Genomic DNA, 57,671 nt, shown 5'->3' with positions numbered 1-57,671 from the left:
TTCATTTCCAGTCATGTCAAACCAGACCAATCCAATGGGTTTCATGCAAGGTGGTTATATAGCAGCCGCATTTGATAATGCGTATGGACCTTTAAGTTATTTAGTAGCAAAAAAACCAACAACAACAATTGATATGAACATTCAGTACATTAGAGGTGTAGAACCTAACCAAAGGGTAATCGTCACCGCAACGATCGAAGCCAAAGGGTTTTCTACAATACATATGACAGCTGAGATGAAAACGGAAAAAGAGAAACTTTTGGCAACTTCGACGACCAATTTGTTAATCTTAAAAATACCTAGCGTAAACGCGGAGTAGATAAGTTCACGTAACGACTGAGAAATATCTCCACTAATTTTTCTTTTGGAATATTTTCTCCCATGTGTGCACATTGTAAACTGAACATCCCATGCAGAAACGTTCTTACAAATAACATTTCTGCATTTGGATCCTCAACACCGAGAGAGAGATAAACTTTTCTTTCATTACTTCCTTAAAAGGTGCAAGTCTCCTTTCGAAACTTTCTGTCAGTTTTTTTGATAGTGAGACGGAGTTGGGTTGGAAAAGACTCACTGAAATTAGGATAAATGTTTTTCGCTCTTTATTAAAAAATTCAATCGACTTTTGAAAAAATTCACGTAGGTATTCGATAGCTAATTGGTCCGTATCAATTGTTCGGTACAAACTTTCTTGTTTAGAGAGATGTTGGTCGAGAATCAGCTCAAAAATCTGATTCTTGCTTTTGAAGTAATTGTAAGCGAGACCTTTGGATACTTTCGCATGTTTGGCGATCATTTCCATAGTTGTACTCGAAAATCCATGCTTTGAAAAAAGATGAATCGCGGAATTTCTAATGCTTTCGATTGATTTTTCCCGAGCTAACTGCTTTTTATTTTCGGAAATCAATACTGCCATTCTCCTGTTTAGACTTTGGAATTTTTTTCACAAATCAAACACTTTTCTAAGGGATTTTAAGATAAAATCTATCCCAAGTTGGTTAGAAAAATGCTTTGAACCATTCCAGAAAATGTTTGAATGGTCGATAGGCCAAAGAATGGAGAAAACTAATGAGTTCTTTTGAGAATGTAACGGTTGTTAAAAAATCAAATATTTATTTTGACGGTAAAGTGACAAGCCGAACAATACTGTTTCCAAATGGTGACAAAAAAACTTTAGGAATCATGATGCCTGGCGAATATGAATTTGGTACAGATGTGAAAGAAATTATGGAAATTCTAGCTGGGGATTTAAAAGTCCAACTTCCTGGTTCAAGTGAGTGGATAGAGATCCATGGGTCACATATTTTTGAAGTACCTGCAAAAGAAAAGTTTAAATTAAAAATTGAAACGGTGACTGATTATTGTTGTTCCTACATTATATAGTAATTAACTAATGGAATTTCTTCTTGGTCTTTTAGATCAAACAAATAAGGGAATTGTGTCCTTCCATGAGGATGGCAGACTTTCTTTTGCTTCTCTTAGTTTTACCGAAATTACCGGCTATTCAGCGAAAGAAATAGAAAGTGTAGATGTTTGGCGGAAATTACTATTCCCAGATCCTATCTATCGGGATTTCTTATCCTCTCGATGGGATGAAAAAGAGAGGGAATTAAAGAGTCAGAGATCTTTTAAAGCGCCCACTATCGAGACGAGAATGCTTACCAAAGCTGGCAGCTTTAAATACATCAATCTTACGCGGATTCATTATCGAGAAACGATCAATTACTTATTGGAAGATGTGACCGAGCAAAAGAAGATTGAAGAAAAGTTGATCGAGAGTGAAAATAAATTAAGACTTTTTGTGGAAAATAGTCCTGCAGCGCTAGCAATGCTCGACAAGGAACTTCGCTATTTGATTGTGAGCAAACGCTGGTATGCTGATTATCATTTAACAGCGGATGATGTAATTGGCAAAAAACATTATGAAATCTTTCCAGATATTCCAGAAAGGTGGAAACAAATCCACGCCAGATGCCTGACGGGCGTTGTGGAAAAGGCAGAAGAAGACTTTTTCCTCAGAGAGAATGGAGAGGTGGTTTGGCTGAAATGGGAAATTCAACCATGGTATCTATCAAATGGTGCTGTAGGAGGACTCATTTTTCTTACGGAGGTAATCACCAAACAAAAGCTAGCTAATTTAGAGTTGGAAACCTCCGAGGCTAATTTTAGAGCCATTCTCGAAACCACGGATACCGCGTATTTATTATTAGATACTGAATTGAAAGTAAAATCCTTTAATCATTTAGCAGGAATCTATTCTGTTGCGCTCTTTAACCACCAAGCGAAAATCGGCGATTCCCTTCCTGATAGTGTTACCCCCGAACGAAGAACTGTGATCAAAGAAAAATTAAGCGAAGTATTGAAGGGAAAACCCGTTGAATATGTTTCTCAAGTCCAAGGTCCGGATGGAAAGGATATTTGGATTTTTAATCGGTTTCTTCCTATCAAAAAATCTACTGACGGCGCTATCCTTGGCGTTATGATCGCGACTCGTGATGTAACGAGTCAAAAAAGTGAAGAGATACAGCGTGATAGGCTTATCAGTGATTTGATCCAACACAATAAGGAGCTAGAACAATTTGCCTATATAGTTTCTCATAATCTGCGTGCCCCGGTTACAAATATTATATCAATCATTGATGCTTTATCTGATCTAACTCTTTCCGACTCGGATAAAACTCAATTTCAATCCTACTTGCTTCTGAGCGCAAAGAAACTGGATGAGATTATCGGTGATTTAAACTTTATACTTAAAAGCCGCAAAGAACACACTGAACAAAGAGAAACGATTGACTTAAACGAAATTGTCAATCAAATCCTTTCTAGTTTAGATACTGACATTATAAAGTCAAAAATTCGCTTTGAAATGGATTTCTCTAAGGCACCAGTGATACAGGCTATCAAAGGGAATTTGTATTTGATTCTCAATAATTTGATTTCAAATGCGATTAAATTCAGAGATTTAACACGTGAACCAATTGTAAAACTTTCTTCTTGGATTGATAAAAATTATTTAATATTAAATATTTCAGATAATGGTTTAGGAGTTGATGTAGAAAAATATGGGGATGAGATTTTTGGATTGTATAAACGTTTTCACCCTGCTACAGAAGGCAAAGGGCTAGGTTTGTACTTGGTAAAAAGTATGCTGGAAGCAATGGGTGGAAGGATTAATCTTAGAAGTAAGGCAAATCAAGGGACGGAAATCACCTTACGCTTCCCTCTAAACACGGAAACTTATAGTGCTTAATTCATTAAAAAGAGATTTTCCTTCCAGCATTGTAGTATTCCTGGTTGCCTTGCCGCTATGCTTAGGTGTCGCGCTGGCTAGCGGAGCGCCGTTAATGTCAGGAATCATTTCGGGCGTGATCGGGGGTATTCTTGTAGGGTTTTTAAGTCAATCGCATGTTAGCGTTAGCGGACCAGCCACAGGACTTGTAGTCATTGTTTTTTCAGGGATCACTAACTTGGGAAGCTTCGAGGCTTTCTTGCTATCTGTTATCATCGCAGGCTTTATACAAATAATTGCAGGAATTTTTCGCGCTGGTATCATCGCCAATTATATCCCTTCAAACGTCATTCGCGGATTACTCGCAGCAATTGGTATCATTCTTATTTTAAAACAAATCCCACATGCGGTTGGGTTTGATATTGATCCGGAAGAGGATTTTTCTTTTTTTCAAAGAGATGGAGAGAATACATTTTCAGAATTAATTCGTTCCTTTAAATATTTTTCCTGGGGCGCAGTAATCATTTCTTCCGTCTCGCTCATGTTGCTTGTGTTTTTTGATAGGGTAATCTCTAAACATTTTAGATGGATGCCGTCCTCCTTAATTGTTGTACTGATTGCGATTCTGTTAAATAAATTGTTTGAAAACAACTTCACTTATTTGTATTTATCAGAAAAACATTTAGTGAACATTCCTCCGATTCATTCCATAGGAAGCCTATTTACATTCCCTGATATAAGTCAAATATCCAATTTGGATGTATGGTTCGTGGGACTATCTCTTGCACTGATTGCTTCTATCGAGACGTTAATCAATCTTGACGCAACTGAAAATATGGATCCGCATAAACGATCCCCGTCTCCAAATATCGAACTGATGGCCCAAGGGATAGGAAACATCACTTCTGGTTTTTTAGGAGGGTTGCCAATAACGTCCGTTATCGTGAGAAGCTCTGTCAATATAACTTCCGGAGCAGAGACGAAACTTTCGACGATCATTCATGGGGTTCTGCTTGCAATCAGCGTAATCGCCTTTAGCCCGTTTTTAAATCTAATACCCTTGTCATCATTAGCAGCCATTTTGCTTTTAACAGGTTACAAACTTGCAAGAATTTCAGTTTTCCGAGAAATATACTCAAAAGGATCGAATCAGTTTTTGCCTTTCTTATTCACTGTTATTGCGATAGTTTTCACAGATTTACTAATTGGTGTTATGTTTGGACTAGCAGTAAGTATCTTCTTTCTCTTAAAAAATAATTATAAAAATCCATTTCTATTAGAGAGGGATACGCATAATATTGGAGAGACAGTTAGACTGGAACTTCCAAATCAAGTTTCTTTTTTGAATCGTGCCTCCATAAAAGATTCCTTGTGGGCACTGCCGATTGGATCTAAAGTAATTATTGATGCTACGAATTGCAATTTTATTGATAGCGATATTCTCGAAATCATACATGAATTTAAATCAATCGTCGCCATTGAACGAAAAATTCAATTAAATCTCATAGGCATCCGAGATCAGTATGAACTTTCTGATCAAATCCAATTTGTAAATATTTTAGATAAGGAAGCTCAGCAAAAAATCACACCCGATGAAATTTTAGAAATATTGAAAAAAGGTAACGAAAGGTTTACCAAAGGGAAGTGGACAGAAAAATATTTTAAACACCAAGTAAATGCAACAGCCTTTGGTCAAAATCCTTTTGCAGTCGTGTTATCTTGTATTGATTCACGCACCAGTCCGGAAATAATATTTGATACTGGCCTGGGAGATGTAATTTCCATTCGTATTGCAGGGAATATAGTTAATGAAGAAATCCTCGGAAGTCTTGAACTATCATGCGATAAAATTGGAACTAAGTTGATAGTTGTACTTGGTCATTCCAATTGTGGTGCTATTTCAAGCGCTATCAATTCCGTGAATGAAGGAAATATTTTCACAATCACGCGTAAGATACAAAAAGCTATAGATCAATGTGCGCACATGGCAGATCCATACGAAGACGAGGATCACGTTTTCAATCATGTTGTTAAAGCAAACGTTCATAATTCAATCGCAGAAATTTTAAATGAAAGTAAATACATTGCGAAAAGAATTCGTTCGAATGAAATTAAAATGGTAGCTGCATTTTATGATACGAAATCGGGAATCGTAACGTTTGAGGATAAGGGAATGATCAATGTCTGAACCAGTATTACTAGCTTTATTATTCGCAGATAAGATTATCACAGAAGACAATAACAAAAAAGGTATCATCGGAACATTCAATCGTTTTATGGCCCATGAATTTCCGGTAATCTTCCCTCCTTGGGGTATTTATATTGCTCTGACAAATCTACATGGTAAACATTCCTTCGAATTGGTTCTCAAAAATATTGATACCGACGAGGTTGTTTTGCCCGTGAATGGTGAATTCGAGAGCCGAGCACAGGATGAAATGATAGAACTTCCTTTAAATTTTGCTGGCATTGCATTCACACAACCAGGCAGACATATCTTGGCCTTTTCTATAGACGGAGATTTGGTAGGAACACGCATGCTCTTAGTAGAAAAAATAGAAATGAGAAACTAACGAAAAATTCTACGAAAGAACAAAGCCAGTGACCCTTTTCGGATCGTTTAATAATCCAGTTTCCCAACTTTTTTTATCACAAGCTAGAATCACTTTCTTTTTCGCTCGCGTAACAGCCGTATAGATAATTTTTTTAGTTAGTAAATTATTTTTTAATTCTGGATTATTTTCTGGAAGATAGAAAAGAACAATGTCATATTCTGATCCTTGGCTTTTATGGACCGTCATAAAGAATGCAGCTTCATGATTTGGCAATGTATCAATCGCGAAAGAAAAAAGGAGATGATTAATGCAGAAAACAGCACGTAATTCATTTCCAATCAAACAAATAAAACCAACGTCTCCGTTAAAAAGTTTTCTGTTCCTATCATTCTTAGTGATGATAATTGGCATCCCTTCATAATAAAGTCGTGAAGCAAGGTCGCGGTATTGAATTTGGTCACCCGTTCCTTCGTTTGAAGGATTTTTGAAGTAGATCAATGCCAATTTTTGAATTTGGGACTGAATACCGTCTATGCCAAAGTATCCAGATCGAAGAACCGTTAAACATCTGAATCGGTTTAATTCCATGAGAAAGGTCTCAGTCGGAAATTGTTTGAGCTGCGTCTCTGAATCGAAGTTCCAGTTGCGAACGATCCTCATTTGTGGAATAAAATGATTCTTCCATAATTCTTCGACTAACAAATCTCTACTGGTATGAATAGAGGATGGTTTCGTTAAATTCAGCCAGAGAACTTCATCCTTAGAATTTTCAGCATCTTCATAACTTGATACGACATGAAAAGTAGAAGTAATATTACTGGCTTGTTTTTCCAAATGGTCTGGGTAAATGGATTTCATCAATTTAAATATTTGAGGAACATTTGAGTGCCGGTTACTCTCGGTTAGACGAGATAAAAAACTGCCATGCTTTGGCAACTCATTTAAAAAATCGGCAAGAACCTCTCCTTTCTCCACTGAGGGCAGTTGATTAGGATCTCCAAGAAGAATGATATGGAAAGGGAACTCTCCTTCCATTTCCACATTCTCTAGCGCATCGAAAAGCGAAACCATCAGATCTAAATCCATCATCGAAACTTCATCAACTAGAATTAATCTGTAAGGTAGCGCTCTTTCCCGATTATAGTAAAATTTACCTTCCCCTTTCTTAAAACTTAAAAGGGAATGTACGGTTTGGCCATGGAAAAGGTTACTAAATTCCTCTTCTGACCCCATCAGTTTTAAATTGGTTTGGATGGATTCTGTCAATCTTTGGGCCGCTCGTCCTGTTGGCGCAACAAGCGCTATGTCAGAAGGATCCGGAAGTTGACCGAGTTCCTTCATGATTCTAAGTAAAAAAGCAACAACGGTTGTCTTACCCGTACCAGGTCCTCCACTGATTACTTGAAAATTGCTAACAAGAGTTTGATGAATTGCGTGGCTTTGACCTTCATTTAATTTATAATCCGTATTCCTTGCATGAGAATAATTTACTTCAAGTTCTCTCTGAATGTTTTGAATTTTATTAAGATTTATTTTGATCATGTTCTGATGCGAGATTTGTCTTTTCAATGCTATCTCTAATCTCTTTTTTAATGAATGAATTCGTTCAAGATAAACATGCTGGACTCCCTCGATCGTTTCAAATGCAAAAGGGATAGAATTTTTACTTAATGTTTGCTCCCATTCCTTTTTCATGGGAACACAAAGGCTACCCATCCGACTTTCTTCAAAGACTTCGGTGAGGATAGGAAGTATATCTTCCTTTTGGAGCCCAGATATATGAAGTAAGTCAGTGATATAGTTTAAATAGATTTGCGGATCTTCATTCATATGGCTGCCTCCTTAATGGAGCTTTTGACAAGATGGTCAATTCTGTTTCGAATCTCTTTGAAGCGACTTTGATTCCACTCACCGTTACCTTCGTTGCCCAAATCCAAATAGATTCCTTCTTCCGAATTCTCGTTCATCCCTCTTAAGAAAAGATAAAACACTCCGCCAAAAAGTTTTAGGGCTTCCTCTTCTCCGAAAAGAGATTTTAAATATTCGTAAAAAATGTAAGCGTAAATATCTCGCTGTAAATCATAGCGATAATCTATTAAATGAAGGGAGAGCGAATTGCGACTGTAATCCGGTAATCGATCTGATTTATAATCAGCGATAAAATATTTTCCATCTCTGTATAAAACCAGATCTATCGAGCCTTTAAGAAAATTTCCCGCAGCATCTGAACCTAACAGATTCGAAATTAAGAAATGAAAATCCATTTCTTGAGAGCGCTCTTGGTTTGTTAATTCCGATAATTGAAACGAATTACCCCCCATTAAAGGGATTTTTGCTCTCAATGAATTTTTTAATAATTGGAAAGTTTGATTTTTGTATTCAGAAAGGATCGTTTGATCGTTTAGGATGCCATATTGCGCCATATTTTTCTCGAGAATATGGTTCCACTGTTCTGATTCTAAAATGTCCGAATCGGCATTTTGGAAAAGAGAAAAGGGAACTTCTTCTAACATACTGTGCAAGAATAAACCAGTATTTGCTGATGAAGGAAGTTCAAAGTTTGACTCGGGCTCGTGGATTACATCCAACTTTAGAATCTGTTCTTCTGTTTTACTTGTTTCTTTCGTTGTCCCCTTTTTTAAGGAACTATAGCTGTGTAAAAATAATCTCCTCTTTGTGTTCAATTTTGTATGTGGCAAACATTGATAGAGGGAATTTTCTGAATGTGCACTTGTTGTCGCATTAAGCATGCGGCTATTAGGTGTGAATTGAGAATGTTCGGTTTCCGAAAATGATCGTAGAGTAAATTCCTCTTTTGGGAGGCTCGCTTCCGAATTTTCCATGATCGCCTGTAATGACTTGTAAAGAAACAAATGATAGGGTGACTTATCTGTACTCAATTGACAATAGGGAAGGTAAAGTCGGACTTGAGGGCGAGTTAGAGCAACATATAATAATCGCCTTTGTTCATTGAGGGAAGTCAATTCATGATGTTTGAGATTTTTTTCCCATAGGGAAAGCTTCCAACTTCTCCCCTCCTTGGTTTTGATAGGATAGTCATAACAAATAGGATTTTGGAAAAGACTCGAAAATCCGTGGATAAAAACTATCGGCCATTCCAAACCTTTGGAAGCATGTATGGTTAGAATTTGCACAGCGTCTTCTTCGGTTTCTTTATCAAAGAGAGGGAGTTCTTGCTCGGTTGATTTTTCTATTCTCCACTTAGTTAATTCATCTAATAATTCAGGAAGCGATGCTTGGTGGTTGATTTGAAATTCGAGTAACCGTTGTAAAATTTGTCTATAGTTCGTTCTGCGACGTTCCCATTTCAGGTCCTTTTCTTCTTCGGTATAGAAAATGCGCGTATCCTCTTCTAGTCGTCGAAAAAACTCTGCATATTCATTATTTTGGATCAATTTCCGCCAATGGTCCAACCGTTTCTTTTCGTAGGAGTCTATTGAATGTTCATCAAAATAATTTAGTTCGGCCGGATTGATTTGGAAAAGATCACCTAATAATAATTTACGATAGGAAGCGGGATCATTCGGATCCAAAAGGCATTCCAAAATATTTTTAATCTGATCTGATTCTCGTGATTGGTAAATACCAGTTTGTTTATAAAAGGAACAAGGTATATTTTTTGCACGAAGTGTGGATTCGAGAGAAATTCCATCCTTTCTACTCTTGACTAGTATAGCGATGTCTTTAAAACGAATGTCCTTTCGTTGTGCATTTTTTTCATAACAAAATTCAGAATTTGCTATTTTTAAAATTTCAAAGGAAATAAATTCATTCCATCTATCTGTCGTTATTTCTTTGGAAATTTTAACTTTAATTGGCTTGGAACTGTTTGCTGGATCCGAATCAAGGATCAGGTTAACAATATGAATGGGCCCGTCGTTAAATGGAGCCAGTAATTTTACAGACTGAGCTTCTTCATTAGGTGCTTGCACTTCTTCGTAACGGATTTCGTTTTCCTCCCTTCCAATTTCTTGAATGGGGAAGAAAGTAGATCCAGGATTCTGTATCCCGAAGATGCGGTTATAACCGGAAATTAATTGTTTGACGGAGCGTCTATTCACTGTTAAAGGAATTGAACTTTCATCTCTTATTTCCGTTTTTGCGGTCAAATAAGTTCCGAGATCCCCTCCTCGAAACGAATAGATGGATTGTTTGGGATCTCCGATTAAATACAGAAAATGTTCACCATCATTTGCTTCAAAAAATATCTTTCGAAATATTTCGTACTGCACAAGATCTGTATCTTGAAACTCGTCCAAAAGACATATTTTGTATTTATCTCTAAGTATTTCGAGCAGAGCAGGATTGGTATTGATAGCATCTCGAATGGCGATAATCATCTGGTCATAGCTCATCCATTTGGAATCAAGATACTCTTCTTTTACCTTTTTTACTAGGTAAAGGGTAGTTTGCTGCAGGAATTCGTCGATGTTAATCGATTTTAGTATTTTCTGAACGCATAGATATATACTTTGGCAAACTTCGTTTGTATGACTTGAAATCTCTTCGACATGAGCTTCGTTTTTTTTAGCGCTAGATAGGTATTTACTTTTCGGTAAAAAGTCGTTCAATCCTTGTTCCATACTTATGAATGGAAATCTAAAATATTGAAAAAATTTCCCGAGAAATAATTCAAAGGAAAGACTTTTTCTTATCTCTAAGAATTCTTTAAATTCCTTCCAGTAGTTTAGCCACTTATCTTTTCCTTCTGCACTGAGTAGGCTTAGCTTGGGCTCTGAGGAAATCCAGTCAAAATAAGACACGACCTTTTTTTGGATGGACTTTATTTCTAATTCTATGGAGTCCTTATGAATTTGAAAATTGGATATGTTCGTTTCGTTTAAAACATACTGCCTTCCACTGAGAATTTTGGAAGCGGTTTCTAATATGATCTCTTCAAAGTTTTTAAAGAAATTTGTTCCGATGAGTAGTGTTACAAGACTTTCATTCGGTATATTTAGCTCTTTCCATTTATTGTGTTTGAGTTCGTATAAAAATTCTTTGAGTCTTTCCGTTGCATCTCCCATTTCCCAATCCGTGCTTGCATTGGTTTCCACGGGGAAGGCACGTAAAACCATATTACAAAAACCATGGATCGTTGATATGGTCACTTGGTCTAGTTCCGTTAAATAGCGGTTATAGATCTCCGGATTATTTGCATTTTGTTTAAGTTCTATAATTTTCTTTCGGAGTCTGTCCTTTAGTTCTCCCGCTGCTTTTTCGGTAAACGTTAACACCAAGACTTTGGTAAGGATATTTTCATCATTCCCGGAGTGAGTGGTCATCCATTCCCCGAGTAATTCCATGATTTTATAAGTTTTACCTGTTCCAGCGGAGGCTTCTATAAATGTATGTCTCATTTTTTCCTCCAAAGAGAGATTGGGGCATAGAAATTAATGGCGAATGAGATATTTGGATGGATAAGAAACTCATTCGTTTTGGGATAAAGTTTGCTAATTTCTGTTAAATGACTATAGAGAAGATCAGATTCTTCTGATTGGAATTCTTTCCAATGCGATTCTTTTTCGAGGAGGGAAGCTTCGGAGAACGGATGAGAAGTACCTGAATTAAAATGTTTACAAAAGAAATTTAGGTAGGTGATCCGAGAGAAAAACTGAGGAGTTTCAATCAAAAATGTTTCGATTGCCTTTGTTAGGTATGCTTTGGTAGCAACTTGTCCGTCCGTAACCTGAAAATTGAGAGAACTTAAAACTTCCTTATCTTTCGCTTTCATGTTGGTTGTTAAAATATTTAAGGGGATTCCGTTCATTGAAAATGCTGCCCAGGTCAAGAACGGAGTCAGCATGTTTCCAAAATAATCGTTATATTCCGCAAAAGCTGAGTTTGGGGAAACATCTCCCTCAACTCTTTTAGTGTACATTAAATAAAAAATTCCGTCTTTTTTGAAGATATGCTCACACTCAAAAAATAGAGATACATTCGGAAGAGTTGGGAAAAGAATAGCCGGAAATTTCATGCAAACTTCTTTGCTAAGACCAGTGTCACCAAAACTTAGATAAGGATAGTAAGTAGCACCTTTTAGAAGTTTTGCCCATTCATTGAGAATCGATCCTCTGCTTTCAAAATGTTGAAGTATATTTTCTGTTTCAAGAACGGAGTAAACTTCACTTGGGAAACGAGCGGACTGTTTCTCTTTTTGGATGATCGGGCTTAATAGAGAATTGATTTTCTCACGATTCCATTCCCCTTCGTAAATGGCGAGTTCCTTAAAAATCTCAGCATAGACTAGTTTTTGTAAGCGTGAGCTCTGCAAAGAATCTAATGTAAAGATTTCCTCTTTACTTTGTTCATTTTCAGTAGCCATGTACATTCCTAGTTTTCGTTTGAGAAATGTATCAAGTGGGTCTTTGATAAAACTTATCAATTCATGGAGAGTGACCTTCCTTCTTCCCGTTAATTGTTTTGATTCTGAATTTAGTAATTTGATATTTTGAAATTCTTTTAAAACAGAGGATTTAGAATTTTGATTCCCCACCCAGTATCTAGAATAGTCGTAACTGACAAGGCCAGCCTTCAGTGAATTTTCTGTATGATCGTAAAATTTACTATAGGAAACGAGAGGCAATTCGGTTGCTTGCGAAATGCCAAGACCCTGCATGATTTCATAAAGACTGGAGCACGGTTCAAAAACTTTATCCTCTTTTGTATTTTTCCCAACATAACTTAAAGTTAACGAAGATGTCGCTGAGAATAATGTTTCCCATAGAAGTGATTCCTGGATCTGTTTTCGATTTAAATCCCATTCCTCAGGGAACGTGAAACGTAAGTTTAATCTTGAGGTATCGCTTGTCCCAGGAAATTTGCCTTCGCCCAAACCAAGAATATAAACATGCTTGAAGGGAAGGGGACGCATTGGTTGGAGGAGTGAAATGGTAACACCACCGGTTAAGTAATCACCCTTTCGAATGGAAATGCCAGCAAAGGCTTGGTCTGTGATCAGTTTTAGAATTTCTAATCCATGGACAGAATCTATTTGGGTTTCTTCCCATTGGAGTAATAAATCCCAAAATTGATGGAATTGTTTTCGGTTTTCGAAATCCTCAGAATCCAGTACAAATACAGACTCCAATGCAGCTCTAAGGGACTCTAAGTTCTCTCGATCCCAATTTTGTTTTGATAAAAAATCAATTACCTTCTTTCTTGCGTGATTGATTTTCACCCAAATCTCTGTTAACTGAATGATTGTCTCTTCTTTCTGAAAATTGACGGATGTGAAATGGATATTTTTTTCTGCAGCTTCCTCTGAAAAAGTGGAGGAAAAAACGGCACGTCTGATCCCATTGGAAATCTGGAATGGATCCTCGAGTGAATCGATGCGATCATCTTCATAGGCAACTCCCAGATTGGCAAGAAGCAATTCTAACTCCGAAGCATCCACATTTTCATCTAAGATATTTCCATTCACAAGTGGGCTTCGTATCATTTTTTCAAATTCATGATATTTGAAACCATCATTGCGGCATAGATCCCAAAAATCACAAATGGCTCGGTAGAGAGGTGATGCATCAGATGCTTTCAAATCCACGAGTGAGAAAGGGATCTTTTGACGTTCGATACGATTTTGATTTGGGTAATTTGTCTCTATGAGTATGCCACCACTAAACACCCATTCAATGGCCGATCTATACGTATCTATATCTGTGACTAAAATTGAAAAATCTAAAAGCGATAGATCTTCCGAATTTTGATTTGCCAAATTCATTTTATAAATGATATCATTCGCGACCGTCTCCACTTCTCGATACTCGGAAGGCGCATTCCAAATTCTGACCGATGCATCCATTGTTGCACCAAAGGGATCCAAAAGGGATGGATGACCTGTAAGTACATTTTCCCTTTTCCCTTGTAAAAGATCTCTTAAGGAACAAATCCCTTCAGGGAACTTACTCCCGTTAACTTGAAGTTCGGTATTCTCTTTTTTTGTATCTGTAAAAGAACAAAGTGAGTTTGCGAGAGTCACTTGAGGGAGACTCCAACGTACGGGCGAATCTACCAGATGTTTGATTTGAAGGTCAGTCGTGCCAGTATGGAATTGGTAAAAGTGAATCGTTACGTGAGGAGAAGCGGACAGGTGATGCAGATACTTTAGATATGTATCTGATAGATTCGCTAGGCAAAAAAGATGCAGGGAGATAGGTTGTGAATCAAATTTTCTTGATAAGGAGCGGAGAAGGAATTGCCCGAGCGATATTTTTGGAGCATTTTTTTTTAAAAATATTTCAGAGTAGATTTTTTTCTCAAAAGTATAATACTCATTAGATTCTCCTTCTATTCCTAGATCTGATTTTGAAGAATTCGGAAACGGTACTTCTTTTTCTAAAGCCCAAGAATGAATCCATGAAGCTCGATTCAATTCATAGTCCTTAAAATAATTTGCGAGCTTACTTGCTAAATAAAAGATTCGATTCGGTGAATTCAGATAACTTCCCAAAAAGGAAAATTCAGCTAACGATTTGTTTTTCGAAAGGTATTGAAAAATCAAACTTTCTATTTCTCCATGGCGGTAGAGATGATCTCTCGGAATCAAATCAGTTTCCTTCGAAGTAAGGATTTCTTCTAAAATTTTCTCTAAGAAGACATACCTGATATTCAGAGCCATTTTCGATGGGGCAATTTTTGGTAAATTGATCTTTAACCAGCGCTCAATATTCGTATTTGGTATAACGACGATTGGGGATCGTAAAGGAGATTGTTTTTGTTCTCCATGGATGGATGTTTGGAGACTTGTCGCAAGGTCGGAAAGAGCTAAACTATGATGGTATGTGATGGACAAAGGTTGCTCCAGAATTCTTGACTATTCTGCTCTGAGTTTACTGTTAGGGTAGGACATTTTTATGCTTTCTTTTGTTTATTTTGGAAAAAATACAAAAAATGTTTATCTATATTTGAAATCGTATTAAGATGAGCAGAATGGCAGAAGATATCGAAAGTTCCTTTGATTCGGCATTCTCTAGAGAAATACTTCGTTCAGAAGTGAGACGGGCATCTGTTTTAGTCTTTATTTTTATCGTGGGAGCGATGACGTTTCTCTTACAACCGATCTTATTTCCCGCTATTTTTAAAATCATCTACAGCGAAGGATTTCCGATCTGGCTCCCACCTGCCTATTTTCTTCTGATCGCAACCTACGCCTTCTTGCTCAGAATGTATTTCAAACGTACGATCAGACTAGGCTTGGGCATCAATCCTCTTGTAAGGTATGGCAGTGCCTTTGTAGAAGCTACGATTCCCACTCTCGCCATCTTTGAACTCGGAGCGAATGCCCACAATTCGATTGAAGCATTAGATGCACCTCCGAGTTTTGTTTACTTTTTGTTTATCATCATCTCTACGCTTCGACTGGAAGAACGGATGTCGATTTTCTCAGGCATTGTATCATCGATTCAGTATGTTTGCTTATTCCTATATTTTAAAACATTTTCCTTTAATGCCTTACCAGCAACGCTCGTGGAAAATGACGCCTTATTTTACGCCAAGGCGTTTATCTTATTAGGTTCTGGGTTTGTTGCAGGGTTTGTAACCAGACAAATTAAAAGAGCTGTCAGTAGTAGTTTCCGACATGAAGTCGATAAAAATCAAATACGAGCACTTTTCGGGCAACATGTTTCCCCAGAAGTTGTGAACCAATTGCTTGAGCAAAAGGATGAGTGGGAAGGAGAGACCCGTCACGTTTGTATGTTGTTTTTTGACATCCGAAATTTTACACAGTTTTCTGAGTCACAATCTCCAACAAATTTGATCCAATTCCTGAATACAGTTTTTACATCTTCCATCGAATGCGTTAACTCGAACGGAGGGATCATCAATAAATTTTTGGGGGATGGCTTTATGGCGGTATTTGGAGCGCCGGTATCCGATGGGCGAGATGTTCATAATGCAATCAAGGCAGCGGAGAAGATTAAAATTACACTCGATGGTTTAATATCTGCAGGCAAGCTTCCCAAAATTGGATTCGGTATGGGTTTGCATGCGGGCAATGCGGTAACGGGAAATGTCGGATCGAACGAACGCAAAGAGTATACCATCATTGGAGATGTTGTCAATCTTGCTGCACGGATTGAGCAATTGAATAAACAATTTGAAACAGAAATCCTAGTCTCTGAAGAAGTTGTGAATCAAAATACCGAACAAAAAGAACGCTATCATCTTTTGGGTGATGTAATGATCAAAGGAAAATCACAGCCGGTTAAGATTTTTAAATTTATTTAACCTTTAAGATATCTTGTTGTAATGCGGAACGTCCCCCTGGATAAATCACAGAATACAAACATTGGCAACTTGCCCAATCAGTGCCACCAAACATCGAATCCTTGGGGCCAGGCTGGCATTCCAAAAGAACCGGTGTAATGCGATACGTTGCGATCTGTTTTCCCAGTTCACGTAACTCAGATTCACTTAAAGTCTGTTTTTCTGCATCCACTAGAAACTTTGAGATTTTTGGCGAGGTAGATATGCTTTTTGCCGCATCGATACAAGTTCTTTGTTTCATGGACACGCTATCAGTTGCGACTGCTTTCTCGCTCGCTTTTGCAGATATCCCGGCATAAAAAATATCATTCCCATCAGAGACCTTCCATTCGCTCGTATAAGGTTTAAATGTGGAAGCACAGGAAAGTGAGAGTAAGGCGAGAATCAGAAATTTTGTATTCACATATCAGATTTTGGTTGGAGACCGAAAAGAAGTCAATTTGGATTCGATGGGTTTCGGAGTCAGTAAGACTCTGTGATTACAGATTATTTTCTGCGATTGCGGATACTTCTTTTCAAAGATCATTGGATCCGTAAATTGGTAGTATGCAAAAAGGATCAATGATTCAATTCATAACAGGAACATGACCTCGTTTAAACCAATTCCGATTCTTTCTGGTGCCATGGCGCAATCCATCCTTGCCTCATGGAAATCAAAAAAGGACAAACAATACCAATTCCTACATGATGTTAAATGGCATTTGGTAAAGACGAAGGGTGGAGTCTCGCTTCTTTCTGCCCTTAGCAATGTTACCAACCCAAAGGGGATTCTTATCCTTTTGCATGGTTGGGAGGGAAGTATCGATTCCAGTTATATGGTTCGTACCACACGTCATTTTCTTGCCAAAGGGTTTTCCGTGTACCGCTTAAACCTCAGGGATCATGGTGGAACACACCATTTGAATGAAGGGATTTTCAATGGTAGTTTGTTGCAAGAAACATATGAAGCAGTTTATTCTCTTGCACAATTAAATGAAACGAATCAGCCAATTTACCTAGCAGGATTTTCGTTAGGTGCCAATTTCGTTTTGAGAATCGCAAAAAAAAGTTCACTTGCAAAAAAGGCAGATAAAATTCCAAATTTGAAACATTGTTTTTCGATTAGTCCTCCTCTCGACCCAATGGCAGCAACTTTAAAAATGGACAGTCATCCCGTACTCAGAGATTATTTCCTGAAAGCATGGATCTCCTCACTTCGGAAGAAAGAAAAGTTATTTCCACATCTTTATAAGTTTCCAAATTTTAAAAAATATAAAACTGTCATGCAACTGACAGAGACTATGATTTTAGATTATTCCGAGTTTCTATCTGTAAAGGATTACTTCCAGACCTACACGCTAAGCAAAGATTTTTTTGAAAAAATCAAAATACCAGTCACGATCTTAACCTCTGAGGATGATCCTGTGATTCCGGTAGAAGATTTTTATCAGATAAAAAGTCAGCCTTATGTGGATGTGGTGATCGAAAGTAAAGGCGGACACTGTGGATTTATCGAAGACAAAGATCGGACATCTTTTTACTGGCGTTTGATGACGAGAAAAATGAATTGAGGGAAGTATGCAAAAACTTTATTTTAAAATATTACTGCTGATAGTTGGACTGCTGGTTGTGTTCTGTCAATCTCCAAAAGCGGATAAAATTGTAGGGGAGTCAGTTACGGCAAAAGATGCAAAACCCCAGTCCTTCCAAAAAATAGCACCTTTGACAACCAATGCCTTGGGTGCCAGGAAGAATCTAGACGAGAACGGTTGGCTTCTGATACCACCAGGAAGCAAGTCAGTCGAGGAGGTATTCGAATCTGGCAGAATGAGCTCAAAGGTCGCACGTGCCATGGTATTTGACAATATGAAGAATCGGACGGTTGATTTGCCATCGGATATGCTTATGACGATGAAGAAGATCAATCACGAGGCCTCAAATCTTCGTAGTTCAGGAACTCAAAATTCAAAAGATATCTATGAATTTTCCTACCAACTTGCAGCTAACGAATGGGAGTTATCCAGGGAATTGAATGGGAAGGCTGCCAATAGCTTCATCGACGGGTATATGTATCTCGGAGAGAGAGATGCTGAGGATAAAAAACAACTTCTTGCCACCTGGAATGATGTGAATCAGGGTAGAGGAGAATTGTCAGGAAATATCAATGATATCTTTATTGATACCATCTGGAAAAATCAAAACAAGCTTACAAATGTATGGCGAACAAGCTTCAATAAAAGTGTAAAGAGTTTTGTGGAAGAATACGATGAATCGGGTACTCGAGACAATGCTCTGATTGCGATGTGGGATATTTTTCAAGGATATACAATCGCCGTAAAAGAAATTCTAGTCAGTCCACTCTTTAACACCACGACAGCCGTGGGCGAGACTTTAGTCGTAGGTGGCGTATTTGTCCCCGTTTCACATTTAACTACCTTCTCAGGACAGGCACTGATCACTACTGGAATGGTCGTTTATTATCCAACCAAACTAGGCTATCGTATCATTTCCCCTACATTGGAAGCTGGATTTCTAGGGACTATGGGGATTGCGACCCTTTCTACCACAGCACCCACGGTGATTGGCGGCACTGGCATTTCAGCATTTAACCAAGTAACTACGATGGCTGCTGGATATGGGGGAGAGGCTGTAACACAAACCGGTGGGGTAGCCTACGAAAGTACTGCGTATGCAACGGGTCTCGTGTATGATTTTGGGAAAGGTAGCGCGGAAGCAAGCGTCTATGCTTTAAAATCTGGTGTCATTTTGAGTTATACGGCACTCACCGTCATTCCTGCGCATCTCCTACTAACAGTTCCTGATGGGACCGTCTTTCTTGCGTATGATGGTCCGCGAGTTGTGATTGCTGTGGCTCGGGGTAATTATTCTGGCTTTGATGATCTGCCCACTGGAACCATCATCAATTTGGAAAAAGCAAAAAAAGAAGGTAAAGTGCAAATCCTTTCTACAGATAAAGAGCTCATCAAAAAAGTGATTGCTGCTGAGATCAAGGATAAAGAGGAAGAATTGAAAAGAAAACAAACAGGAGAGAGAAAATGAGATACTCTGAATCCATCCCTTACCAAGCAATACTGTTTTGTTTTTTCATACTGACATCTATCTCTTGTTCGTCGACGGCGAAAGACAAAGATGACCCACTGAAAAATTCTAAAAAGCTAATCGGTGAAGGACATAAGTCTTTGTATTTTCAAGGGGCCGTACCTCTAGCAGGTACGAGTATCAAATTTATCCCTCCCATGGAAGAAGGAGAAATTTTTCTTCTTGGACGACGTGTGGGTTTCGCAAAACAAGAATTTTCTAAAGCCTTCCAGAAAGCAAAAGAATCTGTGATCGTTGTAAAAGAAGGAACGAAGACAAGTTGGTCTTATGCAGAGAATGTTTCGGAGTCAGGAAACGATGCAGTCAGTTATTTACAAGATTCGGCGACTCTTCCGGGAATTTATATCATGTACGTTTCCAACGCAAAAGCCTATGGGTTGATAGGTGGATCTTTCGAAGCAGGGAAAAAAGCGCATGCCGACGTGATTAAAAATAGCGAACAGTTGCGTAAAGATTGGGATGCTTGGGCCGAAGACCGTTTTAAAGACGCTGAACAAAAAGAAAAGTCTCCCGAATTTAAAGCACGCATGAAATCCTATAATCAAACTTTTAAAGATTCCTTTGAATCCTTTGTGATTGGTTATGTGGACATGGACGAGTCCTTAAAATCTGCATGGGAAGATTCTTACGAAGAGATTGAGGGTGGAACTTATAAAAATTCTTTTTCGACAGTGACTGACATTCGAAATGATATTTCCAATGGAATCTCCGATTTGTGGACAGAAACCATTTTCAATTATGGAAATACTGCCAAAAACGAATTAAAAAGTGCAGGCAAAGACATAGAATCCATCGCAGATGGGGAGGGTTTGTCATTCTCACTATTAAAGGCTTTCGCCAAAACGACAAAGGCAATTTTTTATGATTCAATCATTGCTCCAATAGGTAAAATTGGTATTCTTTCCGTCGGCTATATAGCCGTGAATACCGTTGTTTATCCTGCAGCTGTCATTACCGTCGGAGCCACCACGGGAGTGTATGTATTGGCTGAAACGATTACCGTTGCAGGTAAAGGTACTGTTTATATTGTCGCACCCAACGTAAAATTGGCGCTAGGTGCCCTTTTGGGTAGCACTGAGATTGTACTTGGCGAATCATATGAATCGTTAAAAGCAGGCGGCAATGCCTCCTCCTATGTAGCTAGAAAAACATCCAAGTATAGTACCAAAGGAGCCAGCATTCTAACCGAAAAATCTGGTAAGTATCTGCTGGCACCGATTTCATTGATCGGTGTGACCACGACCCAATCCATTTTAGGTGGTGGCCTTGCTGTGACTGGGACAACAGCAGGCGGCGCCATAACCGCAACTTCAGCGGGTGTTCAAACGACGACTTACGTAGGAACCAAAGCAGCTTCAGCCACAGTGGGAACCGTTGGAACCGTTGCCTCCTTTGGTACGGGAACTGCTTTCGGAATCTATTATCTTGCAAAATCTGCTGGCATTCCTGTGGGAGTTGGCCTCGGTTCAGGAGTCGTTGCCAGCTATGAAGTGATTTCACAGCTTTCCGCCCATTCCATTCTTGCCGTCGCCGATTGTTCCTATCTCGTTCTTTCCTTAGAGGGAGGAAAATGGGTTGTGTACGGGGTAAAAGATGTTACCAATAAGGCCGATGGTCTTCTATCAGGCGCGGTGGTCGATTTGGACCAAATTCGTAAGGAAGGCGGGACTGTTGTTCGTGTGCCGATGGAAGAAGGCGAAGCAGATCGAATTCTCGATGCGAAAAAAAAGAAAAAGTAAATTAAGTTAGGTTAAAATCTTTCTGCATGGCACACAAAAAAATTCTCATCATCGAAGATTCGGATATCCAATCACGTATTTTAGAGAGATGGGTCACAAAATATGGTTACTTGGCTGTCAGTGCTCCAAGTGCAGGCCACGCCCGGATGATCATTGCAAGAGAGAAAATAGACGTAGTACTACTCGACTGGGAGCTACCTGACGGAACCGGCATTGAACTGATCAATGAGATTTTATCTTTTTCTCCTTCGGGTTGGTTGCCCATCATTATGGTAACAAGCCATACCGATTCTAGCCAAATCAAAGAAGCCATTGAAGCTGGTGCCACGGACTTTATCCGCAAGCCTGCTGACGAGGTAGAATTATTGGCTAGGATTTTTAGTGCCCTGCGAATAAAATCTCTCCAAGATCGCCTTCTTGAATCATCTCATCAAGATCCCTTAACCAGTTTATATAACAGACGCTATATGTCTGAAAGAATCGAACAAGAATTTCAGCGGTGTAAGCGTCACGACCGTCCGATTGCTCTCGCGATGATTGATATCGATTTTTTTAAAAATGTAAATGATACCTATGGTCACGATGTGGGTGATACGGTACTGCGCCTGCTTGCCAAGGAACTAAAATTGCAACTTCGCAAGTCTGATATCGTTTCCAGGTATGGTGGGGAAGAATTTGTCATCCTTCTTCCAGAAACTTCATTAGAAAATGCGCATTTGGTTTTAGATAAAATTAGAAACCAAATATCAAAGATCTTGATTCCCACTGACAAGAACGCCTCTTTTTCTATCACATTTAGTGGTGGCATCGCAGGAGGTAGGCTCTCTCCAGAAATTACGCCGGCAGATGCGTTAAAAATTGCAGATAAAAATCTATATGAAGCGAAACTTTCAGGTAGAAATCAAATTGTGTCTAAAACGTGAATAATCTTGCTTCTTTTAATCATTTAAACCCAGATAGCATTCTGAAATCAATGGAATCCATTGGTTTTGAACCGACTGGCAGATGCGTCCCTTTAAATAGTGTAGAAAATCGTGTGTATGATATTGAAGTTGAGGATAAAACTCGTTATGTAACAAAATTCTATCGCCCAGGAAGATGGTCGAAAGAACAAATTCAGGAAGAGCATGATTTTTTATTTGAACTAAGAGATGCTGAAATTCCTGTACTCGCTCCAATCCAATTAGAGAAAGGGAAATCTATTTATGATTTCGAAAATCTAATGTTTGCTATATGGCCACTGAGAACCGGCCGCATCATTGAAGAAATTGCTGAATCTGACCTACAACAATTGGGAAGGTTACTTGGTCGGATCCATTCCGTCGGGAAAGCCAAGCAAACTAAATATCGTCCAAGGTTGGACATCCAAAACCATGCCCAAAAAGCACTCTCCCTCATCGAAGATGGAGGCTGGATCGCAAATCAAAATTTGCTCAAAAGGTACAAGGATGCAGCTCTCATTACATTTACAACTTATGAGAATCTGATCAATACCTACGCGATTCCCATGCAACGAATCCATGGTGATTGTCATAAGGGTAATCTATTACATTCAAAGGACGGGTTTTCCTTTCTGGATTTCGATGACTTCCTTGAAGGACCAGTGGTTCAAGATTTTTGGATGTTACTCCCGTTTGGTGGATCCAAAGAGCAATATGAACGCGAGCTTTTTTTTGAAGGTTACCAGGAGTTTGCAGAACTTTCGGATAATTGGCTGAAGCTCATTGAACCCTTGCGAGGGATTCGCTACATTCATTATGCGGCTTGGATTGCAAAAAGGTGGACGGATCCTTCCTTTCCGAATCTATTCCCTCACTTTGGCACCGAAGAGTATTGGTTAAACGAGACCTTGGATCTTGAAAAAATGGGTACTGCACTTCAGGAGTCCTCTGACCTTTACCCAGAGGAAAATTTCGATCAGAAAAAAGCTCCTAAAGAGGAGCTTTCCAATAAAGACTTTTTTTGGGATTGGGAAGGTTAAAAAGTTTTGATCGCGAAGTCTTTGTAATCTGGCGTTTTCATTTCTTTTTCCCACTGTTTCCAAGTGTATGGCCACATTGCAGGATCGCCATCTGCATCAAGATACCAACTATTACAGCCACCTAACCATACCGTTTTTCCCATTCCAGCTTTTAGATAGGCATTAAAATTCTTAAATGCATCTTCGGTAACGCTAAGTTCATCAAATTTCTTCTGTTGCCAATCACGAATCACCTGCATGAGATAATTCGCTTGTACCTCACTCATCGCAATCACTGAAAAATTACCAATAGGTGTATTAGGCCCGAGCATGAGAATAAAGTTCGGGAAAGAAGGAATGAACATGGATCTGTATGCTTGGATTTTTTTACTCCACACATCATCTATTTTCACTCCGTTTTCACCTGTTAAGTTCATTGGGCGCATGAAATTAAATGGGTGAAACCCTGTAGCCAGAACGAGGACATCTAATTGATGTATTTTTCCATCTTTAGTAACCACACCCTCGGGAGTAATTTTTTCAATGGCTTCTGTGACTAAATCGGCATTTGGCTTTTGGATGGCATCGTAAAATGTTGAATTCACAATGACTCTTTTACAACCAACACGGTAATTTGGAGTTAACTTTGCTCGTAAGATAGGATCCTTAACAGATTTTTTTAAATTCCGCTTACATAAAAAACTCATTAGAGCATGCGGAAGCTTTTTCCCAATCACTGCCTTCGAAAACGTTTGTTCGACGGCGATAGTATACAATGCATGTAAACGTTTTGCGACTGAGGGATTTTTCCTCCAATTTTCTCTGTCTTGATTCGAATAATGCTTATCAGGAACATTTACAATCCATTGAGGTGTTCTTTGAAAAACGGAAACCTTACTTCCTATTTTTATCATTTCGGGAATGACTTGCGCGGCTGTCGATCCCGTGCCGATAACACCGATTCGCTTTCCTTTCAATTCTATACTATGATCCCATTCAGCTGTATGGAAACATGCACCTTTAAAAGAAGCAAGGCCAGGTATATTTGGTTTTGCAGGGTGATGTAAAATCCCCGTTGCCGAAATCACGAAATCAACAGCTAGAGTGGTGTCTTTACTCGATTTGATAGTCCATTTTCCCTGTTGGTAAGTTGCAGAGATCACGGCTTCTCCAAATCGGATCTTCGGTGTTACCTTATATTTTTCGCTTACCTTCTTGAAGTATGCTTGAATTTCATTCCCTCTCGCAAAACGGTAGTTCCACTCCGGGTTTGGCTCAAAAGAATAGGTATACATTGGAGCTGGTATATCACAGGCAACACCCGGGTAGGTATTTTCCCGCCAAGTACCGCCTAGGTCGTCTTTCTTTTCAAAGAGGGTCACATCATCAATTCCTAGCTCCTGCAATTTGATACAAAGCAGGATGCCAGTCATACCGGCACCAATGATGGCGATCGAGGGTTTTCTGATTGGGGTTTCATTCATAAATCTTACAAAAGAACGTCGTTCCTTTTTTCCGTATTATGGCAAAAATGTAACTTTTCTGTGTTTTCTTACAAGGAAATTTTTTTCTACGTGCAAAATATTTCGATATAGAAGGAAAATCGTGCATAGGGAAGGCTATGCCGATCAGTACAGATGACATATTTGAGCGGGACCAGGAAGTTCTCAGGGCCGAATTAGAGGAATTACGCTACCAGATTCTGTTACAAAATGTCCAGTTAGATGACTTTTTTAATAACTCTCCCTGCGGTTATCTAAATCTCGATGAGCATGGGAGAATACAAACAGCAAATGTTACCCTATTGGATTGGCTTTGTTTTTCCAGAAAAGAACTTTTACAATGTCCTAATTTTCGCAATTTGATCGGACCAAGCTACCTACCTCAATTTGAAATCGATTTTAAAGCAATCAAAGAAGGCGGGACTACCAATAGCCAAGAAGTCACCTTACAAAAAAAAGATGGTAGTCAATTATTCGTGTATCTTTCCGGAAAAGTAGTCTCACCACCAGATGAGGCCATCGTGATTCGTTTTACCATATTTGATATTACAGAAAAGAAAATGATCGAGAAGGATCTGGCCCTTAAATCAAAAGAAATTTTAGCGCAAAACCAAATGATGGAACGAGATTTGTTACTCGCAGCCGGAATCCAAACAGCGATGTTACCTAAAAAAGGAGAAAACAAATTTATATCAACATTATACCTCCCCTTACATAAAGTAGGCGGAGATTTCTTTGATTTTATGCATTTCAAAGATAAAAATAAAATTGGAATTTTTATCAGTGATGTAGCAGGGCATGGTGTCGCTTCTGCATTCATCACGGCTATCATTAAAAGTACCTTACACAAAATGACAGAAGAGATTCTAGAAGACCCGGCACAGCTTCTCACTATATTAAACGATGTCATACTAAACTATTCTGAAGGTAGATTCGTGACGGCGTTATATTCCGTAATAGATTTTGAAAAAAAGGAAATGGATTGTGCACATGCAGGTCATCCATACCCGTATGTTTTTAAAATGGATAGTGTAACGGAGCTGAAGTTAAAATATAAAAGAAAACCATTGGGGATTTTGAGTTCCCAAATTCTCGCGAGTAAAGATTCTGCATTTAAAAGTGAGCGTATCTCACTTGCTGGGTGTTCTCGGATTCTATTTTTCACTGATGGACTACTCGAAGCATGTTCTGAACAGAAGGGTTTGCAATTCTATGAAGATATCCTGTATGATTACCTCATCGAACATCGTTCCGAAACCAGTGAGGCCTTGATCTCCGGTATTTTTTCTGATCTAATGGAATTTCTAGAAGATTCCGTTCTCAATGACGATGTCTGCTTAGTCTCTGTTGATTTGACTTCTGATCGGTAGCTTCAGTGAGCATCAAACGCTTATTCTATTTCATTTTCTCATTTAATATTTTTTTATTAATACTACTGGGTGTTCTTGCGATTACGCTCTTCCAAGTGCAGTCTTTTCTGGCAGCCAGTCAAGAAACACGATTGAAATCCATTAAGCTTGCTGATGAACTGAGGCAAAGTTCAGACGACCTAACGCGCTTTGCACGAACCTATGTGGTCACTGGCAATGAGTTTTATGAACAGATTTTTAATGAAATATTGGCCATCCGAAATGGAGAAAAGGAACGTCCAGAAAATTATGACCGAATTTATTGGGATTTCATTCTAGCTCCTTCAGATCGTAAGCCATTGCCAGGACATAAAAGTTCTCTTCAATCGCGAATGATTGAAGCTGGTTTTACGGAAGAAGAGTTTAAAAAACTGAAAACAGCACAATTCAATTCTGATGAACTTGTAAATCTTGAAAATATTGCCTTGAATGCGATCAAGGGGAAGTATAAAGATTCCAATGGGCAGTTTACAATCAATGGAAAACCAAACAGGGAATATGCGATTTCACTGATGCATGGCAGTGAATATCATAAATCGAAAAAAGAAATCATGGAACCTATCGATGAATTTTTTCAATTGCTTGAAAAAAGAACAAATGATAATGTGCGCCAATACGAAAGTTACAGTATCTATTTAATTATTAGCATGTTCCTTGTGATAGTGAGTCTTATCGGATCACTTTCTTTTTCTTACATTGTTATCAAAGAAAAAGTGAGTGATCCGATCTCAGAACTAACTTCCATTGCTCATGAAATTGCAAATCAAAACTGGGAAGTTATGATTGGCTACCAATCGAATGACGAAATCGGAAGATTAGCAAATGCCTTTAGAGTCTTAAAAGATAAAATTTCTATACTTATTTCTGATATAAATGAATCAAATCAAAACTTGTTGCAATCAAATCAAAATCTATCGCAGGCTTTAGAGGACCTCAAAGCTGCTGAAACCCAGTTGATTCACTCGGAAAAAATGTCGACACTTGGTCAATTGGTTGCTGGCATTGCGCATGAAATCAATACGCCTCTGGGTACGATTCGTACTGCTATCTCGAATGTAGAGGATGCATTGTCCTTCGTTTTGTCGTTTCCGACGGAAACACTTTCTCCTCATGCTAAGTATGTCATACAAAGTAACTTAGAGAAAACTCCAGCACAGAAAATTTTCTTTCTTTCTAGCAGAGAAAGGCGTCAGAAAAAGAAAGAAATCGCAGAAAGTTTGGAAAAAGAGAGGATCGAAAATTCCGACCATATAGCGGATCTTATACTAGACTTTGATTTATCATTTCCTTTGGAGTCATGGATCCGTTTGCTGCACGAAGAAAACGGCAGTTTGGTGATAGAATACATTCATAAAATTTCGAGATTACAAACCAATGCTAGAAATATCGAAAATTCTGTTGAAAAAGCATCGAAAATTGTATTTGCCTTAAAAAGCTATTCGCATCGCGACAACTCTGGTGAGAAAATAACGGTGAACTTAGCAGAAAACATTGAGACTGTTCTTGTGATTTACAAAAGTCTTCTAAAATCCGAAATCGAAGTGACAAAAAATTTTACTTATGACGTTGATATCAAAGCTTTCCCTGATGAACTGAGTCAAGTTTGGACAAATCTAATCCACAATTCTGCTCAGGCGATCGAAGGAAATGGTGAAATCTTGATTTCAATCGAGAAAGATGCTTCACCTAACTTTGTCAAAGTTTCGATTCGAGATACAGGTAAAGGCATAAGTGCCGAAGACGGCGATAAAATTTTTGATCCATTCTTTACGACAAAAATCCGCGGTGAAGGTACAGGCTTGGGACTCGGCATTGTAAAAAAAATCATTGAAAAGCATCAGGGAGAGATTTACTTTCAATCAGAGGTTGGTGTTGGCACAACCTTTCATGTGAGGCTGCCTGTTTGAACGAAGATCGTAAACTGATGTTTCTATGCGTGGATGACGAAGTCTCCGTTCTCGAGAGCCTGAAAGAACAGCTCCGGAATGCTTTTGGGAATTCATTTATCTACGAAACGGCAGAATCAGCGGCTGAGGCCATAGACATCATAGATGATACCTTGGATCCGAACCATTCGATAGTCATCGTTGTCAGCGACTGGCTGATGCCTGGAATGAAGGGTGATGAGTTTATGATCCACCTTGAGCTCAATTTTCCAAACATCCGAAAGATCCTTCTCACAGGCCAAGTCGATCCCATTTCCCTAGAACGGGCAAAACGGGTCGGTCGAGTCGACCATGTCATTACGAAACCCTGGAAGAAAGACCATCTCATTTCGGTCATTCGTGAGCTTCAAGTCGTTCCGACAATTCCTGGCAGTCAATCGGAGTAGATTTTAGATGATGCAACGATCAGCGTTTGCAGTAGATGATTACATGATGCAATATGCAGCTTCCCATAATCAATCTTATGTCACATGATCGTGATTCCCGAAATGTGTGAAAAGCCACATCGGTAACACTTTGAACAACCCACATGGGTTTCAAAATGACTCATCCATTCTAGGAAAAAGCAAATGTGGCTAGTGTAAACGCAAAGTCTCTCTGGCTTTTTGCAGGCGACCATCATCCTGAATTGTCATAATGGCAAACGATAGAATTTCATTGGCTCGAGCGTTTTTCCCGATCTCTACATAACAATGGACCAAATTTAAGATATTGGAAAGATGATCCGGAATGCGAAGGCGCAATTTTTCTCCGAAATCGATGGCCCTTTCCCATTGTCCCAATTTCGTCAAAGCATAGGAAAGTTCAAATAAATACAAACTTTCATGAGGGTACTTATCGATCATTTCTTGTGCCAAAGCAAGAACACCATGGAAATCGGAATTCTCCTTAAGAGACTCGATCTGTTTAAAAACTTTACTATGATCGAAATCATATGAGGAGATGACGGGACCCTTCCAAATTATTTTTAAAAAGGAAAGATCATCAATAATTTTCCCCGAATTCAAAGTAAGTTCATATAGCTTTTGCAAATCTGAATCAGATGCTTCGACATTCCGCAGAAACATATTTTCATCATCATTAAAAATATCAAATCCGTCTGGATCTGTTCCAATGATGAGATCATCTCTCCCGTCGGAGCCTAGGAGGATGCGATCTCCAGGAAATAGAGCGATTACATTTAAAGAAATACTTACGGTAGGATCTTCATGCCCCAATTTTGGCAATTCATTTGACCTTCTGATATACTCTCCCTTGCCTTGTCTATAGAGAAGTAAATCAGGATGACTTACATTCATAAAATATAAAGTTCCCATTTCATCATCTACTAGGCCGAAGATTGCTGACATGAGCATGGTTCCATCGAAGCTTGCAAAGGCATTTTGCATTTCAAGATAGGCATTTTTAATCCACCTTTCGGGATAAATATTGAGTCCGTAGTCCGAAAAGTTCGTACGTTGGATAATGGATTTGAAGATCGTTCCGATCACGAGAACTCCACCTGCTCCTTGTACTGATTTACCCATAGCATCTCCGTTCAAAAAAACAGTGTAGCTACGACCAGCTATTTTCATATTATCGGATATATTGATGTCACCACCTAACTCATAATCATTTCCTCGAAACTGAAACGTTTTTTTCTGCTTTAAAAAAAACTCTACTTCGACATGTTTACTGCTAGCATTATTTAAACCAAGTGGTTCAACGAGAAGTGTATTCAAATAATAATCCATGTCTTGCTGTTCTTTCAGCGAGCTAACAGCCACTAAGGCATCGTTTAAATTTTTCGTTCTTTCTTTTACATTTTCTTCCAAATTTGCAAAAAGTAGTGAATTTTCAACGCTCATACCTATCTGAGCAGATAATACTTTTAATACTTCGACTCTCTCTTCGGTGAAAGCCGACTTTAGTAAATTGTTCTCTAGATAAATAATGCCAATGAAATTACCGTGATTAATGATCGGATAGCAGAGAACTGATTTTGAATTGTTCGATTCTACATAAGGATCGCTGACAAACATTCCTGAATTTTTTGCATCATCTAACAATACCAGACGTTTAGTTCTAATTACAAAATTGATGATGTTGATCGGAAATTTCTCACTTTCAATGAGTGGTAAGCCTTGTAATGTCACGATTTCATCACGATTAAAATTGCCGACTGCTTCGATGCGCCAACCTTCATTTCTGTTGAGAAGGAACATACCAGATTCAGCACCTGCATTTTCGAAGAGTATCTTCATCATAGTTTCCAAGAGATTACTTAATTGGATCTCGCTTGAAATCGCTTGGGATGCTTTGATAACGCTTACTAAATCAAACTGGTTCGTGTTTGAAGATTGACTTGCCAGCATTGTATGTTTTATGTCTGGTTTAACCGCACTTTGGTCAGTTTCTAAAAATCGGCTCTTATTTTTCTCGAAAGTTACGTTCAATTGCTCTGCTTTAATCTTACATCCCCATTTCGCATAACAATACTTGGCATCTGTTAAATGAAGCCTAGCATATGCCTCCTCACCTCTGGTTTCCCAAATTCGGGCAATCCATTCATTTGCAATTGCTTCTTCTAATACAAATTCATACTTCCTTGCGATCTCGACCGATTTTTTTAATTTAGAAATGGCAAACATTCCATCTCCATTGATTAGAAAAATCAGAGCATCACAGAGTAAATATTTAGCTCCGTAACTTGCTTCAGATTGCGAGGACCAAACTTTCAATCGCTTCAAATTCTTTTGCAATCGCTTCTTAAAAAGTTTTTTCTCCTTTGCGGTCCCGTCCTGATAGAGAGAGACTATAATCAAAGAGTTAAAGAAGACATGTTCGGGAACAAACATCATGCCCATCATAGCTACTTCATAAGGATCTGCTTTGAAAGAATATTCCAAAGCTTTCTTTTTATCGCCGAAAAAATACTCTAATCTCGATTTCGTTAGAAAGTAATCAAATAAAGCATTGGCGTTGTTCGCTTGTATCCATTCGGGGAGTACTTCTTCTTCCCTAAAATATTCCCCTCTCAAAGCGAGACGATCTTCCACATCTTCGGACAAATTCTGAATGAATTGTTTATTCATTTGGAAAAGTTGATACGCGTTGTATTGTTTTAGATTCTGAAAAAGTTTATCATATTTATTGAAACTATCTCTAACTTCAATTAAATTCTGTCGCATGAGTAACTTTTGAAAATGCATATTATTGATCGCATAGGATGTATATTGAAGATCTCCTGATTCCCGACCACTTGCTATTGATTTTAAGTACTCAGATTCCCCTTCCCTTGGATGCACCTTCCAATGGCTTACCATAGTCGCAAAAATAAAACGAGTTTTACATTCCACAGATTTTGCTTCTTCTTGAAACTTAGAAAGGAGACGTAATCCTAAACGCGCAAATTCATAACCTGCTGAATAATCACCGAGGCCAGAGCCTTGTACCACTCCAAACAAAACATAGGCGAAAGCACCGAAAGGAGAATTCCCTTTTCGAAGAGATAGATTGACCATCTTGAGTATGATTACCGGAAACAATGCAGGTTGAGTAATGAATGCGGGCGGAATTGCAGAATTTAATAAATGTAATATGGTATTTGCATCAGTATCTTTTAGCAAAGGTGCATCGTAGAGACTATCGATCGATCTTTTGCCAAATTTGAATTTGAATTTTATGATTTCGGGAAGGGGTGACAACTCACTTGGATTAGATGGCAAGCGAATTCCTAAAGTTTTAACCGCTTTTTTAAAAATATCCAGAGCATCGTCCATTCGGTTTTGACTTACATACAGACTAGATTTTAAATCATACACTACAATCTTATCAGATGCACCTTTAGCTTTTAACAAAATTATATTGAAAATTTCTTCCGCTGCAGAATAGTTTTTACTTAAATATTCTGCTTTCGCCAAGTTCCCATATAAATCCAATGTTTGTTGGTAATCACTCTCCCAAGAGGATTCTAAAATATTTCGAGTAGCCATATTGAAAAACCCGGCCGCAGCATCATGCGCATTTGAAGCCAATGCTTTTTTACCTGCCAGGATGTTAAACTCGATATGACGTCTTATTTCTTCATCCGTTTTAATATGAGAAATACCTTGGTTTAACTGATTGACGATTGTAAATATGTGATCATCTAATTTATAACGATCTAAAAGACGAATGTATCCTTTGGCAATATTATAGTGATGTAAGGAACGGATCTCTTCGGAGACAAGGGAGTAAGCTGCCTCTCGAATCTTATCATGAATAAAATTTACTTCACTTTCGTTCTGTTTGAGATAACCTTCATTTGTTAAATTGATCAAAGCCCCTTTTACATCATAATCTGGTCGATTGATAATGTGAACAAAAACGTCTAATTTGAACCAGTTCCCTACGCAGGCAGCAAATTCTAAAATTTCCAAGTGATCAGGAGAAAGATCCTGTATCTTTTCGATCATGAAATCAATCACATTCTCAGCAATTTTTTCATTTTCAATTTTTGAAAGATAGATCTTCCATTTGTTGTTCTCAAAATGAATCAGATCTTTTTCGAAATAATCGGAAAAGAGCGCATTGATAAAAAATGGATTTCCCTTCGTTTTCGATAAGAGGACATTTGCGATCTCTCGTGCCTCTTTTTCTTCACATGCAATGGTCTCGCTTACGAGGTTTTGAATATCTGAGCTTTTTATAGGTTCAAGAAAGATCTCTGAAAAGGAGTAACCCTGTTTTTTTAAATTTTCTAGCATCAGAGAAAAAGGATCACCAGCAAAGATCTCATTATCCCGATAGGAAAGAATTAATAATAAGTTTTTAATCTCCGTATTTAAAAGTATCCTCTGAATCAACTGTAAACTTGGCGCATCTGCCCACTGCAAATCATCCAAGAATATAACTAGCGGACGGTCATTTTTCCCGAGTGAACTTAAAAAATTTTGAAACACATCGTTAAATCGATTTTGCGATTCTTCGGTAGGCAGAGGAACGGTAGCTGGTTGCTCACCGAGTATGGATTCCAATTCTGGAATGAGATCAATGATTAACTTTGCATTATTGCCCAGACTTTTTAATAACGAAGTTCGCCATTTCTGAATGGAGCTTTCATTTTCTGTGAGTATCTGTTGGAATAAACTCTGAAAGCTCTGAGAAATCGCACGGTAAGGTATTGTTCTTTTTAAAAGATCAAATTTCCCTGAAATAAAGTATCCTCGAGATTCTGTAACAGGCTTTTTTATTTCATTTACAAGTGATGTTTTTCCAATGCCTGATTTTCCGGAAACTAACACCAGCGAGGTTTTTCCATTCGATACTTCTTTGAATTGAGTTAAGATTTGATTCAATTCTGTTTCTCGGCCATAAAGTTTCTCTGGTATTTGGAACCGACCCGAGAAGTCGTTTTCTCCGATGCTCATTTCAAAAGCCTTCAAACCGTCCAGGCCATTCTCTATTAAATGTTTCTTGCAAATTTCTAAATCATGGAGGATGCCATTAACACTCTGATATCTATTTTCAGGGTCTTTCTCCATTAACTTCATAATAATACTGGAGATCACTTTAGGAGTTCTATTTTTCTCATAAGGTGAAATCGGTGATTTAGCAATGTGTGCGTGAATTAATTCTAAAGGATCGTTATAAAGAAAAGGTACACTTCCAGTAAACATCTGATAAAAAGTCACACCGAGTGAGTAGAAATCAGTTCGATAATCAACCCTTCGATTCATCCGCCCCGTTTGTTCTGGAGAAATATAGGCAAGCGTCCCTTCCATGGAACTATGCATGCTTACGAATGTATTTTGTTTAGTGAGGCGGCTCGCGCTTCCGAAATCTATAATTTGAAGATCCCCGGTCAGATCATTATAGATAATATTTTGAATTTTTATGTCACGATGTACTAGTTCAGATTTATGTATTTCATTAAGTCCCTCTAAGGATTTTAAAAATATCTCAATCTTCTTTTCAATGGAAACACTTTCTGAAATGAAATTAGAAATAGACTTACCGCCGATATCGGCAAAAACAATTCCTAAGGTATTATTAATTTTCTCCAATGATATCGGAGAGATGATTCTCTTAGAATGAAAATTCAGTAAAATATTATATTCTATTGTGAAATTTTCTAATTCAGCAGAAGTTGGGTACTCTTTTTGTAATACTTTAAGGATGATGGGCAATCCATTTTGAAATCCACGATAGATCGTGTTTCTTGCACCTGCATGGATCAGTTCTAGATTTTGGCATCCACCAATAGCAAGCATACCCATTTTACCTCCTTTAAAGATTCAAATAGTTCGAAAAAATCTAAGTTTGTAAAACAAAATACATTACGGAATCACCATTTTCCCGAACTAAAACCCCCGTCTACGGCAATCGTCGTGCCTGTGACGAAAGACGACTTACTGGAACAGAGCCAGGCAATCGCATTCGCAATCTCCATAGGTTCTCCAAATCGATGCATCGCGGTCAAATTCAACTTTTTGGCAGTCCGCTCTGGATTGGCATTTAGCCTCTCGATACTATTCATACCTCCCATGACAGGTCCTGGTGCAATGGCGTTGATGCGAATATTTTTTTGAGCGTAGTCAATCGCTGCCGATTCCGTAAGTGATATTACCGCTGATTTACTTGCACAATAGGCAGCCTGCATAGGCATAGAAACCAGTCCTGCAACCGAGCTATTATTTACGATGATACCCTTACCTTTTGAAAGCATTGCACGTATTTCATATTTCATACAGTAAAAAAGTCCAGTCAAATTAACATTGATTATATTTTTCCATTCTTCGTCTGCGAAATCAGCGAGAGGCGTATGGGATTTTGAGGTTATACCTGCATTATTCACGGCGATATCAACTCCACCGAAGGCACTCTCAATATAATCGATCATGGACTTAACTTCTTCTTGGTTTGAAACATCACATGGAATGTACTCATTTTTTCCCTGAAAGTGTGATAATGACTGTGCGGCTTCTCTCCCCTGCTCTCTGTTTCGACCCGAGATAAAGACATTGGCACCCTCGGAGGCAAAAAGTTCAGCAGTCACGAGACCCATTCCACTCGTCCCACCGGTAATTATTACGTTTTGATTTTTAAACTCGTTCATATGTCTTTTCACTCTTTCCTTGTTTCGCCTATACTCCAAATGCAATCGCCTAAAACGTCCTTTTGAATCCTCTCCAAAAAGAAACGATCGATTTCTTCTAATGAATTTATGATATATTTGACGCCAAAATTTTGCATTTCCGATCTCTGAAAGCTGTATTCAAATTTTGTAGAGAATCCGACAAAAGGAACTTGGAGAGAATGACACGCCTGTGCAATGGTAAACTCTTCATCAATGAATAAAGCCTCCGAAGGTTTTACACTTTGGAACCGAGATAAAATTTCCTGAACTCCGGGTCGGAAATCCTTTGTTTGTATGTATTTTTCTTCACTAAAATAGGAACTTAACGAACCGACATTCCCTAAAAAATATTCCATCGGAGCCCCACCGTACGAAATGACCTCATATCCAAAAGATTTTAAGAGGATTAGAAAGGATTCAACGCCCTGATTTAGTTTTATTTCATGCGTCGCTTCATAAAGTTTTCGTTCCGTATAATATAGATTAATGACATCCTCTGTTGAGATCGTTAAATTTAAATGTTTGATGATAAAATTTGCAGCATGTTTTTGTGATTTCGCGAAAATATTATTCTCAATTTCAGCCGAGTAAACTCCTCCCAATTTTTGTATTACATTAAATATGATTGGTGCTAAAATGTTTTCAAGAATGACACCATCAAAATGAAGAAAAACATAACGGATCGGGCCTCTGGAAACACCCACTAGTACAAATCTCTTTCTTCTATCAATCTCCCGAATCTTCCAATCGCCTCTTTTAAGTTTTCCGTATCAACGTTTGTCATTTCGATGATAGAAAAACCAGCGAGAAAGGTGTCTTCTTCTTCCCTTTCCACTCGAGTCCATGTATTTTTACATTTTCCGTGCACGAATCCGGCTATATCGAAATGCATAAAAAATTCCAAATCTTCATTTTCAGTGAACTGTTTTGGCGGGAGTGCACCTTCTGCTTTTACCATAAATCCCCCAACAGAAAAATTTTCGATATGACAAACCCACTTTTTCATTTGATCGCCTTCTAGGTAGCGAATGGATATATTATTACGAAATCTTTCACTTGGACGAAACCTAGGATCAATTTCATAAAGTTCTTGTTGTCCAGACTTCAATCGTTGGTAGACTTTTAACGGAAGGATCGTAGCAATCGTAGTTACCTTGCTAATTTCAACATTTTCCTGGTAGACTGTAATCTCAATATCAACAAAATTCCAAGTTTTATCTTTTGCAAATTTTACATCCTTTGCAATGGCACGCATTTTGATGGGCATATTGACTTTGGCGTATTGGTAAAATTCGCTCTTTAAAGATTGGAGGAGAAATGTAACACCTTCAAAGGGTACAGAGCCAAATTTATGACAAATGGCAATGGCAAACTGACGAGCCGCTTCGGTAATTTGCATGCCCGAAACATGTTTCAGGTTAGGTGGTGAAAAGAATTTATGTTTTGGAGATGTGTAAAGATTTGCGAAAAAAATAAACTTTTTTTCGATTTCCTTTACCGATTCTAATATCTCCGAGATCATAGCCTTCTGAACGTTATTGATATGAAGACTTTTTAAATTAAACAATTTCAACATCTTAATCTCATCGGATTCGGTGATCGAATGACGCAATATATAGCGTTCCAACCCCTCGTCTAATACGTAGAATTTGAGTAGATAATCCTTATCTTCCCTGGTAATGTAATCTTGTGCGAAAAAAGCATTCGCAATATCCACTCGAATTCTTTGTGGAATGGTTCTGAGGATATACGCTTCCCCATTCGCTCCGTTTCTACGTTCGTAATAATTTTGTAAAAAGTTGAAATCTATCTCTGAAATCTGAGATTTAAGAGGTTTTTCAAAATGTTCAATCGAGATCTCCCGAGGGAGGGCTCTTCTTAGATTCGATATAAAGGAATCTTCCTGGAGGTAAACTCTTGTATACGTTTTATCTAATACAATAACCTCTGGAATTTCAAGATTAGTTTTCATTTAATTTCTACTACCATTGTAAAATAAAAATTAAATTTCAAGAGTTTATTCGCTTTACTGCCCTAAAATTCTAGGATAAAGCCTCGTTTTTTCATTGTTAGAGGTTATCTAATGTTAGTTTTCCTTGTTTTTTGCGAAAATCGACGAATCATTCTTTTCTTCCTTCTTCGTCAATGAGCTTTTCAACAACATCCCATCCAATTGGCATTTCCTTCCAGGCATATTTGCCCCTATAAAACTTACTCGTTTTGACAGCAGGGGCACCTTCTCGCATGGCGCGTTCATGTTCTCTTGATGCAACAAACTGTTCCAGTGCTTCTTCACTTGTCCATACAGTAAGTGTCCAGGCCCGCGGTCCTAGGATCTCTTTTCGTATCGCTCCTCCTAAATAGCCCGGCATTTCATCTAAGCTTTTGCGTACCGAAGTCACGCGCTCCCAAAATGAGCTTTTATCAGAGGAAGTTCCAGTGATTTCCACTTCTGTCAAGGCGAGGATGACAATCGTTTCTGGAGTCATTTCGACTTGATCAAGTTTTGCACTTCTTTGAAAGGGTGTGGCAACGGCACAACTGGTGATCCATTGCCAGACAAATAAGAAAACCATGATTTGAACCCTCTTTTTCATGTTTTCCCAAACACCATCGAGGCCATAATTTTTTTTAAAATCAAAGAGCGCAGATTTCTTGGTAAAGTTGATAATGAGTAACCTAAAAATTTTGATAAAAATCCAGGACGCACTGTTGCGGATTTACCAAGTTCAGATAACGAAATTTTGGCAATACCGTTTGGTGATTGCGACATCCCCATTTTCATCCCTGCTCGTCCACCAAACCCCGAATTGACGGGCCCTGGTGCGACCGAGAGAACATCTATTCCCTTACCACGATTTTCGCCGTACAATCCTTCCGCAAAACTTTGTACAAATGCCTTTGAAGCCGCATAAGTTGCTGTCCATGGCACCCCTTGAAAACCTACAAGAGACCCAAATAAAATTAAGCCTAAACTTTCTTTGCCTTCGGATCGTTTGATAAAATGATGAGAGAGTTGTACAATACTTCTGCAATTCAAATCCACGATGTTGAGCTCTGTATCAACTGGTAAGGAGGCAAATTCGCCTCCTGATCCAAACCCAGCGGCGAGCACGACGATCCCGAAACTGAATTCTTTTGTCTCCTCTATTAAAGAAGAGACGGATTTTGAATCACTCAAATCTTTCGAATGGATTGATACAGAGACATCGAATTTTTCTCTCAATTCATTTCGGACTTCCTCCAACTTCCCTTGATTCCTAGCAACAAGGTAGAGAGAGAATCCTTGTTTAGCCAATTCAAAAGCGAAATCTTTTCCGATTCCCTCACTTGCACCTGTGATAAGAGCAGACTTTCTGTATTTGTTTAAATTTTTCATAAGGATTATGGATTCAATTTAATCTGAATGGTTTTGTTAGTTGTTAACTGGAAACTTGCTTCTTCAAACGTCGGGGGACCGAAAGTATGCATCGGCGCATTATTGGAAACACCCCAAGGTTCCTTTGGCATCCCTATCATCGTTTTGTCCATGCCCCCGTTTCCATTCAAATCTTCAAGAACGGCAACTGCGTATTTTTTTAAAGCCAATCCTTTAAACTTACAAATCGGCTTGTTCTCCTTTTCGATTACAGCGATCACACCGAGTAACCTCTTGCTCGAATCCGAAGGGAAACCATCTGCTGACTCAAATATGGCACAGCTGATTATGGATGAATTCGAGATCCGCCGCTGGACTTCCACATCCAGATCAATTGCTTGAAGTTGTGATTGAAAAATTGCTAAAAATCCTGCGATCACTATGCCCGTTTTTTTCATAAAGTTCTCCTATGTTGTCATTGTAAACTATGTAGATATTGTCTACATTTATAAAATACTCAGTTCTTTGTCAAATTTTTTTTAGCTTTTAAATGTCATATCCAATCCCGAGTACATTCCGATAGCGTATCAGTCGCTCAATGAGATCGATTTTACTCATTTCATATCTGTCTTTTTCCTCGGAGTAAAGGATTTCGGCATCAATCCAAGAGTTGATGTTTGACTTTCCTGTTTTTGACCTTTCATATTCCTTTTTAGAAGCATTTTTTGATTTGATGACATTTGTTTGTCGGATGCTCACTTCATATTTTTTGACTTTAACTTGTGTGAGCGAATCTTCTTTCTCTAGTGTGAGTGCTCGCACTAAATCATTAAACTCTTCTCTCGTGCTTCTGATTTCCGATTCGGTTTCTTCTATACGAATTTTTCTAACGCCACCATCAAAAGGATTAACGCTCACTCCAAGTGAAAGTTGCCCCCAGTTATCTGTGTTAAATTGATTGTTGTTCAAATAAACGTAACTTCCCTTAGCAACTAACTTTGGTAGGGCTTCATACTCTATTGATTTTTTCTTTTCCTGAAGTGCTAATATTTTCTTTCGGATTGACACAAGTTCTAATCTCTCAGGATTCTCTTCATTTTCTCGCAGAACTTCTAATTCCTCTTCTTTCGGAAGGATACCGATTACAATGTCTTCATCCATTCCTAAGTTCCTTCTTAATACTAGACCGGCGACCTTCTCTTTCTCCTCTAATTCTTCCAGGGATATTTTTGCTTGGCTCAACGCTTGTTCTATTCGGAACAATTCGCTTTCCGTAACTTGCCCGATCGCGTATAATCTTTTCAGTTCGGCAAATCGGATACCCAAGGACTGTTTTAATTCCATTAAATTTTGTTTTTTGATTTTGATCCGATGAATCGTAACGAATGAGAGCAAGGCTTCCGATTGCGATGTTTCCTTAGCACGATAAGACAAGAGACGTTGCGCTTCTTCTGAATAATCAAGGGCCTTTGAAACAGCAAACCAATTTGCCGGATCAAATAATGTCTGTTGCAATTCAACACCACCTGTCCAATAGCTAGGATTGATTCCTGCTACAACCGGCAAACTAGCATTTGGAAATAAGGTTTTATTTCTGTCTATATGCTCAACAGATAGTCCTAATTTCGGATAGTAAACTGCATGCTCGAATTTCTCTTTCTCAAGATTTTTTCTCTTCCATTCTTCCCAGGCAATCTTTACCCTCGGCGACTCCTCGGCTTTCCTAACAATATCCTTCCAAGTCAAGACAGGTGAATCTGCTTGGAGAGGAAAAGAGAATGTTGCGATCAATCCAATGATATAAATGTAAGGAATTAATTTCCGAATTTTTCCGAGATCAAAATTCTTTCGTTTTCGTTTTACGTCCGGCTTCTCACTGAACGCTAGATAGGTTGCGGCTGGAACAACCAGTAAAGTCAATAAAGTTGAGACTAGGAGACCAGAAATCATCGTCCAAGCAAAGGGAGGCCATAATGTTGCATCCGTCAAGGCAAGGGGTAGAAGACCAGCAATCGTAGTTAAAGTTGTAAGAAGGATGGGTCTGATCCGCTTTGATAATGAAAATTCTATTGCGATACGTATCGAATCTCCTTTTGCCGTCGCTTGACCAATATAATCTAATAATAGAATCCCATTGTTCACCACGATCCCTACCAAAGCAAAAATGCCAAGGAGGGACAAAAAACCAAAGGGTTTTCCAGACAATAACAATCCCGGGACGACACCAATCATAGAAAGAGGAACGGTGAGTAATATGATGCCCGTTTTTTTCCAGCTACCGAATTCGAGTAATAAAAACGAAATCAAAACCATCATGCCTAGTGGAGCAACCGCAATCAGAGATTGATTGGCACTTCCCGATTCTGCTTGTTCTCCTCCGAATTCCCACCTAACAGACTCTGGAAATTGAATCTTCTCCAAACGAAGCGCAAGCATTTTGGTAAGCGCCTCTGCAGAATACCCATTTGTGACCTCTGCAAAAAAATTGACCCCTGTTTCTCGATTTCTCCGATACAGCAGTGAAGGTTCCCATATTAATGTTAGGTGAGTAACAGAAGAAAGTTTTAATGTTTCCGTTCTAGTAGAAACTAGGGGACTTTCTGAAATGGTAGAGGGTAAAATGGAATCCTTACTGAGAGTTCTAAGTACAATGGGAATTGGCCTTTCCCCTCCCCTATAAAATCCTATAGGTAAGCCTCGTGTTTGTGATAAAATAGAAAGCGTAACATCCGATCTAGAAGTACGATATCTAGAAAGCGAAGCATCATCGCTCTCCCAATTCAAAACTGGTGTTCCTACACCAAGATCGGAGCGAATGTCTTTTAATCCTTTTGTTTTGTAAAGTGCCCTTAGAATTTCTTGATGAGATTTAAATAAGTCATCTTTATTTTCTGTAAACAATCTAATTTCAATAGGAGCTTTCACCGGTGGGCCTTGTTTTAATTCCTGTAATACGGCAATTCCAGAATACAATTTCGTATCTAAAATTTTTTGAAAATCTTTTTTGAAGACTTCTTTTTCCTTGATATTCTCCAATTTAAGAATGAACTGTGCGATTTGTGGGCTATTTGGTGATTGAGTTAGATTATAATAAAATAAAGGAACTGTCCTACCAACAAACACATTTATAGATTTTAATCTCTTATCAGATTGCAACCAGGATTCTACCTCTCTTGCGACCTCATTTGTTTTTGAGATATCCGTTCCTTCTGGCAATCTTAGATCTAAAATCAGTTGGTCTCGGTCGGCATCAGGAAAGAATTTTTTTGGCAAAGAGCCAAAGCCTGCCATGGCAATCAAAAATAAGACAACAGCTCCTAACAAAATCGTTGTTGCGTATCCGGGTATCCATGTACCAATCTTTCGTGCCACAATTTCATAATAGGAAACCTTAGTTTTCCGTTTTGGTCTTAAAAATATGGCCCCTAGAAGGGGAGTCACTAAGAGTGCAAATAAAAAACTAACTGAAAGAGTTAGCATATTAATGATAGGAATGGCACGAGTAAAATCTGCCGAATTGCCGCTCGACCCAAGAAGGGGAATGAAAGACGCAAGAGTGGTCCCTGTGGCACTAAATAAAGGGAATGCTAAATTCGAGATCGTAACTTTAACAGACGAAATCAGCTCGGATCCTTCATCAATTTTTTCTTGGATGCTTTCTAAAACGACAATCACATTATCTATCAAAAGTCCGAGAGCCATGACAAAAGCGGCAATTGAAATCTGATGCAGAACTCCACCAAACATTCCATAAATACCCAAACTAATGATAGCAATAACTGGAACGATGATTGCAGAGAGAATGCCAATCCTAAAACCCATCATACTAATCAGAACTAGCGCAACTATCAGAATACCAGAGAAAAGATTCCATCCAAGTTCAGAGAGTCTGCTTGCTACATAACTTGGTTGCGAGTTGATGATCTCGGCATTAAGCAAGGGATTTTTGATCTGCCATTTTTTTACCACCAATTCGATTTGCTCTCCAAATTGGACAAGATTGATATTATTTTTAGCAACAATTCCAAGACCAACGGCAGGTGATCCTCGTGAGCGCATAATTTCAGTTATAGGAAATTTGGGTTTTGATTTTACTTCACCAAGATCTCCGATGCTCCTTAACTCTCCCCCAGGCAACGGTATACTTAATTGTGAAATCGATGGAAGGTCTCCAAACCATCCATCCGTTTTTACCAATGCTTTTTGAGTGTTGAGCCGCATAGTTCCTGGTGGGATGCTATGATTCGCAGCGGAAATCCAATCCGAGAAAAATCGGAGAGATATCCCCTTCTCCTCTAAAATTTTTTTAGGAATGAAAATTTCAATCTCTTCTTCTGGATCGGCGATTCGATTTACCTTTGCAACATTTTGATTTTTAAGCAACTCCGTCCGAAGTTTATCAATTTCGTCCTTCAAATAGAGAACATCATCTGAGCCTGTTAGAGCAATTAAAATTGTTTCCTGCTCAGTAACTCTTCGATTTAAATCCCATGGTTGGAGGCCAGGTGGATATTTTGTTTCAATCTTTTTTATCGCGTCCTCGATTCTTTTCCAAGCATCATTGATCTCCTGATCACTGCCTAAATTGTCCTGAAGTCTTATTTCAGCGATCATCACCTCAGGACGAACTCTAACTTCTAATGTTCGAATAGAAGGGATTTCTGCCAGGGCTTCTTCCGTTGGAATCGTCACTAAGCGACTCATCATTTCAAGTGTTGCCCCAGGATATACGATCTTTAACACACCAAATCTCTCTTTTAATCTAGGGTCCTCTTCTCTTGGCATAACGAAAAATTCTAAAATCCCAAGAAGGGCAAAGAATGTGAATATTGTAAAAATTAAGCTTTTTCTTTCTAAGACAAAATTTGCAAATTTCATAGATTTACCTTAACAGTCATTCCATCAATCATTTCGCTTTGCCTGGAGCTTATTAGAATATCACCTTTTTCTAGTTTGCCCATTATGATTGCCTGGTCATTCGCTACCTCGATTACATTTACTTGTAAGGTTGAAACTCGCCCGTTAGAAAGCTTGATCACATATTGATTTTCACCAAGTGGTGAATAAATGACATTGATTGGTACACTCCAACCTTGTGAATTTTTAATATAAAAATAACCGTCAAGTTCCGCCGAATCAATCCAACCTTCGGGGAAATGGAAGCTACTCAGTATCTGTGCGTCCTTATAGGTGATACTTACAAAAAAGGAAGGTGCATTCAGATAGGGTAGATTCAATTGAATCTTACTAGGTTTATATGCTAATAATTGATTTTTGTATTTAGAATCAAATACGAGAGAATATTCATTCTTTCTGCTTCCACGAACCACTCTGCTCCGAATCAAAATTTCTTGAATCGGAAAGGAATTCTCAACTTGATAACCTTTCGCGAATAGAGTTGGTATCTCATACTCCATTTCTTTCCCACAGAAAGATAAAATGAAAATCGAATAAGATATACCGAGATTTCTAAAAAATGGAGCCATGATTCCCTCAATGTAGACATCGACTACAATAAAGTAGACTCTGGCTACATGCGAAAAATCTGTCAACGTAAAAAAGTAGACAATATCTATATTTAAATTTTGCTGAACAGGCTATGTTAGAAAGAAGGAAACCAAAAAAAGGCTACCATCATGGGAATCTTAGAGAGGCGATTCTGAATGAATCGCTGATTTGGATCAAGAAGAAAGGTGTTGAATCACTTAGCTTAAGAGAAATAGCTAAAAAGATTGGCGTTACTCACTCCGCCCCAAATAAACACTTTTCAAAGAAGGAATCCTTACTTGCGAGCCTCATAGAATTGGGCTTTATCCAATTTAAATCAGCATTGATTGATGGGAAAAAGGAAATTGAAGTGCATCCGAGAGAGGCTTTTATTGCGATGGGAATCTCTTACCTGCGATTTGCCAACGAAAATCCAGAATTGTACAGACTTATGTTTTCAAATAGCGTACATGATCTATCAGAATATCCAGCATGTGAACTGGCAGGCATGGAATCCTTCAATGTATTATTATCAGCGGTTGTCACATTGCAAGCGAATGGGATCCTAAAAAAAGGTGATCCGAAGGAGATGGCTTATATGATTTGGTCGTTTACACATGGTTACGTAATGCTAGTGTTAGATGGGCGCTTACAAGGTATCGATTCAAAACAGAAAAATTCCTCGTCTCAACTTTCAAGTGAGGCAATGTTCACATCTCTCATGCAACAGATGGGAGGAGGATTATTAGTATGAAGCCAGAAAAAATTGCAAAACATCTTAAAACTGGAAATCTTTACGAAATTCTTGGCGAGGCAAAAAATTGTACCAATGGACCCACGGATGGCCAAACAATGATGATTTATAAAAACGAAACGCTTGTCTTTGTAAGAGAAAAAAATGAATTTTATGAAAAGTTTACAATTTTATAACTAAATAGTTTTAAAAAATCAAAAGGTTCGTTCTCACTGGGAAGTCCCTTGAAAGTAATTTTTCGTCACGTTTCATTTTTTTAAATGACAAAGATATCCTTAACAACATTTTTTTGATTCTAAAACTTAGAATCAAACTGAGTTTCCCTGTTAGATCGCCTTCAGATGCTAAATATATATCAAAAAAACATTTTTTTACGATGTTTTATCGATTTCATTTGATTCGTCAAATGATGTACAGAAATGTTTTTAGAAATATGGCATAATATCCTTCTGCATCGCAAGTATCTAAATCAGGAGGAACTATGGGAATTTCAAAAAGAACATAATATTCGAACTTTTACCATCGGTAGCATTCTCGTTATCCTAATCTCCTTTCTCTTCGCAGTGCAAAGTTATCTGACACTCGATACAAAGACTAACAATCCTTTTGGGAAAATCTCTTATCTTTACATTTACCTATCATCGGGAGTTATGAGTATACTCTTTCTAACTTTCGTTTCCACCGCACACCAAAAAGCAAAGAAGAGCTCTCTTTTGCAGGCATTACTAATCCTTTATCCCATGTATATTCTTTCTACTGCAGCTCTTCTCAGTGCCTTAAGTCTATTTGATATCCATGACATGACGGCGTATTTATTAGCCTTAATTTCAATTTCGATTCTTTACTCTGGTTCTCCAATCTCTTATATTTTTTTTAATTTTTGGTCTATGGCAAACATTGCAGCATTTATTCATTTCTTTGATACTCCTCAATGCCATCAAAACTTCCTGATGAATATGGTATCATTTTCGATAGTAAGTATATTCTTAAGTGCTATTGCTCAATACAGCCGTATTCAAAATCAAATCTTAACAATCGAACTAAGAGCATCAAATCAAAAATTAAGTGAGTTATCCATTCGAGATCCCTTGACTCATCTCTACAATCGAAGATTTTTTATCGAATTTTTAGAAAATCGAATTTTACTGAGTCGCAGAACGAAAGAGCCTCTACTTGTCATGATATTGGATATAGATTTTTTTAAACAGGTCAATGATACTCTTGGTCATACAATAGGAGATCACGTCATCCTTGATATTGCATCTATTCTCAAATCTAGTGTAAGAGAATCTGATGTAGTTGCTCGGTATGGTGGAGAAGAGTTCGTGGTCGTACTGCCCAACGCTCACATAGAAGCAGGTTTAAAGATTGGAAAAAGGATTCTAACCACCTGTCAGAACCACAAATTTGAAACAGTTCCTTGGAGTGTAACACTCAGCGCGGGGATAGCAAAGCTTACTGAGGAAGATGATGCCGCTTCTCTCTTATCAAGAAGCGACATTTATTTATACAAATCGAAACAGAACGGACGAAACCAAATTCACTCGGATTGATATTTAGGTTTTCTTGTTTTCTGCTTGAACAATCCTCTTTTGAATCACTTCGTTTAAAACTTCAACAAGTTCTTGAAATTCATCTCCCTTTCGGACGCGAACTTTCTCTATAGGCTCCCCTGCTGCCATTTTTTTTAAGGACCGCTTGATACTAAAAACAGGTCCTGCCATTTTATGGGATTTGAATATAGAGAAAATAGTAATTAGAACCAAGTATAAGGCAGATAAGGTGACCACTGCATTGAATTGAATGGTATACATATTGAGTTGGTGGTCGTAATTGGGAAGGTAAATCTCCCTCGGCACATATTTTATTTTTTCTTCACCAGGAGCTGCATCTTCGTTTTCAACTTTCCAATACACGACCTGTGCGTCTTGTCTGAGTTTAAAGACTGCTCCCCCGTCAAATTTTGCTTTATTCAGCCAATAAAGAAACCCGAGGGTCACTCCCACGCCTGAGATAAATAGAAGGGAATAGTGTAAAAGAAATTTAAATTGGAACTCTTTATCGATAATGTATCTAAAACGAAACGACTTTTTGTAATCAGCAGACATGAATGATTGGAGTCTCCTCGACCTTTAAAATTGGTCAAGTGAAGTCTAACAGGAAATGTAAAAAAGTCAAAAAACTTAATCGATCTAACGGATTTTTTCTGTCTCTTGGATTTTGCCGATGGGTATTTCCAACCTGCCTTCGGTCGTCTCCAAATGTAAATGCGTTGCAGACTGTCCCATAATGACTCCTCGGTATTCGGTCCCGTCTTCCATTCTGACAAGTTCTAGCCTAGAGTATTCGGCATACAGTTTTGCTTCCCGAGTCAAAGTCACTTGGGTCTGCAATGCCTTCATTTCTTTGTCTTCTTTTATGGCAATGTCCTGTACTGGCGAGGGAACAGTATCTGTATATTGGATTTGTTTTCCGGGCTCGATTACAGATTCTTCCTGATTTGCCGCTACTACGGAAACTGAGCCCTCTCTTACGGCGATCGTTTGCGTGGTTTTGCCATCATAACTGACGCTAAATGTTGTCCCACGAACCATTGTATCTACCTGTCCACTCGCAATCTGAAAGCTGGAATCTTTAGTTAATTTCCCAAGAGTAATGAGTACTTTCCCACGCCAAATGCGAATCAATTGTTGGGTCGAATCTAACAGAGATTTTGAATCTACGATTTCAATTTCTGTATCACCGAGAACTCGAACAAAAACATGATTTGGAAACGAAATATCGATCGTGCCTGACTTACCAACTAACAAACGATCTCCGGCGCTCACTTCCATACCATTCTGCATGGGAATTTCCATCTCATCCGATTTTTTAAGCTTGTTTTTACCTTTTGACTGTGAAATAGAACCTAAGAGCAAATTGAATTGAGGTGCTGGTACGGATGCAAAGGCAGGGGTAACTTCTGCAACTTGATTTGAGGGAACGTCCGATGGCGTTCGATTCAATAAAAATACAATAGTGAACGATGCAGCAGCAAGCAAGGCAGATCCGATCAGGAATTTGCCTTTATGTGGAAACCGGATTAAATTTGTTTTAGTTTCGGATGAAGAGTATAATTCAGGGTATTTTATCTCTCGCCGAGAAAGATCATCCCAACTAGGGAAATTCTGAGAAAGTGTGACCTTGCTCAATTTGCCAAGCTTCGCTTCCAAGTTTTTTATCTGATCAGGATCGTTTTCTGGCTTCATTTTCAATCCGGGATGAGATTCTCACGTAGGGCAATTGCTTGTAATTTTTCTGTAGCTCGAATCACCAAACGAGATGCAGTCGATATGGATACCCCGAGGATATCTGATATCTGTGATAATTGGAAACCTTCAACATTTTTAAGTAAAATGGCACTTCTTTCGTCTTCTTTTAACTCACTTAAAAAACTATATAGTCTTTCCTCTAAGTCCTGAAGTTCTGCAACTTTTTCGAGTTTAGGATTGTGGCTATGAAGCTCAATGTCTTCTGTGTGCAGCTCGCGGGTGGTCGAAAACTTCTTCGCATAATTGATAGAAAGATTTCTCGCAATGGTGTACAGAACCATGATGGACTTTTCTTCCGAAAGTCCCGCAGTTCCGTAGTGTTTGTGAAAGCTTAAAAAGCTATCCTGCATCAAATCCATTGCTGTGTCCGCATTTTGAGTGTATTTATAGAGAAAATCATAAATCCTTTTATGACTTTTTTCATAGATTTGACTCATAGAGACGGGAGCATCAGACACAATGCTTAGTATCGTGACCTGTTCTGTCATCTGACAAGTAAAATCTATATCTCTTTATGCACTAAACAACAAATTAGCAATGGCATATTTTCACAAAAGTATCAATTTTCTTTCTGGATCGCATTAAAAGCGGCATTTTTGTAGGCTCCGATCATGGTCGGGTAGTTGAATATATGCTCGGTGAAATACTCAATCGGGCCTTTTAAATTGACAATGCACTGTCCGAGAGCAATTAGCTCTGTTGCTTTGTCTGAAATGATGTGAACTCCGAGAACCCTCCGCGTCGGTTTGTCATACAGAATTTTAACCATACCATCGCCATCGCCACTAATCTGAGCTCGGGTAATGGTATCGAATTTTGCGATTCCGACGCCGTAATTGACGCCTCTCTCCTTTAATGTCTCCTCTGAAGGTCCGATTGTCGCAATCTCAGGGAGAGTATAGATACCGATGGGAAAGCTTTCCGTATCAACAGGATGGGGGGCACCGCCAAAGATGTGCTTTGCGACATATGCTCCTTGGTACATTGAAACTGAGGCTAGTGAAGGAAATCCAATGACATCACCGCATGCATATATGTTTTGTATATCGGTCTGGTAATTTTCATTTACAATAATTTGTTTTCGGTCATTGACGTTCACTCCAACCGTTTCTAATCCTAGATTATCGACATTGCCGACTCTACCTCTGGAAATTAACACTTGATCTACAACCAGTGTCTCCCCTTTATCTGTCGTTAGCTGGACCGATTTTCCATCAGCATGCTTTTGGTAAGATTGAATGGACCGACTTGTGTGGATTTCAATTCCAGCATTTTTCATGTACTGAGCCATTGCTACCGAGATTTCTTGGTCGAGAAACCCTAAGATCCGATCCTGTGAATCAAAAAGATGAACCTTGATCCCGAGTTGGGAAAAAATAGTCGCATATTCGGAACCAATGATCCCTGCACCAATCACTGCCAAGGAGGATGGCATGTTTTTAATTGAAAACAGCCCATCACTATCATAGACGAGTCCTTCTTCAAAAGGAATGTTTTCATTGACCGGTCGTCTCGGAGAACTTCCTGTTGCGACAAGTATATAATCTGTTTCGTAGACTTTTTTACGTCCTCCAGCATCCGTCACCTCGACAGTATGCGGATCTAAAATTTTCCCCCAGCCGGTAAAGGTTGTCACTCGATTCTCAATCATTTGTTCTCGGGTGACATCTTCTTCTTTCTCGATTACAGTAGAGGCTCTATGCATTAATTCTTGCAAGGTGAGTTGATTGGAGGTTGGTGTTTGCAATCCATGTATGTTTGAAAGTCTTAAATTTCGATAAAATCGACTAGTCTCTTGCAGGGATTTGGAGGGGATGGTTCCCCAATGCACACACCCTCCTCCCAAATACGGGTCTTTTTCAATGAGGGCGGCTTTTTTGCCCATTTTTGTTGCCTGAATGGCACATTTTTGCGCGGCTGGCCCGCCACCTATGGCAATGATATCGAAACGATTGATGGACATATTTTACTTAGAGCTCTCTAACTTTATCGTAACTGGGCAGAACAAAAACAAGCAAGTTCTCTTTTGAAATTTATTAAAACAAATAATTTATTACAGGATCGAAGTGCTTGCCTTTTGTAGGAGATACGGATTCATTCGAGATAATCTTTATGAGCCTAAGATCGATTCTAGAATCAATACAAAAATTAGTTATTTTACTCAAACAAATTTGGTTGATCCTCTCTAGCGGAATTCGAGCAAAACTTGCTTGGTTTACCGGTGTTCTCATTGCCATTACAATCTTGGCCTTATCTCTTCTTACAGTAAAACAGCAAACAGAAATACTAACAGAAAGTTACGAAAAACAAGCGGCAGTTTCACGTAACTTCATCGCGAGTCTAGTCCTAGAGATTGAAAACATTTCTCAGAATCTCATTCGAATTGAAGAGTTTCGAAATCGAATCGCGAAACAGAGAGAAGAGCTAAAGAAGTACCGGACACAAACAGTCACCGAAGAACAAAAAAGCGTCTCTTTATTTGGCTTTAAGACGAACCTGTTTGGAACACTTGGAAAGGAAACGATTAAGAAAAATGTAGACACTTTTTATTCCACCTATCTGACAGGAAACGAGGTTTCCATTTTAGAAAAGAAGACGAGCGACCAATTAGACCAAGCAGGCAAACATCCATTATCCGATTACGAATGGAGATCCCTTCAGGCGATTGCGAAAACGTTTGTCGAAGCGGAAGCCACCTCGCTTTCTATTCTTTCTCAACTTCGAGATCCAAATAGAAAATTTCAGGTAAGCGAGAGATCGAAATTAGAAACAAAACTCTTAACCTCAGAAAAAACGGCTCAAAAATCAAGATCGCAAATCGACCAAACCATTGCCAAAATATTTGCGAGCACCCGAAAAAGAAAGCTTGAAGAGCTTGGCCTGGATACAAACTTATTTAGAATCCAAACTTTCCCCATCCTTTCAAATAACACCAATGAAGTACCAGAGGCATCCTTTGACACCAAAATCATTGATCCAAACACAATCCTTTCAAAACTCGATAGCCATGAAAAACTAAATAAAGCCTTAAAGGAATCGATTGCATCATTTACGAAATCCATAGTTTCTGCAAACATCGGAAGCACCGCGGCAATCACCTGGAACGAAAGGGAAATCCAGTCGCTTCATGCTCCGTTGTTTAAAAATCCGTCTTCCACGAAAAGAGCTCAGAACCTATATTTAATTCGCAGCAACCTAGGTATCTTTCACCAGGTCGTGAAAGAAGATTTGGAAATCACAAAAACGATTCAATCGATCATTCCAAAATTACGAGGAAGAATCGGAAGCTTAAGGAAAGCGAAACCTCCCATCCCTCCCTACAAAGATTCTGAATTCAAGAAACTCTATGTGATTTATAATGATGCTATTGAAAAGCGGAACCAGTCTTTTGAATTATTAGCGCTCGAACAAAAAATTTTGAATGAGGATTTCGAAATTAAAGAATCGCTCAGAAGCACGCGAGATTCCGCCCTTGAAGATAGGATTTTATTAAAATTTAAAACAGATCTTTCTGAATATGACAAATATTATGCGAATGATGAAGACTTGAAATTTTATCGGAGCAGATGGAAAGCCATTAGACAATGGATTTCAGAGGCAAATTCAGAGACTCCCAAAGAACCATTAAAAAAACTTTTCCCGGACGGAACATTCGCACATTCCAGGAGTGAAGCTGAAGAAATTCTCTGGAAATTGGATTCGTTACCATTGTACGGTGAGGACAATCAAACCTTGAGTCGAGAAGTTCTTGCTTCCAATTTCTCTGGTCTAATCAGAACGCTTGTCGACCGAACCGAGGGAATCCATGAGATCGAAAGGAATAGGAACCAGGTCATTTTTTCAGCTATCAGTATCTGCTTTTTCTCAATCCTACTCGCTGTATTCATTTCTGGAGTTGTCGTTCAAAAAATTAAGCAAATCATTAGCAGCGCTGAAGATGTAGGCAGGGGAAATCTTGCGGTCGTCTTTGAACATGGCGGGAATGACGAATTTGGTAATTTGACTGTTTCACTCAATCAGATGGTAAGTGGTCTACGCGAGCGTGATAAAATGCGAGGTGTTCTCGGTAATATGGTGGATCCCGTTGTTGTCGGAGAGGCACTCAAGGATTTAGATGCACTAAAAAGAGGAAGTGAGAAAGTCATCACGGCGTTTTTTTCAGACATTGCAGGATTCTCTTCCATTTCAGAAAAGTTAAAACCCTATGAACTTGCAAGTCTTCTCAATGAATACCTGTCTGCAATGACTACGATTTTAAAACGATATGAAGGCGTTTTAGATAAATATATTGGTGATGCGATCGTTGGTATTTTTAATGCACCCGTAGATGTAGAAGAACATTGCCTAAAAGCAGTATATGCGAGTCTTGAAATGAGAACACGGCTCGAAGAGCTAAAGAAAGTTTGGCGAGAAAAACAGCAGTATGTTCCTGACGTTTATTCTATGAGTTTTCGCATCGGACTCAATACGGGCATGAGTAAAGTTGGTTTCATGGGAACAGAAGCTCTTGCGTCCTATACCATGATGGGTGACACTGTCAATCTGGCGGCAAGACTAGAAGCAGCTGGCAAAGACTATGGAGTCTGTATCTTAGCCTCTGATGCCGTCTATGAAATTGTGAAGGAGAAAGTATTCGCTAGGAAACTGGATCTTGTTCGAGTCAAGGGAAAATCTACTGTTGTTGTTTTATATGAAATCATATCTAAATTAGGCGATGAATCAGATGAGGATCGCGAATTTGTGAATTATTATGAAGAAGGTTTATTCGCTTATATCAATCGATATTGGAATGATGCCATACAAAAATTAAAATTAGCGGAAAATGTGCGAGGCAAAAAAGATCACGCCTGTACTATTTTGCACGATCGATGCCAAGCGTACTTAGAGTCTCCTCCTCCTTCCGATTGGGATGGAGTCTTTACGAGAACCCATAAGTAATGTTTTTCATTTACGAGTGCATTCAAACTGTAATCGTAGTCCTAAAAACCATTTATGAAAATAAAACTCAAACGACTGAAAGAGCCTTTCATTTTAGAAGCTGAAAATGAAACAGGGAATAAAATAATTCTCGATGCCTCTCCTGAAATTGGTGGTGAAAATACCGGACCCAGACCTATGGAATTGCTCATCATGGGCCTTGCGGGCTGCAGCAGTATCGATGTGTTGATGATTTTAGAAAAACAAAAGATAAAGGTTTTAGATTACTCTGTAGAAATTGATGCAGATAGAGAAAAAGTGGAACAGGCAAGCCTTTTCAAAAACATACATCTGCATTTTCGTATCCAAGGTGAAGTCCTAAAAGAACAAGTGGAAAGAGCGATCAGCTTAAGTTTAGAAAAATACTGTTCCGTTGCAAAAACCCTAGAGAAGACTGCTTCGATTACGTTTGATTTTGAAGTGATTTCTTAAAATCACTTCTGCTCATTGAGCATCCAACTATACTCATTGTACTCAATCACAGCATCTGGCTTTATCTTTACGGAGAAACTGTCTTGTAAAAACTCGATGAGGTTTCCTTTTTTTGTAAAATCATCTTTAAACCAATTGAAGATTTGGCTGAGATACAATACGTTTTTCTCAGCATCATAAGAATTTTTATTTTTATTCGTTAGAAAGATTCGTTTAGCAGCTTGCAATTGTTTTTCGATAATGGGAGCAGCATAGGCATCCGAGCTAAGTGCAGGGCAGCCGATGGATGCGCAGACAATGGCAAAATGAATCCTCGGTTCAGAAAAATCTTTTCGTAATTTTTCATGTTCGATCCAATCAAGAGTTCTTTTTTTGCCTAAAAGGGAAAAAAATTCCTTCTTCCAAGGAGTCCCGCGAACCAGATTTAGCTTTGAAAATGGTGATCCGATATCTGTGATACTTTTTAATGGGTAATGGTCCAATATCAGACGGATTGTGAATGCATTATATGCGTTTATGAGAAAAGCGATTTTTTCAGGTTGGGAAAAGGCGGCATATTCAGTTTCGCTTACATTCGAAAGAGAATCCAGATATTGATTCAAATTGCTCTCGTCGCTTTGAAAGCCTTTGTAATTCACAAGTCCATTGGAAACATACTTTTTAAATAAAACATCCAGCGCTTTGTGTGAATGGTCAAAGCTACCCGCCACCAGAGAGGGCGCTAAAAAAAACGAAAACAATAAACTTAGCGAAATTTTATTCATTGAAAAATCCCTTTGTATAATAGACTTAAAAAAGTAAGAACATAGAACATCCAATATTTAAAAAAATCGAACCCTATTCTATGTTTCAGCTAAAAACACTACTTCTCATCCCAAATCTAATCACCCTCAGTCGGTTGATTCTAATTTTCCCGACTTTGCTTTTACTTACATTCAATTCTTGGTACTTCGCTTTCTCATCGATCATGCTTTTATTTTTGACAGATTTTTTAGATGGGTTCCTTGCACGTAAACTAGGACAAACGAGTGAACTTGGGGCTATACTTGACCCAATCATCGACAAAATTGTAGTGCTCAGCTTCTTTACCTATTTTTATTTCATGACAGATGTTCCCATCTGGTACTTGCTCATCGTATTTGTCAGAGATACAAGCCAACTATCAGTCGTTCCCATTTTACTTCTATGGAAAAAAATCCCGTTCCAAGTAAAGCCAAAACTGCTGCCTAAGTGGGGAACAGCTTTAAATTTTATCCTACTCGGATTTTACTTCATAAAGTTCCAAAGGGCTTTACCAGAGTTTGAGCAGATTTATCCAATCATTCAATTTATAGAATTGCCACTCTTACTCGTTAGCGCGATGATTGAAATTTACATCTTGTTAACTTTTTTCCCAAGATATATACAAATCTTTGAAGGCACGCACGATACATTCGAGTGATTCCATATATGTTGATTTCCTCTGCACTCATTTCCATTTTTCTTCTTTTATTTTTTAGCTGGTACAAGCGAAAAAAATTTAATTCCGAGGAAACATACCTTCTCGCAGGCAAAAACACCAAACTCTTTCCGTTAGTTGCAACGCTTGTCATGACGGAGTTAAATCCTTCAACGCTCATTGCATTTTCTGGGGCTGGCTATTATGCTGGTATCTGGGCTTTGATGCTTCCCTTTGTTTTTTTAGTCGGACTGGGATTTTATGCATTCGCAGTAGCGAAAAAATGGAAGGAATGGGATGGTTATTCCGTTGCAGGTATTTTCTCTAAAAGATACGGCATCTTGATGGGACGCGTAACCAGCTTTCTGTTGTTAGTTGCTATGGTAGGATTTACGGCAACATATGTAAAAGCCATGTATCTAATATTTAGTCCTCTTTTCGTTATCTTTTCTCAATGGCAACTGACATTCATAATCGTGTGCCTAGTCCTCTCATTGAATCTTAAAGGCGGACTTCGCTCCATAATTCAAACAGATATTTATAGTTTTTTGGCAGTAATGATCATTTTGCCAAGCATCCTTCTTTTCAGTTTTCTTAAATCTGATGCGCCCGTTCTACCGATTCTAAGCCCGCAAGCAATTGTCGATGGGTCCAAGATTTTGCCTGTTCGATTCATCTTGTCTTTAATACTGCTAACCATGTTTACTTACATTGCCGCACCCTGGTATGGCCAAAAAATAGTTTCGAGCGAATCTAAAGAAACCGCAAAAGCGGGTGTAACATTGAGTGCCGTGTTCGTTTTTTTGCTTTATTGTTTTCCGATTTTATCCGTCATTTTGTATAAATCCAAAATCCAGCACCTAACATCAGGACAGGATTCCTACCCTTTGGTACTCAACCAAGTCTTGCCTGATTACCTTTTGGGATTCACCTACGTGGTTCTTTTTGCAATAGGTGCAACCACTTTGTCAGGTGTTTGGAGTGCTCAGACCTCTATGGTAATTGGAGATTTTTTTTCAAAAATAGAAGTTCGAAAGGATACACGGCGTGCCTACCTCATAATGGTTGTGTTTGCTATACTCTCCTATATCGCCGCAAATCTACTAGTTGATCAAATTCTAGATAAATTGATCCTCGCAAACATTCCCGTTTTTGCCTTAAGTTTTGCTTTGCTTGCCGGATTTTATTGGGAAAAGGCATCTGCAATCGGTGCTTATATTTCGACGCTCGTTGGAATTGTTTGGGGAGTTTTCACCTATCTTTACTTTGGTGAAGAAAATATTTATACTTTTTATTGGTCTGTTTTAGGATTACCGTTGATTTTCGGAACAGGCATACTTTTTAGCTACCTGTTCCCGAGCAAAAAAAGGTAACACTATGATAAGCTATTTAAATAGCGACTCATTCCTTGGATCACTATCTGCGGGATCTCGTGTGCACCGGGAAATCCGATAAATTCACCCAATAGACCCGCGTTGCGTAACATTTTTTCTAGGTTTTTCGCTCCCACATAACTGAGTACAGGATCATACTCTCCATGAGATTGGAAAAACCGAAGATTCGATTTTTTGGGAGCGAGCGATGTCCAAAGTGTTTGGTTAAGAAATGCCCCAGATAAAATCATCAATCCTTTGGGTGTGGATTCACTTCGTAGCATCAGATCGGTTGCTAACATGGCTCCCTGTGAAAATCCACCTAAAATGATTTGGTCCCATGGAACGCCTAAAGCCTGTATCATGAGTAAAGCTGCATCGCGTGCTACTTGCATCCCCTCCGGGTCCTTGTCTGCAAAAGTACGAAGGCTTTTTGTTCTCATGGCCTCTTCTAAGGCAGCCATATCAATCGGAAACCAAGCCCTTCCCGTATAACCAGGCATAAGCGGAATTTTTAAATGTCCATTCGCAAAAACCCAGTTAAATTTTTGTTCAGTCGTAAGCACCTCATGAATCGGGAATAAATCAAAGGCACTGGCGCCATAACCATGAAAAATGACAATGGTCGGCGCATCTGGATCTCCGGAAACTCGAAGTACTTCCAGCGGGCCTAATTTTTCTATTTCTTCATCATTTTCAGCTAACATACTTTAAATATTCCTTCTTTGCAAATTATGCGAATAAATCCATCTGTCCGTCACTTTCTGTTACTTCTGAGTTCAAATTTGAAACAGAGATTCCAAGCAATCGAATCTTAATAGGTTGGTCTGCGCCTTCTTTCCAAACATTTGTAAATAAAATCGAGGATTGAAAAAATAGATCCGAAGCCAAGGATAAAAAATTCTCAGAGGTAACACCTTTCGACCTTACCGTAAAGTCAGCATACTTGATCTTGACTGTCACAGTTTTTCCACTTCTGCCCTTTTTTGCCAACCTTCTTGCAACTTCCTCGGCAATTCTTTCTAAAGTTGAGATTAGAAAATGGAAGTCGGCACTATCTCGTTCAAACGTAATCTCCACACCGATCGACTTTGATTCTCGAAAAGGAAGGACAGGTCTATCATCAATGCCTCTCACAATTTGGTAGTAGTACTTTCCCATTTTGCCGAAAAGTTTGATCAATTCTTCTTCTCTTAAGGGAAGTAAGTCCTTTCCGAAATTCCAGCCATTGGCCTGCATCCGCGCAAACGTCTTTTTCCCAATGCCGAAAAATTGACTTAATTTGAGGTCGGAAAGAAATTTTATTTCGTCATCAGGAAGTACGACACAAAGCCCATTTGGTTTATTTTTCTCAGAGGCCATCTTTGCCAAAAATTTGTTTTGCGCAACACCCGCGGAGCAAGTTAAATTTGTTTTTACTTGTACTTTCATTCTGATTTCTCGCGCAATGGAACTCGCATGAGGTATATTCTTTTTATTCTCAGTTACATCAAGATACGCTTCATCAAGTGACAAGGGTTCAACGAGATCTGTATATTCCAGAAAAATCTCTCTAATTTCTTGCGAAACCTGTTTATATACATCAAATCTAGGCGGGGTAAATATGGCAGAGGGACAAAGCTGGTAGGCTTCGTAACAAGATATTGCCGACTTGACACCAAATTTGCGTGCCTCGTAACTCGCAGCACAGACCACACCTCTACTGTTTGGTGG

43 protein-coding genes (2 of these 43 only partly in view) are annotated in these 57,671 nt (G+C 38.6%); 21 read left to right on the top strand and 22 right to left on the bottom strand.

Annotated elements, in window-relative coordinates:
• Positions 1 to 319: the 3' portion of a PaaI family thioesterase gene (locus EHQ58_RS05065; RefSeq protein WP_135622809.1), read on the top strand. The gene continues 155 nt to the left of window position 1, outside the view; the window shows 319 of its 474 coding nt (coding positions 156-474); its start codon lies off the left edge, out of view; its stop codon occupies positions 317 to 319.
• A gap of 105 nt (positions 320 to 424) precedes the next feature.
• Here EHQ58_RS05065 and EHQ58_RS05060 read toward each other — a convergent pair whose 3' ends face one another.
• Positions 425 to 916: a TetR/AcrR family transcriptional regulator gene (locus tag EHQ58_RS05060; RefSeq protein WP_246047157.1), complete on the bottom strand. Its 492-nt coding sequence runs from the start codon at positions 914 to 916 to the stop codon at positions 425 to 427.
• Between the two features lie 152 nt (positions 917 to 1,068).
• On the opposite strand from EHQ58_RS05060, the gene ppnP reads away from it, so the two are divergent.
• The 4 genes from ppnP to EHQ58_RS05040 are packed head-to-tail and all read left to right on the top strand — an operon-like array spanning position 1,069 to position 5,802.
• The gene (gene ppnP / locus EHQ58_RS05055; protein ID WP_135622770.1) at positions 1,069 to 1,383 is read left to right on the top strand and encodes a pyrimidine/purine nucleoside phosphorylase; all 315 of its coding nucleotides are present in this window, start codon (positions 1,069 to 1,071) and stop codon (positions 1,381 to 1,383) included.
• A 10-nt stretch (positions 1,384 to 1,393) separates the two neighbouring features.
• A complete protein-coding gene (locus tag EHQ58_RS05050; RefSeq protein WP_135622769.1) occupies positions 1,394 to 3,250 on the top strand; it encodes a PAS domain-containing sensor histidine kinase in 1,857 nt (618 codons plus the stop codon).
• Entirely contained in the window at positions 3,243 to 5,417 is a 2,175-nt protein-coding gene (locus EHQ58_RS05045; protein WP_135622768.1) for a SulP family inorganic anion transporter, read from the top strand. The genes EHQ58_RS05050 and EHQ58_RS05045 overlap by 8 nt, the downstream gene beginning before the upstream one ends.
• Entirely contained in the window at positions 5,410 to 5,802 is a 393-nt protein-coding gene (locus tag EHQ58_RS05040; protein ID WP_135622767.1) for a DUF6941 family protein, read from the top strand. The genes EHQ58_RS05045 and EHQ58_RS05040 overlap by 8 nt, the downstream gene beginning before the upstream one ends.
• 9 nt (positions 5,803 to 5,811) lie before the next feature.
• On the opposite strand, the gene recD is transcribed toward EHQ58_RS05040, so the two are convergent.
• The 3 genes from recD to EHQ58_RS05025 are packed head-to-tail and all read right to left on the bottom strand — an operon-like array spanning position 5,812 to position 14,599.
• Positions 5,812 to 7,614, bottom strand: coding sequence for an exodeoxyribonuclease V subunit alpha (gene recD, locus EHQ58_RS05035; RefSeq protein ID WP_135622766.1), 1,803 nt, complete (start codon positions 7,612 to 7,614; stop codon positions 5,812 to 5,814).
• Positions 7,611 to 11,165 (bottom strand): UvrD-helicase domain-containing protein, encoded by a 3,555-nt coding sequence (locus EHQ58_RS05030; protein ID WP_135622765.1) that lies wholly within the window; start codon positions 11,163 to 11,165, stop codon positions 7,611 to 7,613. Before EHQ58_RS05030 ends, recD begins: the two co-directional genes overlap by 4 nt.
• Entirely contained in the window at positions 11,162 to 14,599 is a 3,438-nt protein-coding gene (locus tag EHQ58_RS05025; RefSeq protein WP_167883538.1) for an exodeoxyribonuclease V subunit gamma, read from the bottom strand. The genes EHQ58_RS05030 and EHQ58_RS05025 overlap by 4 nt, the downstream gene beginning before the upstream one ends.
• A 137-nt stretch (positions 14,600 to 14,736) precedes the next feature.
• On the opposite strand from EHQ58_RS05025, the gene EHQ58_RS05020 reads away from it, so the two are divergent.
• A complete protein-coding gene (locus EHQ58_RS05020) occupies positions 14,737 to 16,035 on the top strand; it encodes an adenylate/guanylate cyclase domain-containing protein (RefSeq protein WP_167883537.1) in 1,299 nt (432 codons plus the stop codon).
• Here EHQ58_RS05020 and EHQ58_RS05015 read toward each other — a convergent pair.
• Entirely contained in the window at positions 16,028 to 16,477 is a 450-nt protein-coding gene (locus EHQ58_RS05015; RefSeq protein WP_135622762.1) for a hypothetical protein, read from the bottom strand. The genes EHQ58_RS05020 and EHQ58_RS05015 overlap by 8 nt on opposite strands.
• 181 nt (positions 16,478 to 16,658) lie before the next feature.
• Here EHQ58_RS05015 and EHQ58_RS05010 point away from each other — a divergent pair, with 181 nt between their 5' ends.
• Genes EHQ58_RS05010 through EHQ58_RS04990 form a run of 5 tightly spaced genes read left to right on the top strand, consistent with a single transcriptional unit; the run spans position 16,659 to position 22,893 of the window.
• Positions 16,659 to 17,624, top strand: a complete 966-nt coding sequence (locus EHQ58_RS05010) for a YheT family hydrolase (protein WP_135622761.1) — start codon at positions 16,659 to 16,661, stop codon at positions 17,622 to 17,624.
• A 7-nt stretch (positions 17,625 to 17,631) separates the two neighbouring features.
• Entirely contained in the window at positions 17,632 to 19,113 is a 1,482-nt protein-coding gene (locus EHQ58_RS05005) for a hypothetical protein (protein WP_135622760.1), read from the top strand.
• Complete coding sequence (locus EHQ58_RS05000; protein WP_135622759.1) at positions 19,110 to 20,912, top strand: hypothetical protein; 1,803 nt, start codon at positions 19,110 to 19,112, stop codon at positions 20,910 to 20,912. The genes EHQ58_RS05005 and EHQ58_RS05000 overlap by 4 nt, the downstream gene beginning before the upstream one ends.
• A gap of 26 nt (positions 20,913 to 20,938) precedes the next feature.
• The gene (dgcR, locus tag EHQ58_RS04995) at positions 20,939 to 21,835 is read left to right on the top strand and encodes a diguanylate cyclase DgcR (RefSeq protein WP_135622758.1); all 897 of its coding nucleotides are present in this window, start codon (positions 20,939 to 20,941) and stop codon (positions 21,833 to 21,835) included.
• Positions 21,832 to 22,893, top strand: coding sequence for a serine/threonine protein kinase (locus tag EHQ58_RS04990; RefSeq protein ID WP_210412778.1), 1,062 nt, complete (start codon positions 21,832 to 21,834; stop codon positions 22,891 to 22,893). The genes dgcR and EHQ58_RS04990 overlap by 4 nt, the downstream gene beginning before the upstream one ends.
• Here the strand turns inward: EHQ58_RS04990 and EHQ58_RS04985 are convergent.
• The gene (locus EHQ58_RS04985) at positions 22,890 to 24,356 is read right to left on the bottom strand and encodes a flavin-containing monooxygenase (RefSeq protein WP_135622756.1); all 1,467 of its coding nucleotides are present in this window, start codon (positions 24,354 to 24,356) and stop codon (positions 22,890 to 22,892) included. The two genes, EHQ58_RS04990 and EHQ58_RS04985, sit on opposite strands and share 4 nt — an antisense overlap.
• A 137-nt stretch (positions 24,357 to 24,493) precedes the next feature.
• Between EHQ58_RS04985 and EHQ58_RS04980 the strand changes: the two genes are divergently transcribed.
• Genes EHQ58_RS04980 through EHQ58_RS04970 form a run of 3 tightly spaced genes read left to right on the top strand, consistent with a single transcriptional unit; the run spans position 24,494 to position 28,115 of the window.
• Positions 24,494 to 25,744, top strand: a complete 1,251-nt coding sequence (locus EHQ58_RS04980; protein ID WP_135622755.1) for a SpoIIE family protein phosphatase — start codon at positions 24,494 to 24,496, stop codon at positions 25,742 to 25,744.
• A 5-nt stretch (positions 25,745 to 25,749) separates the two neighbouring features.
• Positions 25,750 to 27,690 (top strand): sensor histidine kinase, encoded by a 1,941-nt coding sequence (locus EHQ58_RS04975; RefSeq protein WP_135622754.1) that lies wholly within the window; start codon positions 25,750 to 25,752, stop codon positions 27,688 to 27,690.
• Positions 27,687 to 28,115 carry a response regulator gene (locus EHQ58_RS04970; RefSeq protein ID WP_210412777.1) on the top strand — a complete coding sequence of 143 codons (429 nt, stop codon included), beginning with the start codon at positions 27,687 to 27,689 and terminating at the stop codon, positions 28,113 to 28,115. The genes EHQ58_RS04975 and EHQ58_RS04970 overlap by 4 nt, the downstream gene beginning before the upstream one ends.
• A gap of 189 nt (positions 28,116 to 28,304) precedes the next feature.
• Here the strand turns inward: EHQ58_RS04970 and EHQ58_RS04965 are convergent, their stop codons facing one another.
• From EHQ58_RS04965 to EHQ58_RS04925, 9 genes are all read right to left on the bottom strand, one after another.
• The gene (locus EHQ58_RS04965; RefSeq protein WP_135622753.1) at positions 28,305 to 33,968 is read right to left on the bottom strand and encodes an AAA family ATPase; all 5,664 of its coding nucleotides are present in this window, start codon (positions 33,966 to 33,968) and stop codon (positions 28,305 to 28,307) included.
• Between the two features lie 68 nt (positions 33,969 to 34,036).
• Positions 34,037 to 34,807 (bottom strand): SDR family NAD(P)-dependent oxidoreductase, encoded by a 771-nt coding sequence (locus tag EHQ58_RS04960; protein WP_135622752.1) that lies wholly within the window; start codon positions 34,805 to 34,807, stop codon positions 34,037 to 34,039.
• 8 nt (positions 34,808 to 34,815) lie between these two features.
• Positions 34,816 to 35,532, bottom strand: a complete 717-nt coding sequence (locus EHQ58_RS04955) for a hypothetical protein (protein WP_135622751.1) — start codon at positions 35,530 to 35,532, stop codon at positions 34,816 to 34,818.
• Positions 35,532 to 36,800 (bottom strand): AfsA-related hotdog domain-containing protein, encoded by a 1,269-nt coding sequence (locus tag EHQ58_RS04950; RefSeq protein ID WP_135622750.1) that lies wholly within the window; start codon positions 36,798 to 36,800, stop codon positions 35,532 to 35,534. Before EHQ58_RS04950 ends, EHQ58_RS04955 begins: the two co-directional genes overlap by 1 nt.
• Before the next feature lie 148 nt (positions 36,801 to 36,948).
• Positions 36,949 to 37,425, bottom strand: coding sequence for an antibiotic biosynthesis monooxygenase family protein (locus EHQ58_RS04945; RefSeq protein ID WP_135622749.1), 477 nt, complete (start codon positions 37,423 to 37,425; stop codon positions 36,949 to 36,951).
• On the bottom strand, positions 37,422 to 38,207 hold the full coding sequence (locus EHQ58_RS04940) for an SDR family NAD(P)-dependent oxidoreductase (protein WP_135622748.1): 786 nt from the start codon (positions 38,205 to 38,207) through the stop codon (positions 37,422 to 37,424). Before EHQ58_RS04940 ends, EHQ58_RS04945 begins: the two co-directional genes overlap by 4 nt.
• Before the next feature lie 5 nt (positions 38,208 to 38,212).
• On the bottom strand, positions 38,213 to 38,644 hold the full coding sequence (locus EHQ58_RS04935) for a DUF2141 domain-containing protein (RefSeq protein ID WP_135622747.1): 432 nt from the start codon (positions 38,642 to 38,644) through the stop codon (positions 38,213 to 38,215).
• 88 nt (positions 38,645 to 38,732) lie between these two features.
• Entirely contained in the window at positions 38,733 to 43,064 is a 4,332-nt protein-coding gene (locus tag EHQ58_RS04930; RefSeq protein WP_135622746.1) for an efflux RND transporter permease subunit, read from the bottom strand.
• Positions 43,061 to 43,672, bottom strand: coding sequence for an RND family efflux transporter (locus EHQ58_RS04925; RefSeq protein WP_135622745.1), 612 nt, complete (start codon positions 43,670 to 43,672; stop codon positions 43,061 to 43,063). The genes EHQ58_RS04930 and EHQ58_RS04925 overlap by 4 nt, the downstream gene beginning before the upstream one ends.
• A 113-nt stretch (positions 43,673 to 43,785) precedes the next feature.
• Between EHQ58_RS04925 and EHQ58_RS04920 the strand changes: the two genes are divergently transcribed.
• The 3 genes from EHQ58_RS04920 (at position 43,786) to EHQ58_RS04910 (ending at position 45,980) form a co-directional block, all read left to right on the top strand.
• Positions 43,786 to 44,427 carry a TetR/AcrR family transcriptional regulator gene (locus EHQ58_RS04920; protein ID WP_135622744.1) on the top strand — a complete coding sequence of 214 codons (642 nt, stop codon included), beginning with the start codon at positions 43,786 to 43,788 and terminating at the stop codon, positions 44,425 to 44,427.
• Positions 44,424 to 44,603, top strand: a complete 180-nt coding sequence (locus EHQ58_RS04915; RefSeq protein ID WP_135622743.1) for a hypothetical protein — start codon at positions 44,424 to 44,426, stop codon at positions 44,601 to 44,603. The genes EHQ58_RS04920 and EHQ58_RS04915 overlap by 4 nt, the downstream gene beginning before the upstream one ends.
• Before the next feature lie 243 nt (positions 44,604 to 44,846).
• Positions 44,847 to 45,980: a GGDEF domain-containing protein gene (locus EHQ58_RS04910; protein ID WP_135622741.1), complete on the top strand. Its 1,134-nt coding sequence runs from the start codon at positions 44,847 to 44,849 to the stop codon at positions 45,978 to 45,980.
• 3 nt (positions 45,981 to 45,983) lie between these two features.
• Here EHQ58_RS04910 and EHQ58_RS04905 read toward each other — a convergent pair whose 3' ends face one another.
• The 4 genes from EHQ58_RS04905 to sthA all read right to left on the bottom strand — a co-directional run bounded on the left by EHQ58_RS04905 (position 45,984) and on the right by sthA (position 49,701).
• A complete protein-coding gene (locus tag EHQ58_RS04905) occupies positions 45,984 to 46,535 on the bottom strand; it encodes a HAMP domain-containing protein (RefSeq protein ID WP_135622739.1) in 552 nt (183 codons plus the stop codon).
• An 84-nt stretch (positions 46,536 to 46,619) separates the two neighbouring features.
• Complete coding sequence (locus tag EHQ58_RS04900) at positions 46,620 to 47,675, bottom strand: FecR domain-containing protein (RefSeq protein WP_135622736.1); 1,056 nt, start codon at positions 47,673 to 47,675, stop codon at positions 46,620 to 46,622.
• Positions 47,676 to 47,677: 2 nt separating this feature from the next.
• On the bottom strand, positions 47,678 to 48,175 hold the full coding sequence (locus EHQ58_RS04895) for an RNA polymerase sigma factor (protein ID WP_135622807.1): 498 nt from the start codon (positions 48,173 to 48,175) through the stop codon (positions 47,678 to 47,680).
• A gap of 122 nt (positions 48,176 to 48,297) precedes the next feature.
• Positions 48,298 to 49,701 (bottom strand): Si-specific NAD(P)(+) transhydrogenase, encoded by a 1,404-nt coding sequence (gene sthA, locus EHQ58_RS04890; protein ID WP_135622734.1) that lies wholly within the window; start codon positions 49,699 to 49,701, stop codon positions 48,298 to 48,300.
• A gap of 149 nt (positions 49,702 to 49,850) precedes the next feature.
• On the opposite strand from sthA, the gene EHQ58_RS04885 reads away from it, so the two are divergent.
• Positions 49,851 to 52,676 carry an adenylate/guanylate cyclase domain-containing protein gene (locus EHQ58_RS04885; protein WP_135622731.1) on the top strand — a complete coding sequence of 942 codons (2,826 nt, stop codon included), beginning with the start codon at positions 49,851 to 49,853 and terminating at the stop codon, positions 52,674 to 52,676.
• A gap of 54 nt (positions 52,677 to 52,730) precedes the next feature.
• Positions 52,731 to 53,147: an OsmC family protein gene (locus EHQ58_RS04880; RefSeq protein WP_135622728.1), complete on the top strand. Its 417-nt coding sequence runs from the start codon at positions 52,731 to 52,733 to the stop codon at positions 53,145 to 53,147.
• 2 nt (positions 53,148 to 53,149) lie between these two features.
• Here EHQ58_RS04880 and EHQ58_RS04875 read toward each other — a convergent pair whose 3' ends face one another.
• Positions 53,150 to 53,911 (bottom strand): DUF547 domain-containing protein, encoded by a 762-nt coding sequence (locus EHQ58_RS04875; protein WP_135622725.1) that lies wholly within the window; start codon positions 53,909 to 53,911, stop codon positions 53,150 to 53,152.
• 80 nt (positions 53,912 to 53,991) lie between these two features.
• On the opposite strand from EHQ58_RS04875, the gene EHQ58_RS19045 reads away from it, so the two are divergent.
• Both EHQ58_RS19045 and EHQ58_RS04865 read left to right on the top strand, forming a co-directional pair.
• Positions 53,992 to 54,588 carry a CDP-alcohol phosphatidyltransferase family protein gene (locus tag EHQ58_RS19045; protein WP_135622723.1) on the top strand — a complete coding sequence of 199 codons (597 nt, stop codon included), beginning with the start codon at positions 53,992 to 53,994 and terminating at the stop codon, positions 54,586 to 54,588.
• Positions 54,585 to 55,958, top strand: coding sequence for a sodium:solute symporter family protein (locus tag EHQ58_RS04865; RefSeq protein WP_167883536.1), 1,374 nt, complete (start codon positions 54,585 to 54,587; stop codon positions 55,956 to 55,958). Before EHQ58_RS19045 ends, EHQ58_RS04865 begins: the two co-directional genes overlap by 4 nt.
• A 2-nt stretch (positions 55,959 to 55,960) precedes the next feature.
• Here EHQ58_RS04865 and EHQ58_RS04860 read toward each other — a convergent pair whose 3' ends face one another.
• A complete protein-coding gene (locus EHQ58_RS04860) occupies positions 55,961 to 56,665 on the bottom strand; it encodes an alpha/beta hydrolase (protein WP_135622719.1) in 705 nt (234 codons plus the stop codon).
• Positions 56,666 to 56,690: 25 nt separating this feature from the next.
• Positions 56,691 to 57,671, bottom strand: partial view of a DNA polymerase IV gene (dinB, locus tag EHQ58_RS04855; protein ID WP_135622716.1) — the 3' portion only. Its footprint extends 99 nt past the window's final position; 981 of the gene's 1,080 nt are visible here — the last part of the coding sequence; its start codon lies off the right edge, out of view; the stop codon is at positions 56,691 to 56,693.

Source organism: Leptospira ognonensis (genome assembly GCF_004770745.1).
In the GTDB taxonomy this organism is placed as follows: domain Bacteria; phylum Spirochaetota; class Leptospiria; order Leptospirales; family Leptospiraceae; genus Leptospira_A; species Leptospira_A ognonensis.
The sequence above is the reverse complement of the archived record's forward strand: the minus strand, read 5'-3'. Positions and strand labels throughout refer to the sequence as shown.

What these genes read in the sequence shown, in the direction of transcription:
- EHQ58_RS05060 (WP_246047157.1), bottom strand. Translation starts at nt 916, where the DNA reads ATGGCAGTATTGATTTCCGAAAATAAAAAGCAGTTAGCTCGGGAAAAA.
- ppnP (WP_135622770.1), top strand. Translation starts at nt 1,069, where the DNA reads ATGAGTTCTTTTGAGAATGTAACGGTTGTTAAAAAATCAAATATTTAT.
- EHQ58_RS05050 (WP_135622769.1), top strand. Translation starts at nt 1,394, where the DNA reads ATGGAATTTCTTCTTGGTCTTTTAGATCAAACAAATAAGGGAATTGTG.
- EHQ58_RS05040 (WP_135622767.1), top strand. Translation starts at nt 5,410, where the DNA reads ATGTCTGAACCAGTATTACTAGCTTTATTATTCGCAGATAAGATTATC.
- recD (WP_135622766.1), bottom strand. Translation starts at nt 7,614, where the DNA reads ATGAATGAAGATCCGCAAATCTATTTAAACTATATCACTGACTTACTT.
- EHQ58_RS05030 (WP_135622765.1), bottom strand. Translation starts at nt 11,165, where the DNA reads ATGAGACATACATTTATAGAAGCCTCCGCTGGAACAGGTAAAACTTAT.
- EHQ58_RS05020 (WP_167883537.1), top strand. Translation starts at nt 14,737, where the DNA reads ATGGCAGAAGATATCGAAAGTTCCTTTGATTCGGCATTCTCTAGAGAA.
- EHQ58_RS05010 (WP_135622761.1), top strand. Translation starts at nt 16,659, where the DNA reads ATGACCTCGTTTAAACCAATTCCGATTCTTTCTGGTGCCATGGCGCAA.
- EHQ58_RS05005 (WP_135622760.1), top strand. Translation starts at nt 17,632, where the DNA reads ATGCAAAAACTTTATTTTAAAATATTACTGCTGATAGTTGGACTGCTG.
- EHQ58_RS05000 (WP_135622759.1), top strand. Translation starts at nt 19,110, where the DNA reads ATGAGATACTCTGAATCCATCCCTTACCAAGCAATACTGTTTTGTTTT.
- dgcR (WP_135622758.1), top strand. Translation starts at nt 20,939, where the DNA reads ATGGCACACAAAAAAATTCTCATCATCGAAGATTCGGATATCCAATCA.
- EHQ58_RS04985 (WP_135622756.1), bottom strand. Translation starts at nt 24,356, where the DNA reads ATGAATGAAACCCCAATCAGAAAACCCTCGATCGCCATCATTGGTGCC.
- EHQ58_RS04980 (WP_135622755.1), top strand. Translation starts at nt 24,494, where the DNA reads ATGCCGATCAGTACAGATGACATATTTGAGCGGGACCAGGAAGTTCTC.
- EHQ58_RS04965 (WP_135622753.1), bottom strand. Translation starts at nt 33,968, where the DNA reads ATGGGTATGCTTGCTATTGGTGGATGCCAAAATCTAGAACTGATCCAT.
- EHQ58_RS04960 (WP_135622752.1), bottom strand. Translation starts at nt 34,807, where the DNA reads ATGAACGAGTTTAAAAATCAAAACGTAATAATTACCGGTGGGACGAGT.
- EHQ58_RS04950 (WP_135622750.1), bottom strand. Translation starts at nt 36,800, where the DNA reads ATGAAAACTAATCTTGAAATTCCAGAGGTTATTGTATTAGATAAAACG.
- EHQ58_RS04945 (WP_135622749.1), bottom strand. Translation starts at nt 37,425, where the DNA reads ATGAAAAAGAGGGTTCAAATCATGGTTTTCTTATTTGTCTGGCAATGG.
- EHQ58_RS04940 (WP_135622748.1), bottom strand. Translation starts at nt 38,207, where the DNA reads ATGAAAAATTTAAACAAATACAGAAAGTCTGCTCTTATCACAGGTGCA.
- EHQ58_RS04935 (WP_135622747.1), bottom strand. Translation starts at nt 38,644, where the DNA reads ATGAAAAAAACGGGCATAGTGATCGCAGGATTTTTAGCAATTTTTCAA.
- EHQ58_RS04930 (WP_135622746.1), bottom strand. Translation starts at nt 43,064, where the DNA reads ATGAAATTTGCAAATTTTGTCTTAGAAAGAAAAAGCTTAATTTTTACA.
- EHQ58_RS04925 (WP_135622745.1), bottom strand. Translation starts at nt 43,672, where the DNA reads ATGGCTCCATTTTTTAGAAATCTCGGTATATCTTATTCGATTTTCATT.
- EHQ58_RS04920 (WP_135622744.1), top strand. Translation starts at nt 43,786, where the DNA reads ATGTTAGAAAGAAGGAAACCAAAAAAAGGCTACCATCATGGGAATCTT.
- EHQ58_RS04915 (WP_135622743.1), top strand. Translation starts at nt 44,424, where the DNA reads ATGAAGCCAGAAAAAATTGCAAAACATCTTAAAACTGGAAATCTTTAC.
- EHQ58_RS04910 (WP_135622741.1), top strand. Translation starts at nt 44,847, where the DNA reads ATGTTTTTAGAAATATGGCATAATATCCTTCTGCATCGCAAGTATCTA.
- EHQ58_RS04905 (WP_135622739.1), bottom strand. Translation starts at nt 46,535, where the DNA reads ATGTCTGCTGATTACAAAAAGTCGTTTCGTTTTAGATACATTATCGAT.
- EHQ58_RS04900 (WP_135622736.1), bottom strand. Translation starts at nt 47,675, where the DNA reads ATGAAGCCAGAAAACGATCCTGATCAGATAAAAAACTTGGAAGCGAAG.
- EHQ58_RS04895 (WP_135622807.1), bottom strand. Translation starts at nt 48,175, where the DNA reads ATGAGTCAAATCTATGAAAAAAGTCATAAAAGGATTTATGATTTTCTC.
- sthA (WP_135622734.1), bottom strand. Translation starts at nt 49,701, where the DNA reads ATGTCCATCAATCGTTTCGATATCATTGCCATAGGTGGCGGGCCAGCC.
- EHQ58_RS04885 (WP_135622731.1), top strand. Translation starts at nt 49,851, where the DNA reads ATGAGCCTAAGATCGATTCTAGAATCAATACAAAAATTAGTTATTTTA.
- EHQ58_RS04880 (WP_135622728.1), top strand. Translation starts at nt 52,731, where the DNA reads ATGAAAATAAAACTCAAACGACTGAAAGAGCCTTTCATTTTAGAAGCT.
- EHQ58_RS04875 (WP_135622725.1), bottom strand. Translation starts at nt 53,911, where the DNA reads ATGAATAAAATTTCGCTAAGTTTATTGTTTTCGTTTTTTTTAGCGCCC.
- EHQ58_RS19045 (WP_135622723.1), top strand. Translation starts at nt 53,992, where the DNA reads ATGTTTCAGCTAAAAACACTACTTCTCATCCCAAATCTAATCACCCTC.
- EHQ58_RS04860 (WP_135622719.1), bottom strand. Translation starts at nt 56,665, where the DNA reads ATGTTAGCTGAAAATGATGAAGAAATAGAAAAATTAGGCCCGCTGGAA.